Consider the following 45,771-nt stretch of genomic DNA (forward strand, 5'->3'; position numbering starts at 1 on the left):
AAGATTCACTCGAGCACTTCCCAGGTCGCCAGCTCGTCGGACGGCGCTACGATGTCCCCCCGGATTTCGAGCGTCCCGCGCAACGAGCCCAGCCACTCGCGCTGCGGGCGTTCCGGAGACGGAGGGACGATGTCGGCGACGGGCTTCCCGAAGCGCGTGACGCGCAACGGCCGACCCGTGCGCCGCACGCGCTCCAGGGTTGCCAGGCAGGTCGCCTTGAACTTCGAAATCGCCATTTCGTCCATGCGATGGTTCTTGCCATGGTCTCTGCCCATGGTCAATCAGATCGCCGCGGTTTCTTCTTCGATGGTCGCGAGAAAGCGCACCCGGCCGCCGCCAGCAAGCTCACTTTCCAGCGCCCCCGGCACGTCGCGCTCGGTGATTAGGGCGGATGAAAGTCCGCCTGGTCGAAGGCCTCTCGAGGGCGCGTGGCCGCCAGGGCCGCCAGGGCGGCGGCGCTGCTACGCATCCTCGATCCGGCGCTGGCGACCCGCTTTCCGGACTCGCGATTGGAATAGACTATTATCGGCCGCTATAAAGACGGAATGCGAACTCTCACGATCACTGAGGCCAAGAAAAATCTCGGTCGGTGGCTGTCGGCGGCGGCGGCGGGAGAGGATATCGGTATCATCGCCGGCGCCGACATCATCGCTCTGCGTAAGGTCGAGGTTGAGTCGACCGACTACGCGCAACGCGAGTACGGCGCCGGCGCGGCGGAAGTCGAGGCGGTCTCCCGCGAGGTAGACGCGCAGTACAGAAGGCTGCGCCGGAGCGGCAAACTCGTCACCGTGACGGCAACCGAACTGCGGAAGCTCCTTGGCTAAGGCTCTGTCGATCGACCCGGCGGTGCTCGCGCATTTGCGCAAGTTACCGCGCCGCGAGCGTGTTGAGCATCTGCTCGTGCTCTGCGACCTCCTTGAGGCTTTCGGACGCCCGCATGCTCACGGTGGGTTGGGCGTGCGCAAGTTGGGCGCCGGGCTTTTCGAATGCCGGGTGGGTCTGGGCAAACGCTTCGTGTTCCAGGACCGCCGCGAAGAGCTGTTCGTGTTCTTCTGCGGCAGTCACGACGAGGTAGGGGCGTTGCTGCGCCGGCAGCGGTAATGCGGGGGGAGGGCGTGCCTCAGGGTACCTGCTGCGTGTGGATCGTCCCGTCCTGGCCGTCGGCATAGAATCCGTCGCCGCCGAGGGCGCTGACGTTGGCGAGGGGCAGCGTGAACAGGCTGGTGTAACCGATCGCCACGCGACCGCCGCCGCCGCCGACGTTGTTCGCACCGTTCTTGGTGCCGCCATCGGCGCGAATCTGTCCGCTGCCGGTCAACTGCCCGACGCGCAGATTGATCGTACCCCCGCTGCCCATACCGGAACGCGAGTCGGGAGCCTGAGCGCCATTGGCGCGCAGCACGCCGTCGTTGGCGAGCGTGTTGGCCACCAGCAGAACGCGCCCGCCGCCGTCGCCGCCGTCAGAGTGGCCCTCGGCGCCGCCGCCGCTGCCGAGATCGCGCGGGTCGGTCAGACTGCCGTAAGTGGCGCCCGGCAACTCTGAGATCCCCGTATCATGCCCGCCGAGCCCACCGTGACTGCCGCCGTTGCGCCGACCCGATCCGTAAGCGTTCCCCAGCGTCCGGCCCGCCTCGTCGTAGTTCTGCCCGCCAATGTAGCCGCGCCCGGTCACCTCGATCCGGCTGCCGGCATCGATCGTTACCGCGTCCGCCGTCACCGACAGCTCCGCTTCGTACTGCGTATCGGTCTCCGGATGCGTCAGCAGCGCGAACTCTGCCAGCTCCAGCGTGTCGTTGACCACCAGCGCATCGCCCACCACCAGATTGCCGCCACGACGGAAACGCAGGTTGTCGAACTGCCAGTGCCCGGCGTACTCCAACCCCACACCCGCCACCGCCGCGAACGCCACCCCGTGCTCGTTCGGCGTCGCCACCGTGATGTCGGTGGCGGTGTTGCTCAGAATCCGGAACGTCTCGGCCTGCGTGCGGTCCGGGTTCAACCGCAACCCCACCAGCGCATTGGGCAGGAACGGCGCAATCGTCCCGTCCACCGTCAGCGTGTCCGCAGTCACCGCCGCCGCGGTCCCCGGGCCGATCAGGTGCAGTGGCGTCGAGTTGGGCGCGGTCTGGCTCGACTCGTTATCGTCGACGATCAGATCGCCATCGACCTGACCCGCCAGCGCCACGTACACCGTTCCGGCACTGCCCGCCGGCGAATCGTAGAAACCGCGGCCCCGCCATGCGGTCACGTTGCGCAAAGCGTTCAGATCGGACAGCGCGTCGACGAAGTCCGCGTACAGCGCCACCCGACCGCCGCCGCCACCGATGTTGTTAGCACCGTTCTTGTTCCCGCCGTTGGCGCTGATGGTGCCGGCACCGGCCAGCCGCGAGGTGGCGATCCATACCGAACCGCCGGCGCCCATCCCCGCCCGACTGTCCGTGGTTGTTGCCCCGTCGGCGCGAACCGCACCGTCCACCACCACGGCATCGGTGGCGACGATGCGCACATATCCGCCGCCGTCGCCGCCGTCGGTGTGGCCGTCCGCGCCGCCGCCGCCGCCGAGACGGTCGGGCTGGCGTGGATCGCCGTAGACCGCCCCCGGCTGTTCGCCGATCGCGCCGTCGTGCGCACCGAGGCCGCCGTGACTGCCGCCGTTGCGCCGCCCCGAGCCCGCGATGTTGCCCAGGGTCATGCCCGGCTCGTCGTACGCACGGCCGCCGCGATACCCGCGACCGGTCACGTCGATCGCACTGCCGGCCTCCACCTCCACCCGCGCCGCATTGATCTGCAGGCCGGCGACGTCCTCGCTCGGATGCGTGAGGACCGAGTTGCCGCGTAACCGCAAGGTACCGGTCAGATCGATCATACCCAGAGCGACGACCCGGGCGTTGTTCTGCAGCGTGAGCCCGTCGAACGTCTGACCCGGCGGGAGAATCAGGTTGGTAAACGGAGCCCCCGGGGTCGTGCCGTTGATGACCAATTCGCCGTTGGGTTCCGACTCCTGCTTGAGGAAGACCGTGCCGTCGGCGCCGTCGGCATAGAATCCGTCGCCGCCGCGCGCCGTGATCCGAGCGGGATCGTACGTCGCTGCATCAAGGTACCGCACGGCGATACGGCCGCCACCGCCGCCGACGTTATTGGCCCCGTTCTTCGTTCCGCCGTCGGCCTCGATGGTTCCTCTGCCCGAGAGCGTGCGGGTGCGGACATTGATGCCGCCGCCGCTGCCCATACCGGAGCGCGAGTCGGGCGCCGTGCCACCGTCGGCGCGAACCGTGCCGTCGACGACGACGTTGATTACACCGGCGAGTGCCAGTCCGCCGCCGTCGCCGCCGTCGGCGTGGCCTTCCGCGCCGCCGCCGCTGCCGAGATCCAGCGGTTCGGTAAGGTCTCCGTAAACGGGTCCGGGCTGCTCGCTGACCGCCGGGTCGTGGCCGCCCAGCCCACCGTAGCTGCCGCCGTTGCGCCGCCCCGAACCCGGCTGATTCCCGGCCGTGCGGCCCGCCTCGTCGTAGTTCCGTCCGCCAACGTATCCGCGACCGGTGACGTCCACGCGACTGGTGGCATCGACGGTGAGGGTCCATGCCGAGACATCGAGCCGGTATTCGGTCGTCGTGTCGGTAAGCCGGTGCGTGAGCACGGCGCCGTTGAGTAACTCGACGTTGCGGAAGGTGCGCGTTCCATCGACGGTCACGGTCGCGCCGTCGATGCGCAGGTTCTGGTCGTCGAGGCTGGCGTCAAAGATGTCTGTGGCGCTGTTGATCACGGTCACGGGTGCACCGGTGGCAAACGTCGCCGTGGCGCCGGAATCGCCAATGATCTCGTTCGAGCCATCGCGCGGGAACGGCTCGCGGTTTCCGGCCTGATCGACGCCGACCGTAACGAATTCGTACGCGCCGTCGCCGCCCATCCGAGTCGAGTCGAAGGCGATCGTCCCCATGTTGCCGCTTTGCGGGAAGTACTCTCCGTCCGCGGTGCCGGTGGGGCCGGTGTAGCGGTTGAACGTGCCGATGCCGTTGCGCCGGAAGTACAGCTCGACGTGATTCAGGTCGGCGAGACCGTCGGCCACGTCGTAGGTTACGGTAGTCGTCGTGCCGGCGCCCGGTGGCGCGACCGCGGTTACAACCGTCGCAGGCGGCGTGATGTCGGCGTCGCTGATAACGATGCCGACCGGCACCGACACAGCTTCGTTGCCGGCGGCATCGCGAGCATACGCGCGAACGATCAGGTCGGGCGCGGTGAGGCCGTACGGAATATTGATCGCGAAATCGGCCCCGGCCGGCGTGCTCGCCGGCGCGATGGTCTGGCTGCCCGAGGTAGTGAACGACCCCGTGGTTTCGAAACGAATGCGGTCGACAGCGACCGCATCGGTCGCCGATACGCTGAGCGTGACCGTATCGCCGAAATTCACCAGCGTACCGGGGGCCGGCGCCGTTATGGTCACGGCGGGAGCCGTCTGGTCGACGACCGTCAGGGTGCGGGTGGCGTCCACCGAGACGTTGCCGCTGCCGTCGATGGCGCGCACCGTCAGGGTGACGGTACCGCCGACCGGCGCCGCGTTCGACACGCTGAACGAGAAGCTCTGGGTGGTGGCGGCAGTAGCGGCGACCTGGCGGCTGTCGCTGAACGTCGTGGCGCCGGAGACATCCAGCTCGACGCGCACGACGCCGCTGCCGACGTCGTTGGCCTGCACGTTGACGGTAACCAGGTCTCCACGTTCGACCTGCGTGCCAGCGGCTGGGCTGAGGAACTGCACGGTGGGATCCGGGTCGGCGGCAACCACGGTGACGGGCACGACGATCGGCGGCAGTCCGGGCACCGACACGAACAGCGACGTCGCGCCGTTGGCTTTGGCGGTCACGAGACCGGAGGAGTTGACGGTGGCTACCGCTGCATCGGCCATCGCGAACGCTGCACCGGTGTTGCCGACTTGCGTGTTGCCGTCGCTGAAGTGCCGGGTGACTGTAAGGGTCACGGTCTCGTTGAGGAATGTTAGATCGACGGGCGATGGCGACACCGAGATCGAGTCGAGGGTGACCACGGCCACGGTGACCAGTGCCGTCGCTTGCATGCCGAGCGCCGTTGCCGCGATCGTTGCCTGGCCGTTGGCGAGCGCCCGTACCCGCCCCGTCGAGGTTACCGAGGCGACGCCGCCGTTGTTCGAGGAAAACGTCGATTGCCCCGTCACGTTGGCGGTGGTGCCGCCGACGTAGAAGGCGGTGACCGTCAGATCCTGCGTGGCGTTGGGCGTGACGAGTGTAACGGCGTTGGGCGTGACCTCGATACGATCGAGGACCGGCGGGGCCGGCACGACGGCCTGGGTCGGCGGGCTCGGCTGCTGCGAGGTGGCGAAGTCGAAGGCGACGGCGGACAGCACGTCGCCGGCGTCGGCATCGATGTTGGCGGTCCACGCGCCGCCGGCGTTGGCGAATACGGTGACGAGGAATCCGCGCGTCGCATTGGAGAGATCGACACGCGCAAACGGCACGGTTGTCCCGTCGACCCGCACGACATTACCGGCGGGGACCGAGACGTTGGTGACGATCGGTGCCGGCGGCGGTGGGCCGTTGGGGAGATCGACGACCGCGAAGTCGACGTACGAAGCCGGATTGGTCGGATCGTTGGACGTGCCGAGCAGGTTGGTGGCGATCAAGAACAATCGGTGCGTGCCCAGGTTCAGACTGGCCGTGTCGATCGTAGCCGCGCCGAGGGTCCCGGCCAGGGGCGCCCCCTGGGGGTCGTCGACGAAGAACTGTAACGACTGGATGCCGACCGGATCGCTGGCGCTGCCCTGCACGTTGAACCGCGCGCCGGTGATGTACTGAGCGCCGTGGGTGGTGCCGGCGAAGGCGACGGCCGGCTCGTTCGGGTTATCGGCGAGGGTGAACTGCAACGTGTCTTCGCCGGTCTGGCCGAGGCCGTCGGTGGCGACGGCGCGCACGGTGTGGGGACCGAGCGGTAGGCCGAGCGTGCCGAGCGTGGTCTTGTACGGCGCGACGGTCAGGGTCGCGAACGGTTGCGCTGCGGCATCGAGGAAGTAGGCGACGTTGCGCCCGCCCGCCGACAGACTGAGCGGGACCAGCTCGATCGAAATACCGTGGAGAACGTCCTGGGCCGGATCGGCGGGTAGGACGATGGTCGGCGGCGCGGCCGAGGCGGCGACGATGATGGCGATGGTCGCGTCCTGGAGATTGCCGGCGCCGTCGAACGCGGTCGCCTTGTATTGGTAAGTGTGGCCCGGAACGAGATTTCCCGAGTCGATGACGAAGATGGTCGGCCCGGGCGTTGCGCCGAAGATGCTCTTCTGGTCGACGAAGCGGAATGTGGCGTCCTGGACGTTCGTGTCGAGTTCTCGCAGTTCGACGCGGGCGACGCCGGTGCCCTGGTCGGTGGCGTAGGCGTCGATACGCACGAGCTGCCCGGGGATGACGTATGTCGGGTCGACACCCGGTTCGATCGACAGGGTGAGGGTTGGGGGGGTGACGTCGTTGGTCGGACTCGTGGTGGTGAACGTGCTGGTCCACTGATTGAAGAGCGCGTTGCCCTGCAGGTCGCGGATCTCCTGCATGACCACGACGCTGTACTCGGAATTGCCGGCGAGGCGGTTGGTGATGCCATCGGTCACCTGCCAGATGGCGACTGTGGCGTTGTTGACCTCGGCGAGCCGCAGCTGACCGGGAACGACGGCCCCGGAGGGGTCGAATACCTTGAAGGTGCCGTTGGTGCCGATGGTGATCGTGCCGGTATTCATGCGTTCGCTGAAGAACGCCACCACCGGCGAGTCGATGCCGATGCCGTTGGCGTTAGGGAAAGGCAGGACGTGTACGGTCGGGATGCCTTCGGGAGCGGAGCGGTCGGCCGGGTGTTTACCGACCACGCAGCCGATATTGCCGACGAGGACTTCGAGGGTGATGTTCTGGTCGCTGACCCCGACGCAGGAGGAGATGTTCCCGCTCATCAGCGGGTTGATGGTGAAGACCTCGCGGGCGACGTCGCCGGGAAAGAGGTGCTTGAGGTTTCGGGTGAGCGGACCGGGAACGACCGTGCACACGGGATCCTGCTGCGGGTCGGTAGGGGCAACGCAGTCGACGAACTGGGCGTCGCCGCCGACATCGAGGTCGAGGCTGGCGAACAGGGCGGGGGAGTCGCCGATGTTGGCGATCTCGACGGTCAGCTCGTACGGCACATTATCCTGCACACTGTCCGGGTGCAGGAGGCGCACGCGGAAGGCCGGCGGTCCCTTGACGTCGACGGCGGTCTCGGCCGAGCCGTTGAACGGAATCGGGGCGTCGGCCGGAATACCCGGCCCGGTGACGAAGCCGCCGAAGTTGACGCGCACGCGCTTATTCCCGATAGCGTCGCCGCGGAAGATAAACTCGCGCTCCTTCTGTCCGGGAGCCAGCGGATCGCCGGGCAGGATGTCGTCGAAAGCTACGGTACCGTCGAGGGGCAACGTCGGAGACAGCCCGCCGTCGGGGAACTCGATGTTCGCCTTCACGCTGCTCAACGTGAAGATGCCGGAGGTGTTCATCAGCAGCAGGCGCGCGCTGAAGAACTCTTTCAGGCTCTTGACGCTGCCCTGAATGATGATGACGCCGGGGATGCGCGGCGGTGGCAGGTCGGGGGGGCCGGGGAGAACTTCGTCGAACACGACAATCGTGATCTGGCGCGGATTCGGCTTGCCGCCGCCGCTGTCTTGCGGCAGCTTGATGATCTCGTAACCGGTGGGTTCGGCTTTCGGAAAGGCGATGGGCAGCTCGACGGGTACGTCCTCGCCCGCAATGGTGAGCACGATACTGAACGTCGAGACGTTGAAGTTGTCGGGATCGTCGATGTCGATGACGCCGTCGTTGACGAGCTGGATGACGCGTTCCGGCGGCAGCGGCTCGGCGACGATGCGCGACACCACGACCGAGTCGAGCGACAGTTGCGTGATCGAGATGTCGCGGGTGTGTACGTTGCCGGCATCGTCGGTGGCGGCGACCGTGAAGGTGTTGACGCTGTTCTTCTTCAGCGAAACGTTCGGGAAGGCGAAACTGCCGTCGGGTGCGGGCGCGATCGGGCCCCGCCGCTCGGGGCCGGTCAGCGTGATCTGCGGCGCCGCATGGGCGCCAGTTGCAGCTCCGGCGGCGATGACCAAGGCGGCGCACAACGACACCAGAGCCCCCGGGTAGGGGCGGCGTGCCGCACGTATCTGTAAGCCGCGCGGGGTCATGCTGGGCTCAGAAGAACTCCGGCAGGATAGTGGCGCCGAACTGCGCGGTGGAGATTGCCCTGGCCTCCCACGACTCGGCCCCCGTGTTCTGATCGCGCACCTTGAAGCGAATCAGGGCGCGCTTGCCGTACGGGCCTTCCGAGTTGGTCCCGGCCATGAACACGCGCCCCCGGGTCGGCCGCAGCGTCACCGCCACCTCGCGGCCGATGATGTCGACCTTGACGTCCGTGGTGTCCGTCGAGTAGCGCCCGACGATCGGGATATCGAACGGGACGTAGCCATCGGGGGTTGAGACGATGTAGCGCTGCTCCCAGGTGTCGAGCTCGATGTCGCCCGGCTGATTGAGGCCAACCTTGATTAAGAAGGCCCGGTCGTCGAGTTCCTGATTCGAGGCAATCGTCGGCATGTAGTCGCCGGCGAGGGCATCGAGATCGGCCTGCGCGAGCAGGTAAACCTCGCCGCTGGCCCAGTCGGCGAAGAACAGGTTGGCGCTGGAGTCGAGGGCCAGACCCGAGAAGCGCCGGCCGGGCACCTGAACGATCTTGCGGACCTCGCCGATTCCGTCCGCGTCGCTGTCGAAGATCACGTAGATCGACTCCTCGTCGGAGAGGTAGAGCTTGCGCAGGCCGCTGACGAAGAACGTGCGATCGCGGGGGTCGACCTCCATGTCGCTCGGGCCGGTGAACTGGAAGTTGGGATGTTCGGCGTACACCTGCCCGACGATGCGATCGCGGTTCTGCCCGTTCACGAACGACGGGTGCATGTCGGCAAGGTGCGTCGGCACGCGCAGTATGCGGTTAGTGGGGGTGAGGTTCGGATCGAAAAAGTTCGGGTTGTCCAGGTTGGCGACGAAGAGGTCCTCGACGAACCCGTAGGTCGGGTCGGCGTAGTCGCCGATCTCCATGGCGACAGGTTGGCACGAGCGGCCGAACTGGAGTTGGAGGCTGTAGTAGTTGACCGAGCCGAGGTGCTCGCGCTGCACGGGTTCGCCGGCGTAGCGGAACAGGCGGCCGCCGAAGCGGGTGTTGGAGTTGGCGTTGTTCAAATAGACGGCGCCCTTGGCGTCGATGGCGAGCAGTTCCGACGGGAACCCGGCCCACATCGACTCGACATCCGGCAGCGAGAAGGGGTACTCGCGCACCAGCGAGCCCCCTGCCGGATTGTTCGGGTCCGGTTCGGGGCGGAAGAACGCCAGGACGTTGTTGCTGTCGGGGTCGGGCTCGAATTGGGCAGCGAAGAGTCCGCCGCCGGGTGCCTGCACGCGCCGCGTGAGCAGGCCGAGTGGGTCGCGCGATGTCAGCCAGCGTGCGGCGCGCTGCCGCAGACCGCGGGCATCGAAGATCACCTCGCCGCCATCGCTGACGAGCAGCGGATCGCGCAGGCGCCAGAAAGGGCCAAGCGCCAGTTCCGGGAGCGGTTGCATGCTGGTCTCATCCGGCAGCGGCTCGTCCGGGAAGCGAGGGAGTACGGGATGAGCGGCGGCAAACATGGTGGGGCGCTCGGGTGCCGGCAGGAAGGCGATGCCAGGGAGCATGCGAATGTCGATCTGGCCGTTGGTCCTTGTGACCTCGATAAAGGCCGAGAACTCACTGCGCAGAATGTCGATGCCTTCGCGATGGTTCCATACCGCCTCACCGACATCGGGCAGTGCGCCGAGCACCTCGCCGCCCATGCTGACGACGCCGCGCTTGATGGTGCCCTTCCATCCCTGCGCCGACACGACGTTGCGGGTTGCGCCGCTCACCTGCGATTCGAGTTTCGGGATCTTGCTCTCGGCGTTGGCCAGGGCCGCATCCGCCGTTTCCTTCAGCGCACGCTCCTGGTTGAGCCGCGCCACCTGCGCTTCCCGTTTCGCTGCCTCGATCTCGTTGTGCGTCTCTCGGATCCGCTTCTCGGTATCGTGGATGTCCTGCGTGACTTGCTGAATCGCGCCCACATCTATGAACGACTCCTGCATGGCGTGGCGGGCTGCGGCACGGGCGGGCGCGATGACGGATGCCTCCGCGCGCAAGAGCCCGTCGCTGTGCGCCTCCATGGCGGCGGCCGCCTGGTCGAGTTCGTCGATGAAGGGTGTCAGATCATCGAAGGCTCCCACCTGTCCGGGAATACCGATTTCCTGCAGCGGACCCGGCAACGGATCGACGATCCCATTCGCAGAGATTTGCGGAAGGGGCGGTACGTCGATGCGAGTGGTCATATTCGTGCTGATGACGCCTCCCTGCTGTCGGGCGAGTTCTTGCGCGGCGAGCAGGGTGCTCTTAGCTCGCTGAATCTGCTCCAGGGCGGCCGCTCTGAGGGCCTTCGCCTTCTGCAACTGCCGGAAATTCAGTTCTTGCGCAGCCCAGGCGTTGAACTTGGCGCGTGCGATCAAGTGGTCCTGGGCGAACGAGAATGCCTGGTCGATGCGCTGCCCGCGCGGTGTCCCCGGGTCGGTCAATTCCTGTAGCACCTCGGCTGCCGGGCGGTCAGCGTTGTTGGCTTCCTCCAGGAAGGCCGCGGTTTCGGTCACGACGGTCTGCTCGCCGATGAGCGTCGCGGCCCCGTTGGCCAGCCGCTTCCGCTCGGTGCGCATCGCCCGCAGATTGTTCTCCAGGTCGATCCGTTCGCGGGCCAGGCGCATCTCGATCGTCGTACGTTCGATGGGGGTATTCCGCAGCAACTGGACCTGCGTTTCGGCATCGATCTGAGCTACGCGGAGGCGTTCGACCTGATCGAGCAAGGCGGCTTCGGTGCTGGCCTGGTTGCCGGGCGCCTCGAAGAGCAGGTCGAGCCAGGGGGGCACGCTGAACGGAGGTGGCGGAACGTTCAGGTCCGGATAGATCACCCCGATGTTCGCCCTGTCAGGGTCCGCGTGGTTGACGCTGCGATAGAACTGGACGGTGAGGACACGGAAGTAGTTCGGCCCCTCGCCGAGCGACGTGGCGGGAACCTCGAACTGGTATTCCTCGGGCGAGGCGCCGACCGGCAACACGTGGCGCGAGACCAGCGTGCCGCGGTCGAGGTTGGTCACGTCGGGACCGGGGAAGCGCCAGAGGTGGTAGCGGAAGTCGAGCAGTTCCGGCCGCACGCCGTTGCCGTAGCTCATCACGGTGGTGTTCAGGCCGGTGTACGTTTGACCGGCGCGCGCGAGGCGGTCGGCTTCGAGATCGGAGTCGGAGCGCCGGAAGCGAATCAACACCTTTTCGCGGTTGGGTCCGGAGACGGCGCTCTGCATCTGCGCCGCTTGCGGAGTCAGGTTCCGCACCAGGTTGTCGTCGCGGAAGTAGGCCGCGGTCATCTTGATCAGGAACGAGATCAGGAACCCACCGAACAAGACGGCTATGATCAACGGCGCCAGCGCAAAGGTCGCTGCCCCGCCGGTCATCAGCACGGCCAGACCCCCGATGGCGGCGGCCCCGGCCAGGCCAATGAAGGCGTTCTGCGCCGCCTGACCGCCGATTTCCAGACCGCGTTCCGAGAACAGGGCCCGGATGCGCGGTAGGCCGCTCGACGGCAGCGGGGCGTTCTGGGCGTAGGCGGGTGAAACCAGCAGACCGGCCAGCACGCCGCGCGTCGCTCCGAGCACGGCGGCGAGGTGGGTATCGGCAGGCAACTCCACTGCCGCCGTTTGCATGAATGTGTCGGGATCCAACCCGTGGTCGACCAGCACCTGATCGGGGTCCTGGCCGTCGAGAACCAGCAGGCGGTCGATGGCATGGCTGAGCTCGGCCTCGTAGGTTGCGAGGAAGCTCATGACGATGAGGAATGCCTGCAGGTGATTGAGGGGCGTTTCCGGCGTCAGGCGCGGGGGCGCGGACGACAGGTTGACGCCGTCGTTGAACACGACAATGGCGAGTGCGTTGGCCGGGTTGTTGGGGTCCGCCCAGGCCCGGTCGACGACCCGCTGGAGCTGGCGCAACAGGAAGTCCAGAGTCAGGTTAGCGAAGATCCAGCCGAAGCTGCCCTGCAGGATGGTTGCCACTTCGCGCAGCGTGTAGTTGTCGCCGTTGACGAGGCGCCGCGCGAAGCGATCGAGGGCAAGGGGCGTCAGGCTGAACAGGCCCGGCCCGGTCATGTTCGGATTGATCTGATTGCCGCCCTCGTCGATGACGCCCGCATCCGACCCGCCGACGGCGAGGATTGTGTCGCCGATCACGGCCCGCGCCTGTTCGACGCTCAGGCGGCCGTTCTTGTCCGCCGCTCCGCGATCGAGCACGCTGGCCAGGGTCGCGGCGCGCGGCAGGGTCCCGCCGGGATTGAAGGGCCGCGCCAGCGCGTCCATGGCGATCGGCTCCGGGAGGTCGAAATCGCGGTGGATGCCGATGGCGATGTCGAGCGGGGTGACGCGGTAGTTGGGCGCGGTTGCAACCAGCACCTGCGGACCGGGTGGGACGTTGTCGAGCGTGAACTGACCAAGCGGATCGGTGACGGCGGACAGCGGCGTGCCGTTCATGGTGACGCGCGCGCCGACGATCGGCAATTGGGTGAAGCCGTCGACCACCGTGCCGCGCACCCGCGCCGCGCCGGGCTCGACGCGGAACGCAACTACGGACGGCACCGGTCCGTTGGGGTCGCGCAGCAGGACGCTGTGCGCACCGAGCGGCGCGTCGACGGCGGCGAGAACTGTCGCCCGCAGGTGCGTCGGCGACTGCACGTCCACCGACTCGACCGTAATTCCCGCACCGAAGTCGAGCGCGGTCGATCCGGTCTGGAAATCCGTGTTGTAACCGGTGACGTCGACGACCAGACGACGACCCTGACGGATGTTGGTCGGACTCAGACCCACCAGCAACGGCGGGCTCGGGCGGGGCTGCGTCTGTACCTGGCCGGTTACGGATCCGCCGATGGTCTGCGCGCTGCGGAACGTCGGGCTTTCGGGTTCGTCGACGACAAGGTCCACCGCACCCGGCGCGGGCTGGACCTCGTTCACCGTGATCGACACCGTCGTCTGCACGGCTTCGCGCCCGTCGGTAACCTCGATGGTGACGCCGTGTACGCCGGCTTCGCCGGGTCCGGGCCGGAAGACGAACTGACGATTAAGCTCGTCGAAGACGGCGTTCGCGAGCGTCAATCCCGGGGCCGAGAAGCGCAGCTCGTCGCCGTCGGCGTCGGTGGCCGAAACCGGCAAGCGCAGCTCGCCGCCGGTATCGACTTGCTGGGCGGCGATCGGATCGAAGACGGGCGCCGTATTGGCCCGCGTGACGGTGATGCGAATGGGATTGAGATCTCGCATGTCGCCGAACAGGGCCTCGACGCCGACATCGAAGACGCCCTCCTGAGCGATGGTCGGGGTGAAGCGGAAGGTCCCGCCGTCAACGAGGGCGTTTTCGGGCAGCGGGACGATGCGGAACACGGCCTGTGGATGGTTGGCGACGAGCGGGATGTCCAGGGTGTCCCCGACCGCCACGACGAACGACCCGGTCGGCGATACGAGGTCGAGGGGCTGGTCGATGACCTTGAGCATGTAGCTCTGGCTGTCCGCCGCGCCGCCGGCGTCGGTTGCCCGCACCGCAACTTCGAATGCGCCGGAGGTGCCGGGCGGCGGTGTCCAGTTCACTTGTCCCGACTGCGGATCTATCGCCATGCCCGCGGGCGGGGTACCCGCGAGGGCGAAAGATACGGGCTGGCCTTCCGGATCGAAGGCGTCGACATCGTAAACGTAGGCCGCGCCGGCCTGCGCGTGCTGTCCCGGGAAGGAGGTGATTTCCGGTGGGTCGTTGTAGTCGGCGACGGTCACGGTGAAGGACTGCGTGGTCGAGGCGCCGCCGGCATCGGAGGCGCGGATCGCGACCGGATGCGGACCGATCTGGTCGGTAGTCGGTCTCCAGTGCACGAAGCCGCTGTCGGCGCTGACCGACATTCCACGCGGAGCGGTGTCGAGCGCGAAGGCGATGGTTTCGCCCTCGGGGTCGGTGGCGGCGACCTGATAGCCGTAAATATGATCTTCGAGCGCGTCGGTGAGCGGTTCGGAGGTAATCGCCGGCGGCTGACTCGCCGGTGTGGCTGTCGCCGTCTCGGTGGGGGTTGCGGTCGGCGTATCGGTCGGAGTCGGCGTTTCGGTGGGTGTCGCCGTCGCAGTATCGGTGGGTGTGGCGGTCGCGGTGTCGGTGGGGGTCGTCGTGGCCGTGTCGGTCGGCGTTACTGTCGGTGTCAGCGTCGGTGACGCTGTGGCTGTGTCGCTGGGCGTTGCGGTCGGGGTGTCGGTAGCGGTGGCGGTCGGGGTATGCGTGGGTGGTGCGGTGGGGCTGTGCGTCGGCGACAGGGTTGCGGTGCGGGTTGGCGTGAAGGTGGGGGTAGCAGAGCGCCAGTCCTTGCGCGTGTTGGTTGCCCTGGGTGTGGGGGTGGCCGAGCGCCATTCTTTGCGCGTGTTGGTTGCCACGGGCGTGGGTGTAGCCGAGGTGTTGTGGGTGCCGGTCGCTCGGGCGGTTGGGGTGGCGGTTGGCGGTGGGGCTGGACCGATGACCATCACTCTGACGGGGAGAAACACTCGGCGCGTGAGGCCGCGAAGCGATACTGACGCTCGCAGGTCGAGGGCGTTCGGATCGGCGACTTCCGCGGTGAACCGGAGCGAGAACACCCGATCGCCGGCCGCCTGGTCGCCGTGCGAGCCGTCGTCGTACATGCGGCCGAGATTGCGCATCAGGCTGCCGCCTTTTAGCTGCACCAGATAGACGCCGGTGGCGATCACCGGCCCGGCAATGTGGGTCGTCGCCAGCATTTCGGTCGGCACGTCGCCGCCGGCGGCGAGGGCGCGCTGGACGAGGGGGGCGGGCACGGCGAGAAGACCGGCCAGGATCGCCGCCGCGACGCGTGCAGGGAGTCCCCAGCGCCGTTTCATACGCTCACGTCCGCGGTCGGGCTGGCGTGCCGGGGCCCGTATTCACGGCAACCGGACCGTGGGTTCGGTAGAGAAGCGCCCGCTCCTGTCCGCCTGCGGATCGTCCGCCGCGCCTGAAGGGCGAGAGAATTGAGCCTTTGGATCGTCGCTACCCCCTGACCAAGGCCGATGTGTTGATGCTTTCCGTTCGCACGATTGCACCCGGCACAGCATAAGAAAAGTGAATTTTGACTCGACGCCATGGGCGCAGGCGGTTGCGGATCGCCCCCTGCCGGTCCCGCGTCATCGGGATATCCTCCCCCTGCAACGATCTACCGACAGCTGCGGTATACGAAAGATGCGAAGCCGGGGTCAAACAGCGCGGCCACCAACACGGTTTTCGCCACCCCTTGCCCCGGGGCTGCCGAGCATCCGTTAGGGCCGGATTGTGGACTCGCCGCGTGCTCTCGCAAAGCCCGGGAGTCCAGTCCGGCGGGAGTCCCGCGCCTGTTCTGGACTTCGAGAGCTGACGGGCGTAGCGTCGCACCATGAGCGTACAGCCAATCATCGAAACGTTCCGGAGATTGTCCACGGCCGACAAGCTCCGCTTGGTCCAGGAGCTGTGGGATGAGATCGCCGAGGAAGCGGCCCACCTTCCCCTCACGGAATCGCAGCGTCGTGTGCTTGACGAGCGGATCGACGAACACGAGGGAAATCCCCATGACGTCGAGCCATGGGAAGAAGCCCGCGACGACATCCTGCGCAAGCTGTGAAGTACCGGCTGGTCGTTCGACACCCGGCGAAAGCAGACATTCGCGCCGCTGCCCGGCGGTACGAGTGGCAGCAGCCCGGGCTCGGACGAGCCTTTGTCGTCCAGGTGGACACGGCGTTGAGTCGCGTCGCCGAAAATCCCCTCCAGTACCGGGTGCTCTATCGAAAGGCGCGCCGGGCCATTGTCCGCCGGTTTCCATACGGTGTGTTCTATCGGGTCGAGGCAAGCGACATTGTCGTGTTCTGTGTGAGCCACCTGCACCGGAGCGAGGCGTCCTGGAAGTCTCGCGCCGACCGACAATAGGCGCGCCGAGCCGACCGCCCCGCCGGGTTGTCGACGTTGTTCCGGCGTCGCGGTTTGCCCCATGCTCGCGATCTGGTAAGCAACGCGCGCCGAGTCGGGAGGGAATGCTCGGGCATGGACGAACGCCGCACGACGCGTCAGGAGCTGAAGACCGGCGTCGCCGTCTCCGCGGGGAAGGCGCACCGGCTGATGCTGGTGGCCGAAGCGGTCAGGTTGCGTCTGATCGGCATGCACTTCGAGACCAACAAGAACTTCCTCCTGCCGGCGGCGATGCGCGGCATTCGCGCGGTCGTGGACGTATACCGTGAGCACCCCGGTGCCGAGCTGCTCGTCGTCGGGCACACCGACCGCTCCGGCGACCCCGGTATCAACGATCCCCTGTCGATCGAGCGCGGCGAGGCGGTGGCGGCGTTTCTGCGCGACGACGTCGATGCCTGGCTGGCGCGCTACGAGTCGAATGTCTCCGGGGCGAAACGCTGGGGTGCGCGTGAGGATCGGCTCATGCTTCAGTCGCTCCCCGATGCTTCTTCTCGGCCGGCGGGAAGCGACGCCGTGCGGTGGTTTCAGGAGACGCGCGGTCTGGGCGTCGATGGCATCGCCGGAACGCAGACCCGGCGGCGGCTGATCGCCGAGTACATGGCGCACGACGGCACCACGCTGCCGCCGGGAGTCCGGCTCGTTACCCACGGGTGCGGCGAGAATTTTCCTGTCGATGCCGCCGGGAACGTCGAGACCAATGCGCGCGACGGCCGGGCCGATGCCGGAGACCGACGGGTCGAGATCTTCGTGTTCGATCCGCCGGGTATCAGGCCGCGTCCGGCCGGCAGGAACTCCCCGCCGGGCGATCCGACCTACCTGGCGTGGCTCGCGAGCGTGACCCGTACCGAGGATTTCCGGGCCGAACGTGCGCGTCTAGAAAACTCGCAGATCACTTATCTCTTGCGCACCAATTCCGGCAGTCTGCCGATTCGCAACCGCCCTTATCGGCTTGCCATCGCCGGCCGTGTCCTCGATGGCACGACCGACGACCGCGGGCTGGTCGCTCATTACCAGTTGCCGGCCGGCGATTTCGAGCTCGAGATCGACGGTGTGAGAACGACCCTCGGTACCCTGCCGCAGGGCGCCGAGCCCGTGCCGCACGAGGTGCGCGGCTACTACCTGAGCATCGGGAGCTGACGATGTCCGACGGTCTGCATGCGAGCTTGACGCCCAACCACGTCGCGCCCGGCGAAACCATCACGGTGCGGTTCGACTCCCAGGAGGAGGAGTTCGTCAATGCGCAGGACGTGACGATTCGTATCTTCGAGGTAGACGACGCGTCGCCGCTCGAACCTCGCCGGGGACGCAACAGCCTGATCGTCGAGTTCCGCGGTAACCTCGCCGACAACGATTTCCGCGCCACCGGCGCGCCGCGGGTTACCAACGTGCGCGGCACACCGCCGCGCATCCGGATCAGGGTGGAGCCCGATACCGAAGTCGAGGTGCCGCTGCCCGGCGCCGACGTCGAGCAGGGGGTGTTCGAGCTCCGCCTCGAAGTGCGCTCGGGACGTCCGGCAGCGACGTACCGGACGCCGGAAGACGCCACCGTCTTTGTGCGCGCCTACGATCACTTCCGCACCCAGGGGATCGCGCGCCCCGAAATCGCCTTTGTCACCGGCGCGTCGTCGGACACGTTCTTTGCCGCGGCGCAGGGGTTCTGGCGGCGGAACGCGGACGCCGTATTGATTCGCGAGGGCATCAGTATCAAGGAGATCCTGGACGTTCTCGAAACCGAGGGGGCGAAGTACGGCCCCTGGGGCCGCATCGACATCGTCGCCCACGGCGCTCCATACTCGATCAACCTGAAGATCTTTGCCGACTCGCCCGGCACGACGCACGAGGGGATCATCGACCGCGAGCTCGAACGCGCCATGGGCAACCTGGGTCCGCAGTTCCTGCTGGCGACCCCGGACTCCATCGACGGACAAACCGAGGTGGTGTTCCGCGCCTGCAACGCCGGTCAGACGCCGTCGCTGGTGCGCCGGCTCAAGGACGAGTTCTTCCGGGCCGCGAAGTTCGTCAAAGTGCCGAAGTGGATTCAAGGCTACGAATCGTCGCGCGCCCACGCCTCCGAGTTCTTCATGGAGGAATTGGAGTTCGACCGTCAGACCAAAGCGCAACTCGAGCGCGACGAGGCGGCGGAAATTCCGCGCCAGTTCGATGCGGTCAAGACGCGCTCGCCGGGCCTGAACGCGACGGCGGACCCCGCCGTCGAGATCCCTCTGTTTACGGTGCGCAAGTTCTCGGAAGGCCACTTCGAGTTCACCAGAGCGGAGGAGATGGAACGGGACCTCGTCGACGCCAACGGCCGGATGCCCGACGATGCCGCGTTGATCGCCGCTTTCCGCACTGCCTGGAACCAGCCCCCACTCGATTTGCACGAAACGCCGGAAACCGCGCGGACTCGGGATGATCGCTGGCTGATCACGCTCAGCAAGAGCGTCGTCAACCGGGCCGCCGAGGACCGGCGCGGGCTGTGGTTCGAATCCGCCGCCGGCACGCCGCGCTTCATGCAGCTCGGCGGTGGGACGGTGACCGTCGGCAGTCGGAGCGGCGACGCGAACGTGTGGGAAATCCGCGCCGAAGGCGTCGAGGAGATCCACGCCCAGATCTACATCAACCAGCAGACTCCACAGGGAGAGACCGACTTCGACCGGGTGGAGATCGAGCACGACACGGACAACCCGGACGCGACGACGGTGGTCGGGCGGCAGACGCTGACGACCAGAGGCCAACGGGTGATCGTGCGCGTGCCGACGACGATTGCCGTCGGGCAAGCGCGCATCGCTGTGCGTCGCGGGCGGGTTTACACGCTGCGGTTTAACGCCACGCGACATTTCCTGCATCGGCGACGCGACATGCGCCAGTACGATGCCGGGACGGCTTACGCCGACCGCCCACTGGTCGCGGGAGACCTCGCTAACCCCCAGCTCTACGAGACGGCGGAATAGGAAGCGCTGCGTGGCCCGGGGGCCGGAGGGCGGTTGTGCCGGCGGCTGAAAGCGCTTGACATGCGCCGTCGGCGAGGGGCAGGGTGTCCGGTGAATTCTGCGGCATTAAAGGAGGCCTCATGCGGCGCGTCAACCGAACCTTGCTCTACGTTCTGCCGGTACTGGTGTTGGCTTTCGAGGCGCCTTCCGGCGCCGGCGCGGCCACTTATCCGGGGAACAAGTGCGTTGCCGGCAAGCAGCGAGCGGCGGGCACGTACTGCAAGGCGGTGCTGAAGGCCTGGGCCAAGTGGGACAAGACCCAGGACACCGGCAAGCGCACGGAGGCGCTGGCGAAGGCCAGTGGCAAACTGACGGAGGCCTGGGCCAAGGAGCAGAGCAAGGCCGCCAAGCAAGGGGTCGACTGCGCGGACACCACCGTCTCCGCGGCCGCGATGCAGGCGGCGGTCGACGCCGCGACAGGCGGTATCGTGACCGGGATCAACACCGGCCTCGATTTCAACGAACCGGACGACGCCAGGTGCGGTGCGGCTCTGCTCGGCGCCGCGGCGAATACGTGCGCGGCCTATCTGAAGGCCGAGGCGGGCTACGTCGGCAAGCTGGAAGCCGGTACGGTCAAACGCGACGCCGCGCGGAGCAAGGCCCTCGCCAAGCTCGGCGCCGCCGTGACCAAGGCGACCGCGGGGGCGTGCCCCACGGGCGCTACGGCGGGGAGCATCGACAACGGGGTCGACGCGCTGGCGGCGGACGTGGTCGCCGACACGATCGTCTCGCCCAACGTCGCCGACAACCAGTTCGTCACGATCACGCCGAGCGGCCCGATCGAGTACCAGGGTCAGGAACTCTCCCCCGTATGCGCCCTGAACACGCCTTACGCGTTCTTCGCCAAGCGTGGGAGCGTCAACAAGCTGGTGATGTACTACCAGGGCGGCGGGGCGTGCTGGGATCTGGTTTCTTGTTCCATCCCAACCTGCGATGTCGCCGTCGATCCCTTCGGTTCCGACAATCCGAACAACACCGCGGCCGGCTTCGGCGATATGAGCAACCCCGACAACCCTTTCAAGGACTGGCATGTCGTCTTCACGTCGTACTGCAGTTGCGACGTGCACTTCGGGGATTCCCTCAAGGACTACCAGAACGACGGCTCCGTGGTCATTCGCCACCGCGGGTACCAGAACGCCCGCGTGGTCGAGAAATGGGCGCGCGAGCACTTCGTGAATCCCGAGGAGATCGTCGTCACCGGCTCGAGCGCCGGCTCGTACGGCGCGTTCTTCAACGCGCCCTTGCTGCAGCGGGTGTGGCCCGACTCGACCTTCACCGTGCTCGGCGACGGCGGCAACGGCGTGATCACTTCGGACTTCTTGAACACGCCGGGGTACGGCTTCCAGAACTGGGAGTTCGAGAGAAACCTGCCGCCCGACATTCCGGGCGTGCAGGAGGCGATTACCGGCGGCGAGGGCATCAAAGCATACACGGTGGCGGTGGCCGCGCACCTTCCAGATGTCGCATGGGCGCACTACACGACGGCGTACGACGGTGGCACCGGCGGCCAGACCGGCTTTTACAACGTGATGCTGAACCCGAATAACCCGTTCACCTGGCTGAACTGGTGGAACGCCAGCTGCGATTGGAACGCCGAGATGGTGCAGCAAGCGCACGAGGCTTACGCGACGATCTCGGCAACGCCGGCCGACAACTACCGCTATTACATCGGCCGCGGTTCGCGACACACCGGGTGGGGTGCCGATAACGTGGTCTACAGCGCAGACGCAATCGGCGGATCGCCGGCACTGCCGGCGCTCAAGGACTGGGTGAACTCGATGCGCGCCCGCGATGCGGGCTGGGTGAACGTCGAGTGCACCAACTGCGGCCGGTTGCGCTCCGGCGATCCGAAGCCGAGTCCGCTGCAGTCGCCGTTCCAGCAAAACGGCAGCGACGTCGACATCGTCTGCCCGTAGTAGTCCGGTTCATTAATCCGGCAACGTATTCCGTTCGCCCCGAGCAGCCCCGTTTTCTCAGCGCGGGCTACCGCCCGCAACCCAAAGCGAACAACCAGCCCGTTCGCCCCGAGTAGGAGCCCTTCCCCTGGGCTCCGTATCGAGGGGCGCGCTCCTGCCGAGCCTGTCCCTCGATACGCGCCAGAAGAAGGCGCTACTCGGGACGAACGGAAAGGCACTGCCGCTCCATGGCCTGAAGATTTCTTCGCGCCGTGCGGCGAGATCGGGGAAGGGTAAATCAGGTGCGTATCGAGGTGCGCGAGAGGGCGCGAACAACCGCGGCTAGCGGCAGTCGGAACTCACGATCGCCGCGGTTGCGGCAAGTTCTTCGAGCAGCGCCAGCGCGGCCTGGCCGCTCATCGAGAAGGGGTCGAGCACCGTGCGCTCCGAGTAGCGCAGGATCGTGCTGAGATTGACGCGCTTGAGATCGACGCTGCCCATCTTCCAACTCGCGAAGCGTCGCTCCTGAATTTCGGCGTAGGCGAGCAGCGTGACGTCGGTATGACGCGGGTCGCGGACGATGTTTCGATAGAGCTCGTTAACCACGTGACGGGCCCCCTCGATGACCTGCAAGAACACGTCTTCGCCGGGTTGGATGCAGAGCAGTCCCGTAATCCCGTGTTCCGGGTTGCGATCCCTGGAACACTCGAGGATCGATCGCACCATGCGGTCGTCGATCGGTCCTACGGCTCGGCTTGCGTACAGGAGGCGGACCAGCACGGCGATTCCCTCATCCCTTCCGGTTGGCGAGCAGGGAGAGGAACTCGCGGCGCAGATCGGCGTTCCTCAGAAAGGCCCCGCGCATGATGCTGTTGGTCATCTTGGAGTCCATGTCCCTGACGCCGCGCCATTGCATGCAGTAGTGGTCGGCTTCCATGACGATGGCAAGACCGTCGGGTTGCATCTTCTCCTGTAGCACGTCTGCCAGGTAAGCGATCGCCTCTTCCTGGATTTGCGGGCGGGTCATTACCCACTCGACGAGCCGTGCGTATTTCGACAAACCGATCAATGCCGAGTTCTCGTTGGGCATCACGCCCACCCAGATCCGGCCGATGATCGGACAGAAGTGGTGCGAGCAGGCACTGCGAACAGTAATCGGCCCCACGATCATCAGTTCGTTCAAACGGGTAACGTTCGGGAACTCCGTCACTGTCGGCGGCGCCGCGTAACGCCCGGCAAACACCTCGCGCACGTACATCTTGGCGATCCGCCGGGCGGTATCCTGGGTGTTGTGGTCGTTGTCGGTGTCGATCACCAGCGCTCTCAGCAACTCGCAAACCTTACCCTCTACCTCGCGTTGCAGTTCGTCGAGTTCGTCGCCGTCGACGTATTCGTATATGCAGTCGTTCGCCCGGAAGCGTCCTCCAGCCTCCAGGATACGCGCCCGGATGCGGTCGGCGACCGGCGTGGTCTCATCGCCGGTCGGGCGTTCCGCGGATACCCCGGCAGGTCCCGATACGCTCTCGCCCGTCCTTTTCGTTCGTGCTTGTTCCACGGATTTTCCTGTTCCGCTAAGGTTGCGACCGTCGAGTCCGAGGGTGAGGACCGCTCCCGGTACGCGCTTTCCGCTAATTGGTCGTTACAGAGAAGGTCCGGCCCTGTCAATTATGCCTGCGGGTTTACGCGACCGGGTGGAGGGGGGGCCGGAGCGGCCGGGATTCGTCACCCTCTGGTGTTTCGCCTTCGGGTCACGCAAGCTAGTATCAAGGGCGTGATCGGGAAGGCACAGGCGAGGTGATTGCCGTGGACAAGCCATGGATCGTGTTCGTCGCAGGCGTCGTGGGCCTGCTGGTCGTCGGCCTTGCGGTGCAACGCGCGCTGCGGCCGAGCGACGAGACCGATCGGATCGCCCATCAGGTAGTGGATAAGAGTGGCGCGCGCGGCGGCGCGCAATCGGGATGGTCGGCGCGCGCTGGCGGCCCCGACGATAGCCGTCCGGAAGGCGGCAACCGGTCCGGCGCGACCGAGCGGCGGGGCCGCAGCATCGCGGGCGGCGGCTCCCGCGGCGACCACGACTCCGACGACAACAGCGGCGGTGGCGGTGCGACGATCGGCGGTATCGGGAGAGGCGTCGCGCCTGACAGCGCCGGCTTGCGACCCGGCAGCGGCGTCCGCGTACCCGGCGGCGTCGAGCTCGGAACCACGGGGTCCGACCGCGCTGCCTTCAAGGGCGCACGCACGGCGAGTGGCGTTCGCATGGGCGGCGGCGGCACGGAAACCGTTACCGGCACCGGCGGGACCGCAGCCGAGAGTGGCACCGAACAGGAAGATGACCTCGTCGTTTCTCTGCCGCTGAAGGACGGTTCGGTAGAGGCGGAGAAGGGCGACTCGCCGGTGGTTGCCGAGGGCGTTACCTACGACGGCGGCAACTTGAGGTTCAGCACCGACTCGCAGATGATCCTGCCCAATGCCGGCAACATCAGCGGTGAGGCCGGCTCGATCGCCTTCTGGATCCAGCCCGACTGGAACGGATCGGAAGACAGCAGTGCCGCCCTCGTCGACGTGCGCACTCAGCACACGTTCGAAAACCGCATTCAGATCGACAAGAACGGACAGTACCTGCGCTTCATCTTCGCCGACGACACCGGTTCGGAAAGCGGTGCGGGGGCGGAAATCGGCCACTGGCAGGCGGGGGAGTGGCACAACGTGGTCGCCACCTATGGCGAGGGCATGACCAACTTCTACGTCGACGGCAAGCTAGTCGGCTCGAAGCCGTACACGGGTCAGTTCAACGTGCTGCCCGGCACGCAGTTCCGCATCGGCTCGAACTATCCCGGAGACGGCCCCGGTGCCGGCGGCGCCATGAGCGACTTCAAAGTTTACCGGCGTCCGCTCGGCCCCGACGAAGTCGGCCAGATGTCGACCCGAGCGGAGTAGAAGCCTTCCGGTCTTCCAGATCGGTTGCAGCGCCACATCGACGCCCACCAACCGGCACCCACGGCGACCGGCATGACCGATCCCACCGAAGAGTCGCCGCCCGCTAGCGGGCACGTTCCCGTCCAGGTCGATTCGCTGCGCCGCCTGCTCGATCTGTTCCCGGGCGCGCGTTGTATCGACGCGACCATCGACGGCGGCGGCCACACCACCGCGATGCTCGCCTGCAGCGCGCCGCACGGGCAGGTGCTCGGCATCGATCGCGACCCCGATCTGCTCACCGCCGTGCGTACCCGACTTGCCGACGCCGTCGACAGCGGCCGTCTTCAGCTCGCCGGCGGCAACTTCCGCGAGCTCACCCGGATCGCGGCCGCCCGCCACTTCACCGCGGTCGACGCCGTCGTGCTGGACCTCGGCGTCAGCTCGTTTCACTTCGACGTCAGCGGTCGCGGCTTCACCTTCATGCGCGACGAGCCTCTCGATATGCGCTTCGACCCCACCGATGCCGCGACCGAGACGGCCGCGGAACTGCTCGCCTCGCGAGACGCCGCGGCACTGGCCACGATCTTCAAGGTCTATGGCGAGGAGCGTTTCGCCGGCCGCGTCGCCGGGCGTATCGTCGAGCGGCGTGCAACCGCTCCGTTGCGGCGCACCGGCGAGCTGTTCGAGGTCATCAAAGCCGCCCTGCCCGGCAAGGTTCGCTGGCGTGCCGCGCGCTCGGCGGCGCGGGTTTTCCAGGCCTTGCGTATCGCGGTCAACGACGAACTCGACGCGGTTGCCGAGGTCTTACCGCAGGCTCTGTCTCTGCTGGCGCCGGGCGGTAAGCTGGCGGTCTTTTCGTTTCATTCGCTGGAGGACCGGATGGTGAAGCAGTTCTTCGTCGCCGAGCGCCAGGCCGGCAGGGTGCGCATCCTCACCCGCAAACCGGTACGCGCCACGGACGACGAAATCGCCGCCAATCCGCGCGCCGCCAGCTCCAAGCTGCGCGTCGCCGAGCGGTTGCCGCCGTGAAGCGAGTGCGGCCAACCTCCGGAAGGGCGCTATGATCCGGCCCCGTCTTGCGCGCAGAACGATCGCCGTCCCGGCATGACCGCCACGCCGTCCCGGACCGTCGCCCGCGCGGGCGCGCTCATTGTCGCCCTGACCTCGCTCGCCTTCCTCTGGTGGGTTGCCGAAGACCGGGGCGGCAACCTGCGAACCCTCGCCATACTGGTGAGCGTCACATACGCTGCCGGGTGGGTCGTCTACTTCTGTCTAACCGGCGGCGCGCTGCGCACCGCACTTCTCAACTGCTTCATCAGCAGCGGCGCACTGGCCCTTGCGCTCGGACTGCTCGAGCTGCCGGCGTGGCTGGGTCTGATCGACTACCGGCTCGTCCTGCCCCCCTCACGTCACCTCGGATTCACGCGGATCAAGCCCTGGGCCGACCCCCGTAATGTGCCCGACGCGGAATTGATCTATCGGCGCCCACCGGGGGGACGGATCACCGGCGAGACCATCGGTGACCTCGTTTACTGGCTCGGTATCAAGACCGACCGTCGCTACACACTCGATGTTCGCTACGACAGTCGCGGCTTTCGCAACGAACGCGACCTGGATTCGGCGGCGGTGGTTCTGGTCGGCGACTCGTTTCTGGAGACGGGCCTGGTGAGAGACGCGGACAGCCTGTCGGCACAACTCCGGCAGCGGCTCGGGGGCGTCGACGTTGCCAATCTCGGGCTCAGCGGCTACGGCCCGCAGCAAGCCCTCGCCGTCATCCGCCGTTACGCCGTCGCCCTCGGCCCGCGTCTCGTCGTCTGGTTCTTTTTCGAAGGTAACGATCTGCTCGATGTTCCCCGCTACGTCGAGCTCACCCGCGACTGGGATCGGACGTTGAACGTCTATCACGGGTTCGGAGAGCGCGCCTTCACAACCAACGTCCTCCGGCATCTCGCCGATCGGCTCACCGTGGCGCCGGTGCATGACCGTCCGGACGCCCGGACACGGTCGTGCACGTTGGACTCGGGTCGGCACGGTTCGCCGGAAACGATCTATTTCGCCTACCCTGGCGAGCCGCTGACGATCGACGAATTGGGTGCTCTGGGGGTGACGGAGGCGCTGGTCGAGAGCGCTCAGCGACTGACAAGCGCACACGAAATCACGCTGCTGCTCGCGTTCGTGCCGACCAAGTTCAGGGTGTACTACGATTACTGCTCCTTCCCCGCGGGTTCGATGGCCGGCCGGTGGAGGCCCAACGATCTGCCGGCTCGAATGGCAACCTGGAGTGCGGCCGCCGGTGTGCCGTTTCTGGATCTGACCGCGCCTCTACGCCGCGCCGCCGAGCGCGGCGATCTCGTGTATTTCCCGGACGACGGACACTGGAATCCCGCCGGTATTGTCGTCGCCGCGGATGCGCTTTCCGCGTGGATTTGCCGGTCCGGCGTGCTACCGTCCGATCGGTCCCCGTGTCATCCGTAATCGCCACACCACCTGCGTGCCGGGGCGGAAGCCGACTCGCGAAGTGGTTTTCACGGCACATGCCGGTGAAGACTGTACCGGTGATTGCCGCTGCAGGTATCGTGTTGGGTTTCGTCTGGCACTGCTGGCTGACCGACTACGTCGTGGACGACGCGTTTATCACCTTTCGGTACGCCCGGAACCTCGCCCGGGGGCTGGGGTTGGTGTTCAACCCCGGCGATTACGTGGAGGGATACACGAACTTCCTGTGGACTTCGATTCTCGGCGGGGTGGCATGGCTGCTTCCGGGCAGCGATTTGCTGCCGGTTGCGCAGGGCCTCGGAATTCTGTTCGGCGTCGCGACACTCGTTGCGGTCACCCGTTTCTCCTGGTCGATACGGGGTGGCAGGAGCGGCGCGGGTTTGATTGCCCCGACGTTCCTTGCCCTGCAATCGCCTTTCGTGGCGTGGAGCAGCGGCGGACTCGAGACGATGCTGTTCGCGTTCCTGGTGTTCGCCGCCACCGTGGCTTACGTCCGGGCGGTTGCGACGGACAGCGGCTTCGTCCGGCCGTCAGTGCTGTTCGCTCTCGCGGTGCTGACGCGACCGGACGGCTTCGTGTTCTTTGCCGCGGCATCGTTGCATCTCCTGACGGGCGAGTTGCGGGCGAGGCGTATAGGCTGGCAGCGGCTGTTGGCGTGGACGCTTCCGTTTGCTGCGATCTTCCTTCCGTACATGGCGTGGCGTTGGTGGTACTACGGGTACCTCTTGCCGAACACCTTCTATGCCAAGGTGGACGGCGGTCTGGCCCAGCATCTGCGGGGCGCGCGTTACGCGGCGCAATTCCTGATTCACGCCGGCGCACCGATGCTGGCGCTCTCTCTGGGTCTAAGGCTGATGCGGTGCCGCCCGTTATGGGTGCGTGTGTTCGCGCTGCAGATAGCCGCTCAACTGGCCTACGTGTTCTACGTCGGCGGCGATGGCCTCGCCTTCTATCGTTTCTTCGTTCCCGTACTGCCGTTTGCCGCCGTGACGGGGCAAGAGGGCGCTCTGGCGATATGGAGGCGGTTGGATGTGGGGTGGCGCACGTCGCGGGCCCGCCGGGCGACATTCGGCGCGGCCGCAGTGCTTGCCGTGGCGCTGCTTTACGGCGCGCGCGCAAGCATGCCCGTCTATGCGTTTCCGGCGGCTTACCGTTGGTTCGAGCCGCAGTCCGAGCTCAGCTTCCCGCACCCCGGCGCTGCCCGGTACCTCTGGTTCGACAACTATTTCGTCGATCGGTTGGCGACCGCGGCTCGCTGGTTGAACGCGCACGCCGCTCCCGGCTCTCTGGTGGCGGCGACCCCGGCGGGTGCGATCGGGTACTACATGGACTTACCGCTGATCGATATGCTCGGTCTGACCGACGCACGTATCGCGCGGGCGCCATTGCCCACCGCGGGTCAGGGGCGCGCCGGACACGAACGGGCGGACGGCCGCTACGTGCTATCGCGTCGCCCCGACTACATTCTGCTCGGCAACGTTGCCGTCTTGCCGCGCCCGCTGGTCGATGCCGATTTCCCGGCCAAACTGACGCTGGCGGCCGAGCACCAGATCTGGCGCGATCCGACCTTTCACAGGGACTACGTCCGAGAGACCGTAAGGCTGGCCGATCACGGCCTCTTCCAGTACTTCACCTTCTACCGCCGCCGCGACAACCACACATGGTCTGTGCCCTCACCCTCTTCCTAGCCCTGTCTGGCGTCGCCCCGACTGCCTCGGGCAGCCCGCGGCCGGCGGTCAGCCCTCGGTTCATGCCTCCGGAGCAACCGCCATGCGACGCTGGCGACCTCGCCGCCACGCTGTCGCGGCTGACAGAAGCGATCTACGACGATCCGGCGTGCGAGCCGGCGGATACGAACGGCGACAGCGCGATTTCCGTCGCCGACCTGAGTGCCGCCATTGCGGCACCGTCGCCACCGCCTCCGTCACCGACTCCCAGTATGCTCTCGCTTCCAACCGCGACCCCGTCCGCCCTGCCGACGGTGCCGCCAACCATGATCCCGACCGCGTCGCCAACCGTCTCGCCATCGCGATCGCCGACGGCGTCTCCAAGCCAATCGCCGACGGTCCCGCCGACGTGGTCTCTGACCCCCCTGCCAAGTCCGTCGCCGACCGGTTCGCCCACCGGTTCGCCGACGGCACCGCCTACCCGGTCGCCAACGTCGCCCTTGACACCAACCCCAACTGCCTCGCGTTCGGCGACGCCCACCCGTAGCGCGACGGTTGCGTGGACGGCGACGCCATCACTCACGGCCTCGCTCAGCCCCTCGGCCACGCAATCGCCGTCAGGGGCGCATCCATCGACGTATCTCGGCGGGGCCGGGGAGGATCAGGTGCGGGACGTCGCTACCGATGCCGCCGGTAACATCTATGTGACCGGCGGTACGGCCTCGGCGGCGTTTCCGCTGAGCGCCGGCGCCTACGATACGGTTCCCAACGGGTCGATGGATGTATTTGTCGCCAAGCTCGCGCCCGACGGCACGTTGATCTGGTCGTCCCTGCTCGGAGGGCCGAAGTACGACCGGGCGTACGCCATCGAACTCGCCCCGAACGGGGACGTCGTGGTGGCCGGGCGCGCTGGCCCGGGTTTTCCCACCACCGCCGGCGTGGTCCAAGCCACCTTCGGCGGCGACGACAATCCCAACGCGCTGTACGGTCAGCAGGACGGCTTTGTCGCCGCGTTCAGCCCCGACGGTCGCCAGTTGCGTTGGGCAACTTACCTCGGGGGTCCGGACCGCGGCACGATACGTGACCTGGATGTCGATGGCGACGGCGCCGTGGTCGCGGTACTGGGCGACGTATCGCGGCCGAACCCGCACGTCACGGCGGGCGCTTTCCAGACGAGTCTGGTGGGCGGCAGCGGCACTCTGGTCGCGCGGCTGTCGGCAACCGGCACGGCGGTGGAATGGGCGACGTACCTCGACGGATCGGGTGTTGACGGCGGCACTCCGTCGGTGCGGATCGGCCAAGATGGAACCGTCTACGTGCTTGGCTACACCAACTCGGCCGACATGCCGACGACACCGGGTGCGTTCGATCGCACCTACAATGGCGGGGGCGATCTGCACCTTGCCCGCCTGCAAGCCGACGGCCGACAACTCCTGTACGGGACGTTCATCGGCGGCAGCGACGGCGAGTATTCCGAAACGCACGGGCTTGCGGTAAAGCCCGACGGGCGCGCAGTGATCGGTGCGACGACCCTGTCGTCCGACTTCCCTGTCACCGCCGGCGTCTTCCAGACCACGTACGGCGGAACGGGTGGCGCGGGCAAGGGCGCCGGCACCAACTACCTCGGCGACGGCTTCGTGGCGATCGTAAGCGCGGACGGCGCTTCCCTGCTCGCCGCCACGTACGTTGGCAGCACGCACGGCGAAGGGGTTGAGGGCGTTGTGATTCGGCCGGACGACACCATTGCGCTGAGCGGTGCGACCTACTCGCCCGGTTTCCCGATTACGGCCGAGGCCGCGCAAGCGAAGCTGCGCGGACAGGCGGACGTGTTCGTGGTCGTACTGAGTGCGGATCTGCGGCACCTTGTGTACGGCACCTTCGTTGGCGGGAACGACCTCGACTACGGCCGCAGTCTGGCGGGTACCGCCCAGGGCATTCTGGTCGTGGGCGGCCAGACACGTTCGGCGAACTGGCCGGTCGCGGGCGCGCTGCAGGGGCAGCTTGGCGGCGGCTTCGACGGCGCCCTTGCCGCGGTGGCCCGGTGAAGCGTCTCCGCCCAGGCATGCTCAATACCTTCCGCGCGCTCCTCCCGGCGATGGTGCTCGGGATCGGAGCTTGCACGGGCGACTCGGCGACGGTGGAAGAGGCCGCGGGCATCGCCAGTCATCCGCCGACCGTGCCTCAATTCGGCGTCTTCGAGATCGCGATAAACCCGCATCGGCAATTCGCGGATCCTTTCTTCGCGCTATCCATCCGGGCGTTCTTTACGAGTCCCGCTGCCGTCTCTCATTCGGTCGCCGGTTTCTATTACGGTGGTGGGGTTTGGAAAGTCCGCTTCGTACCGGATCGGCTCGGTCAGTGGAGCTTTACGTACGAGGTGACCGGTCCGCACGGTTTTCGGATGGGCGGAGCCGATGGATTCGTCTGCGAACCCTCGGCGTTGCCGCGTCCATTGCGTGTCAATCCCGACAATCCGTTCCGCTGGGTGGTTCCCGGGGCGAGTGCCGCGGAGACGCCGCGACCGTACTTCCCTCTCGGGTTGCAGGATTGCGTTCGGCTGCGTGACGGCAGTCTCGGAACCCTGCCCGTCGACGGCGAGTTCGACCGCGGGAGCAGCCGTTCGGTCTCGACCGATGACTACCTCGCGCTGTTCGGTGCGGCCGGTTTCAACCTTCTGCGCTTCTCGCAGAAGAACTGCTCGTTCGTGCTGTACGACGACCTCGACAACTTCCGCGAGGCCGAGAGCCTCGCCACCGATACGCTGCTCGAGCAAGCCCGGGCGCGCGGCTTCCGGGTCTTCTTCGGCCTGTTTGGATATCACGGCGAGTGGGCTCACGACAGTCATATCCTGCGGGCACTGCGCCGGCGCCTCGACTACTGGATCGGGTTCCGGGAAGAAGCGCTCCTGGATCCCGGCGACGTGAAGACCGTCGAGAAGGAGAAAAGGTTCGCGTCCTATGCGATTGCCCGCTGGGGGGCGTACGTCGATTTCTGGGAATTACTCAACGAACGGACGGCGGCAACGGAGTGGGTCGGCGGGATGGCCAGACACGTCAGGCAGGTGGACTCGTATCGGCATCCCATAGCGACGAGCTGGCAACGGCCCGAGCTGCCGGACATCGATATCAACTCCCCGCACTGGTACGAATCGGAGTCCGAGCACGAGTCCGACCTGCGCGTGGCCGACCAGGCGGCCCGGTGGAAGGCCTTCGGCAAGCCCGTCATCGTCGGCGAGCAGGGCAACCAGGGAATGAACTGGGACCCGCTGTCCGCGAGACGGATGCGTATTCGGGCGTGGACCGCGTTATTCGAGGAAATCGGCCTGATCTTCTGGAACACTTCATGGTCCAAGCGCGGCATGAATAGGGGGGTGGTGCGTCCCGGCAACCCGTCCAACATCTACCTCGGTCCCGAGGAACGTAACTATGTGCGCGTCCTTGCCGAATTCGGCCAGCGTCTCGACGCCGGCGCGCGCCGGACCGCGGTGGCGGTATCGCCGGCCGATGCGGTGCGGGCTTATGGCCTCCGCTCGGAGTCGATCAGCGCCGCCTACATCGTCCACGTCAGGAATCGCGATCGTCCCGTCGATGACCTGGTGCTGGTGATCGATCCGCCACTGGGAGTCGAACCGGGGACTCCGTTGCAGGCTGACTGCATCGATCCCGCCAGCGGTCGGCCGGCGTTGTCGTCCCGGTTGAAGGCGATCGTGCCGATCCGCTTGTCCGTTCCGGCCTTCGCGGTCGACCTTGCCTGCACCGTCAAGCGGCCCCAGCCTCCAGAATGAGCGGCAGGTCGGATGCGCGTCGCCGGGCCGGCAGGGGTGTCGGCTCGCGCCAGGGTTGTGTCTTGTGAAACCGGAGTCGCGTTGGTAGCGTCGTTGATAAACCTCTCTCGGTGGCTCGAATTGTACGCTCTGCGCGGGTTTCATGCCTTCGCCCTGGCGGTGGGCTGGTCGGTATGCTTGGGTGCGCACGCGCTGCCCGCTCAGACCGCGCAGTGGCCCGTCGCCAATCCCGGGTTCACGCTGCAGCCGCCTAACGAATACGCCACTTACGCGATGGTAACCGCGAACGGTTACCACACGGGGATGGACATTTTGGGTGCGACAGCGCCGTGTGACTACGATACGGCGGTCGTTGCCGGAGTGACCGGCACGGTCGTCGACATTCAACCGCTGGAACCGTGCGCGACACCACCGGTCGGCGCATGTCCCGGGGGAGGCTGTCCGGACGAGGGGCTGGGCAACTCGGTAACCGTGCTCGGTGACGACGGCCTCTACTATGTCTACGGCCACCTCGACTCCATCGATTCGGGTCTTTCGCTCGGGCAGGCGGTTACTCCCGCCACGCTGGTAGGAATCATGGGTAACTCCGGTTACGGCGTGCCGCGGCGGGGCTACTGCGCGGGTGAACCAGCCTGCGCGTCGAGTGGTCAGAACTTTACGCCACATCTCCATTTCGAAGCCAAAAACGGTCCGTTCCTCGGCCCCGGTTACAGCCCCAATCTCCCCGATATCGGCGGCTACGCGGACCCGGCGCGCAGCCTTTACGCCGTTACGGCGATCTCGCCGACGTTGGTGAGGGTCGAGAGCAACCCGTCGGTTCTCGCGCGCGGCGTGCCTGGAAATCCACCGTCACAGTCGAGTGCGGTGCTGGCGTTCGGCGAGCGGTTTGTCGCCTACGAGCGGTCCGGAACCTTCTTGCATCTCCACGTACCGGCGGCGAGGCGGCTGCCCACGGAGGTCTGGGTGCCGGAAACGGAGGTGGTTCCCGACGCCGACCTGCCCGCCGGGGCGGTGGTCATTCGCGTCGTCAGTCCGCAGGCGGACGGAGGAGTCACTGCCTACAACCAGGCATCGACGGCGGGAACCCGGACCGCCCGTTTGTGGCAGGGTCAGATGTTGGTGGCGACAGCGAGGCAGGTCGCACAGCCAGGAGACGGGTGTGCCGGGGAGTGGTTCCAACTGCAGACCGCGCGCTCGGCAGGTGGGCTGCAACCCGTTGCGTGGGTGTGCGATCGGACGGCGACGCAGGTCTTGCTGGAAACCATCCAGCCCTGCGATGCCCAGGGTGCATGCGTCGCTCCGGGTCCCTGCGAGGCCGACCCGGGAGTGTGCACGCCGGCCGGTTGCGAGTACGCGGCCGATCCCGGCGCAGCTTGCGATGACGGTAACCCGTGCACTGGCGCCGATGCCTGCACGGTGACAAAGAAGTGCGAAGGCACTCCGGTTTGTACGCCGACGCCGACGCCGACCCCGACTCCGACGCCATCGCCATCGGCGTCGCCTTCCGCAACCCGGACGCGAACGCCGACAAGAACCTCCACGGTCACCCCGACGTCGAGTGCCACGGCTACGCCTACCGCAACATCAACCGATACGACGACACCGACGCCGACCGCCACGGTTACCTCGACGTCGAGCGCGACCGACACACCGACCGACACGCCGACCGACAGCCCGACACCGACCGAGACGCCAACCGACAGTCCCACGCCGGCGCCGACCGAAACCACCGGGCCGTCGGAGACGGCTACATCCACCCCGCCGGCGGCGACTGCCGGTATCAGTGGCCGGGTAACGTATTACTCCGACGGTGGTCCGGTGCCGGACGCCGTGCTGGTCGCCACGGCGGCCAGTGTCGTCACCGCACCGAGCGGCCCGGCCGGCGAATTCTTGCTTACCGGCATCCCTCTCCTCGACACGGTGCTCTCGGCGACCAGAGTCGGCGGTCGGGGTAACGGCGTCGGCGCCCTCGACGCGACGTTCGTTCTGCAAGCCACTGTAGGTTTGCGCGCGCTGAGCGCTCAGCAGATGCTCGCCGGCGATGTTACCGGCAACGGCTCGGTCACGGCACTTGACGCGTCCCGCATCCTCCAGCTCGCGGTGGGGATAATCCCGCAGCTCCCGGTTGCCGATCGTTGCGGGTCGGAATGGTTATTCCAGCCTGCGCCGGCGGCCAGCCCGAATCAGAGCGTCTGGCAGCCGGCGATCACGGCCACGACTTGCCAGAACGGCAGCATCGCCTACGAGCCTCTGATCGGCGACTCCACCGATCAGAACTTCTCGGCTTTGCTATTCGGCGACGTTACCGGGAACTGGCGGGCTCCGAGCGGCGCTTCCGGCGGGGCCGCGGACGCGCCGGATGACGGCGTTGCGGTGCGCACTGGCCCGTTGCGCGTACGGGGCGATCGGGATGCCCTGTTGCCGGTGTATGTCGATGCCGACACTCCCGCGCACGCCTTTTTCGCCGACATCTCGTACGACGCCTCGCGCTGGCGCGTGGCGAGGGTGTACCGCCTCGCCGCCGCCGGGCGCACTCTGCTTGCGGTCAACGAGGTGCGTCCGGGTAGCGTTCGCGTGGCCGGGGCTGCCGCCACCGCTCTTCGTCGCCAGCGGGGTCCCGCACTGGCAATCCGTCTCGTCGCTCGCACTGTGCCCGCGACGGACGGATAGAGCGCCTCATTGCTGTGTGGGTCGCCCGGGCGGCAGGATGTCGCCGAAACGTGCCGTAATCTCCTCGCCAATGAGCGGCACCCGCATGCGCAACACCGCTTCCGGGTCGGCTGCAGTGTGTTCGACGTATTCGTAGACCGCCAGGTTCATGCCCGCCAGGTAAGAGCGGTTGGTCAGCACCGGTATCCGCCGCAGCAAAGTGAAGGGTCCCGTGCGCAACTCGCGGCGCAACATTTCCAACGCGGTCGACTTCTGCTGGACGTCTTCCAGCACCACGTAACGCACGCCGAACTGGCGCAGAGCACGGTAGATGTCGTCCGGGGTTCGGGCGACGTCGGCGATGACGCGCCCGAGGCTCGACGTCGCCAGCACCTTGTCGGCCCTCAGGACAATGAGGCTTTGCCGCTGATCGTGCTTGCGCACGAAGAAGACGAAGTACCCGGCGTCATACGGACCGCAGAAGAGGACACTGTCTGCGCCGCCCCGCTCGACGACTAACCGGGCCGCCTCTTCGTACCCCCCGAAAGTAGGCGGCTCCTGCCGATACGTCGTTACGACCTGGTAGCCGACGACACCCCACAGGGCCGCCGCCGCGAGCGTTCGCTGGCGTGGCGCCCGTACGAGGTCCGCACAGCTCGCCGCAAGCAGGCAGAACGCGGGTACCCAGAAGATGGCGTAACGTCCTTCGTGCACACCCGTGCAAGTGATTTCGACGTAGAAGGCGGCGATCCAGAGGACCGGCAGCAGCGCCCGCCGATCGCGGTTCCAGAGCGCCATCGCCGCCCCGAGCGCGCTCAACACCACCACTGCCGGGGTTACCTGGTACATCCAGATGTGGCGTGCGTAGTAGATCACATTGTCCCAGGCAAGCCGGGTGTGTCCTCCGGCATGGGCCACCCAGGCGACGTTCGCTCGCGAGTAATGCATCACCAGCGGCCAGGCCGGAGCGACGCCCGCCGCGACAATCGACGCAACGAGAAGTACCCGCACCGTCAAGACGCCCCGCAGGCCGAGTCGCGCCGTGAGGTAGAGGGCGAACACGGGCAGCATGAAAACCGCGTGGTAGCGTGCATAGACGCTGAGTATGCACGCCACGGCGAAAAGCAGCGCGTCGGTCCACCGCGGGCGCTCGCAGTAGCGGACAAGGAAGTACGCCGCGACGACTACCAGCATCAGTGCGGGGATTTCCGACATCACCATCTGACCGTAGGCCTCGACGTAGGGCGTGGTGGCGAACAACATCGCCGAGGCCAGGGCCACACGGCGGTCGTACAGTCGTGCCGAGAGGGCGAACCACGTCAGCACGGCGATCAGCAGGCAGGCAATGACGAACAAGCGGCCGGAGAAAACGGAGACGCCGAAAACGGCGAAGAACGGCGCTTCGAGGACCCCGAAGAGAGGTCCATGGTGGCCCAGCGAGAGCGCCGGATATCGCACGTAGTAGCGGTAGGCATAGCCCAGCGGGTCGGCGAGCGGCAGATCGCGGAGGAAGTCGTGCACGAACACGCCGTTCATCAAGTACCTCGACATGTCACCCTGCACGGAAACCGTGGCTTCGCTTTCGATGCCGCGGCCGGCCAGTAGCACCGTTACGACGATCAGCGCCAACGAACTAACGGCGGTATGCAACCCTATGCGCACGCGCGACCGGGCGCGACTCGCGCCGCCGACCAACGGCCGATCGGCTGCACCCAGACGGCCTGCCGAAGCGGATGCCACGGGCAGATCGATGTCTTCTCCCATATCAGTCGTTCGCCGCCCTGCCGACACGCCCCACCGATCAAACTACTCGATGCCGGCCGCCATGGGCAACTACATTCGTCGCGCGCGACTTTGTCGCCGCCATGCGATCTGCGCGAGCTTCCGCCACGGCTCCCGGCATGGACCCTTCAATGGCTGCTTGGTCGCCGCCGCGTGAACGAACGGCTTCGCTGCATCGCCGCTTAGCGATCTCGCTCGCGACGACGATTTGGTGACGGCGTGTCCCGGCGCGCTCGGCGTGTGCGCGGCAGGCGCGGCTAGCGCGAGAACTTGGCGGGTTCCTTGCTCTGTCACGGCGCATGCCCCGCCGCACCACCCGCAACCGCAACGCCTCACAATCGGCTAGCCGAGCGATCGCCATCGGTCTCGCGTGCGTCCTGCTCGCCGCTGTGTCGCCTGCCCGCGCATACGACGTACTCCTGCGCTGGACCGTTCCGCCCGAGCCCGACGTCATCGACTACGCCCTCTACTCCGGAAGCGCCAGCGGTGTGTACGGACCGCGTCTGGCGGTGGGCCCGCTGACCAACTCGACGATCGATGGCATCGTTCATTACCTCCACACCGACGTGCCGGCGGGCAGTGCCGCATACTTCGCGGTCACGGCCTGCAATGCCGCCCTGCTCGAAAGCGGTCTTTCGAACGAAAAGGCCTACGCGCCGATCGATCCCGTACCGCCGCGTGCCGACGCGGGTCCGGACCTGCATGGTCCGCTCGGCTCCGCGTTCACCGTCGGCTCGGCCGCCGCCCCCGGCATCAACTACTTCTGGGAGCAGATCTCGGGTCCGCCGGGCGCCCTGAGCGGCCGCACGAGCAGTTCCGCGCAGTTCAGCCCGAGTGCCACGGGAACGGTGGAACTGGCGTTGATAGTCTACGATAGTGACGGCGTTGCCGCCCGCGATACCGTCGCCATCGAGGTCGAGGCGGTCGTGGCTTCGCCTTCGGCCACGCCGGCACCCCCGACCCCCACGTCGACGTCGACTCGCACCCATACCCCGACCTCAACGGCCAGCGCGACGCTGACCTTCACGCCCACGCGGACGGCGACGTCCACCGCCGCCGTCATCCCGACCGCAACCGCGTCGAGCGGCAGTCAGCTCGGGTTCTCAACTTACTTCGGCGGTACGGGAATGGAGCAGTTCCGGGACGCGGTAACCGACGCGGCCGGCAACATCTACCTCGCCGGCGGTACCGGCTCTTCGGGCGTGCAAACCAGCGGCGCCGTCGTGGACTCGACCTTCAATGGAATGGTCGACGTACTCGTGGTGAAGCTATCCCCTACCGGCCAACTGCTGTGGTCGTCAGTGCTGGGCGGCCCGAACTACGACCGCGCCTACGCGATCGAGCTGGCTCCCGACGGGGACATTGTCCTGGCCGGTCGCGCCGGCGATGGCTTTCCGACTACAGCAGGAGTGGTGCAACCGGCTTTCGCCGGGGACGCCAGTCCAAGCGCGCTGTATGGTCCCCAGGACGGGTTCATTGCGAGGCTCTCTCCCGATGGAACCCGGCTGCGTTGGGCAACCTACTGGGGCACCAACGACTCCGGGGCCATTCGTGACGTGGCCGTCGATGCCCAGGGGAACGTCTATCCCGCTTCCGCGGTGTCGGGAGGATTCACCGTCCCGCACGTCACTGCCGGCGCACTGCAGACGACCCGCTCCAGCGGGATCGACGGTTTCTACGCGAAGATCAGCGGCGACGGCACCCGCGTCGAGTGGTGCACGTACCTCGGCGGCAACGCCGACGACGGGAACACCCCCAGCGTTGCCGTCGACAGTCAGGGCCTCGTTATCCAGATGTTCACGAAGTCCACCGATCTACCGACCACTGCCGGGGCCCACGACCGCACATACAACGGCGGCGGCGACCTTTACGTGGCGCGAATCGCGCCCGACGGCAGCGAACTGCTCTGGGGTACTTACCTCGGCGGGAGCGGGCTGGAGTTCAGCGAGACCCACGGTCTCGCGGTGGACCCCGCGGGCGATGTCTACGTCGCCGCAACGACGATGTCGACCAACCTCCCGGTCACCGCCGGTGCCGCGCAGACCGTTTACGGCGGCAGTGGCACGGGCACCGGCACCGGCTTGAACACCAACTACCCCGGCGACGGTTTCGTCGCCCGGCTCGGGGGCGCCGATGGCCGCCTCGTGGCCAGCACCTATTTGGGCGGCAGGTACGGCGAGGGCGTCGAAGGGGTCGCGGTCGATGCCGCCGGGAGGCTGCTGGTTACCGGCGCCACGTATTCCGCGAACTTCCCGGTGACGACCGACGCGGTACAGCAGGTCAACGCCGGCAAGTCCGACTTCTTCGTGGCGCAGTTGAGCGCCGATCTCTCCTCCATCGTGTACGCCACCTATGTCGGCGGCTCCAACATCGACAACGCGCGCGCCGCGACACTGGATGCCGCCGGCGGCCTTATCGCGCTCGGCGAGACGTCGTCGACCGACTGGCCAACGCTCAATCCAGTACAGGCGGGCAACGGCGGCGGGACTTTCGACGCCGGGGTGGTCAGGCTCCTCGTGAACGCGACGGCGACGCCGACCGGCAGCCCGCAACCCACGTCGACCGCCACTCCGGCGCAAAGCGCAACCGCCACGCTCGTACCGACAGCCACATCCACGGTCCCCGCGGTTCCCGACCCAACCGATACCGCGACCGCCATTCCGTCCTTCACCAGGACCCACACGCCGACGTCGACGCCGTCGTTCACCCGGACTCCGACACTTACGCCGACGCGGACGTTCACCGAGACGGCGACCCTGACCGCGACCGCGACGGTCACGTGGACCGCCACCGCGACCGCGTCGGCGACGGAAACCGCGGAGCCGACATTGACCTTTACCGCGACGTCTACCCCTACCCTCACTGCGTCACGCACCGAGACGCCGACGCTCACTCCGACACGGGTTTCCACCCAGACCCCGACGATGGCGGCCGCCACGGCAAGTCCGTCGTCTACCCCGACGCCAGTATCGCCAAGGCGCCATCGCGTCCGTGGTTTCGTCGGCTACTTCAGCTCGTTGCAGGCCGTTCCGGATGCGCATGTACAGGCCGTCGGCGCCGAGACACTGGCCGCCGACACCGATCCCGCCGGGCAGTTCGAAATCGATAATCTCGAGGAAGCCAACTGGAGCGTGCAGCCTTACAAAGAGGGCGACACTGGCGATGCCGTGAGTGCACTCGATGCCGTTTACGTTCTGCAGGCAACCATCGGGTTGCGGGAGTTTCAGCCTTTCCAACGCACCCTCGGGGACGTCACGGGTAACGGCACGCTCAGTGCCCTCGACGCCGCGACTATCCTGCGCCGTGCCATCGGTATCATCGATTCCTTCCCGGTCGCCGAACGGTGCGGTTCCGACTGGGTCTTCGAGCCCATACCCGACGTCGGCGGACTGCGCCTTGAACCCAGCCTCACCAGCACGCAGTGCCAGTCGGGCGGGATCGCGTTCCGTCCGCTCGACAACGACATGGACAACCAATCCTTCCAGGCTGGCGTCATCGGCGACTGCACCGGCAACTGGCAACCCACGGTGGAAGGTCAGGTGAAGAGCGCCAGCACCGTTGGCGACCCGCTGCACGTGACGGTCCGGCAGGAACGCGGCGACGGTCAGGGCGAACCCCGTCTCTTCATCGACATCGACACGGGGAATCCCGTGTTCGCGGTAACGATCGATGTTGGCTTCGAGTCCGCCGAACTGGCCACGCGTGTCCGCGTTCGTACGGTTCCTGCGGTGCCCCAACTGATCCGCGCGATCGACACCGAACACCCCGGCCGCGTTCGAGTGGCCGTGGCCAGCGCCGCGGCCTTGCGCGCCTCCGGCGGTGCGATGGTGGCGCTTAGCCTTTCGATCCCGGACGGCGCCGACGCACGAGTCGAGCGGGTAAAGGTCAACGAGGACCGGGAGTGGAGGCCGGCCAGCGGCCAGGGAGCGAGTGTATGGTAATCCCCTTTCCGGTTTCGAGTTCGTTTCAAGGCCCGCTTCGGATCCGCCGGCGTGCGCCCCTGCCGGCCAGATTCGTCGCGCGGGATTGCAATCCCGCGGGCGCCGTGGCGTCGGCGGCGCGCGAGTCGGGTGGCACGAACGAAGCGCCTGACTCGATCCCGCCCGGTATCTTGCCCGCCGCGGCGAATCGACGTAAGGAAACGCGCATGCTGGTCGCCAACCGCATGTCAGCCCGCGTGGTTACCATCGAGCCCCAGCAATCGCTCGAACAGGCGCGGACTCTCCTGTTGAAACACAAAGTCCGGCAGCTCCCGGTCTTGAAGCAGAAGAAGCTGGTGGGCATCCTCACCGACCGCGACCTGCGCAGCGCGCCGACCACGGCGAAGCTGGTCGGTGAGGTGATGACGCCGAAGCCGCTGTTCGTCGGGTCGGCGGCATCGGTGGACGAAGCCGCCCGGCTCATCCGGCTGCACCGCATCGGCGCCCTGCCGGTTGTCGACGATGGCCGCCTGGTCGGCATTCTCAGCGCCACCGACGTGCTCGACGCCTTCATCGACCTGTCCGGCGTCGGCGACTACACCTACCGCATTGCCCTCTCCAACGCGAAAGGTCGCCAGGCGCAGCAGAAGGTCAGACAGATCGTCCTCGATCGCGGTCGCGGCGAACTCAAGTGGCTGCACGCCGACACCAAGAACCCCAACAAGCTGCACCTGCGGCTCAAGGCCCGCAGGGTCGATGACGTCGTTACGGCGCTCGAGGCCGCGGGGTTCGACGTGGACGCGGTAGTCGCACCGGCAAAGTCGCGAGCGTGACCGCCGAACTGCCGCCTGCCGTCGCCGCGCTGCTTGCCGCCGACACGTACCCCCAACGTCCGGCCTCCCTGACACTCAAACAGACGCACATCTCGTACGTCGTCCTCGCCGACGGCGATGTCTACAAGATCAAGAAGCCGGTAAAGTTCGCCTTCCTCGACTTCTCCACGCTGCCCCTGCGCCGTCACTTCTGCCACGAAGAGGTGCGCCTCAACCGGCGTCTGGCGCCCGATATGTACCTCGGCGTCGTCGGCCTTGTCCGCCGCGGCGGCCGCTGCGCCATCGGTGCGGCAGACGATCCGGAGGCCTTCGAGTACGCCGTACACATGCGCCGTCTCCCCGAGGAGCGGACCCTGGACCGCCTGCTGGCCGCGGGTTCGGTCTCGACCGCCATGATCGAACGTATCGCGGAACGACTGGCCGCTTTTCACGCCAGTGCGGCCAGTGGCCCGGAGATCGCCTCCTGCGGAGACCCGGAGGCCGTGTGGGCGGTAATGACCGGCAACTACACGGCCACCAACGCTTATCGCAACGTGACCATCGCCGCGTCCGACGATGACGCCGTGCAGACCTTCGCGGCCCGCTTCCTGCACCGCCACGACGCCGTGCTGCGACGCCGTCAGGCCGAGGGAAGAATCCGTGACTGCCACGGCGACCTGCACGTGGAACACGTCTGCTTCGCCGACGCGCTGGTGATCTTCGACTGCATCGAATTCAACCCGCGGCTGCGGTACTGCGACGTTGCTTCCGAGGTGGCTTTTTTGGCCATGGACCTCGATGCCCACGGCGCTCCCGAGCTGGCGCGTCGATTTGTGGCGCACTACGCCACCCTCGCCGGCGACCCGGGCGTTCACGAGCTATTGCCGTTCTACATGTGCCACCGGGCGTATATCCGCGGGCAGGTGGATAGTATGAAGGCGACCCAGAAGGAGGTCGGCGAGGACGAACGCGGCGCCGCCCGGACCAGCGCCGAGCTGCACTTCGCCCTTGCGTACCGGTACACCTGGGCGCCGACCCCTGCCCTGGTGGTGATCGCCGGCCTCAGTGGCACCGGTAAATCGACAATCGCGGCATCTCTGTCGGAACGTACCGGATGGGTGCACCTCAATTCGGACCGTACCCGCAAACAACTCGCCGGTATGGACCCGACTGCACGGCCGGCCCCGGGGGCCGAGACCGCGCATCTCTACAGTCCTGATTTCAGTGCGCGGACGTACCGGGCCCTCTTCGATGCCGCCGCCAGCGCGCTGGCGGCCGGACTGGGGGTCGTGGTCGACGCGACTTTCGTGCGGCGGGTGGATCGCGACAGCGCCCGCGAACTGGCCCGCCGCCATGGTGTGCCGGTCCTCTTCATCGAGTGCCGGTGTACGGACGCCGAAGTACGCCGCCGTATCGCTGCCCGCATCCGCGACGACCGGGACGCCTCGGATGCCACGTGGGCGGTTTACCGCGACCAGCATCGACACGCCGACCCGTTCGCCGACGACGAACGCCAGAGCCTGCTGCCGGTGTCGACCGAAGACCCGGGGGCAGTCGTCGCTCGGAACATCGAGCAGCGGCTACGCCGGGCTTGCGACGGCGGGTAGCCCCAACTCCCGTCGGTCAAGGGCGCCGGTGAGGACGGGCACGGACCCCGCAGACCGCGACACCGTCCGATCGCGCACGGGCGACCACTGCCGCCCGCGCGCGGCGTCCTGGTCTCAGTCCTGCGTCCGCACCTCGATGTTGCGCTTACGCACCGTGATCCATTTGTCCAGGATCTCCTCGAGTTCACCGTCGGCCTTCCACCTGGCGAGGACGCGGTTCAGTCGCTCGCGCAGGGCGGTGTCGTCGCGGCGTACTGCCCAGGCGAGGTACTCCTTGGTGAGCGGCGTGTAGAGGCCTCTGAGATCCTGATTCGACGTCAGCAGCCCGCCCGTGATCTTCCAGACTCCGGGAGCGTCCATCACGAAGTAATCGACGAGATTGCCGCGTAACGCCGTGATGCCGTCGTCGACGCTGTCGAAGCCGACGACCGTGGCGCGCGGCAGACTCTCCCGCGCGAACGACTCGCTGGTCGTGTTCTTCAACACGCCGACGCGAATGCCCGGTTCGTTCATCCGGCCTTCTTCGTAGAGGCGCAGGTAGTCGGCCTTACGAATGACCGCCATCTGTCCCACCTGGAGGTACGGTTCCGCGAAGCTCACTTGCGCCGCCCGCTCCGGCGTGATCGACATGCCCGACATGATCAGGTCGATCCGCCCCGCCTGCAGCGCCGGGATGAGTTCTTCCCATTGCAGCTCGACGAACTCGATGTCGGTATCGAGGTCTTCATCGAGGCCATCAGCGAGATCGACTTCGACGCCGGCGAGTTTACCGTCCTTCACATAGGCGAGCGGCGGGTAGATCGGCGCGATCCCGGCCCGCAGCACGCCGGCCACACGCGTCGATCGCCGTGACCCCGCACAGGCGGGTAGGACGATGCCGGCCGCCAGCGCTACCGCCGCCAGCGCAATGCCGTGATGGAGTTGGCGGCGCGTCCTTGCGGAGTTCCTCATCGTGCTCCTCCTCTTCGGGTGCGGTCCGCCGTGTTCTCGCAAGCGCCCGGGCTCAGGTCAATCGACTTGCCCGCCGGCCCTCGCCGATTCGGGGTTGAGCGCGGTCGCTTTGCGTGTACATCTGGCGCCGTGCAACTTGCCGGGGCAGTCATCCTCGTCGCACTGATGCAGCCTGTGGGGGCGGCGGTCGTGGCGCCGCCGTCAGCGCCGTCGGTAAGCCCCGTGCAGCCGCCGTTGGCGGAGGACGCCCCGTGGCCGGTTGCCCGCGGCGACGCCCGTAACACCGGACGGTTGCGTGACGGCGTGGCGAAGGCCCTGGCCGCACCGGTTTCGCCCTGGCGATTTCCGGTCGACGGGGCGGTTGTTGCCGTCCCGGTCATCGATGGCGCGGAGCGCATCTACGTGGGCACAACCACCGGGACCTTGCACGTCTTCGACCCGTTTGCCGGTCGAGAACCGTGGCGCGTCGCGCTCGGCGAACCGATCTCCGCTGCCGCGGCATTGGGGCCCGACAGGGAGATATATGTTGCCGCCGGAGCACATCTGGCGGCAGTGTCGGTGGATGGTGCGACGCGCTGGGCATTCGATGCTCGCCGCGATCGCGACCGCTGCCGGGTGACGCTCGGCGTAGGGGACAACTGGCAGGGCGGCATTGCGATCTCACCCGACGGCGACGTCTGTGCGGGCAACGACGACTTCTTCGTGTACTGTCTCGATGCGCGCGGGCGCGTCGCCTGGGCGCGGCGTGTCGGGTTGCCGATCTGGGCGCCGGTGGCCTTCGGACACGATGGGACGGCGTACGTCCCGTCGCTCGACATGAACCTCTACGCGCTGGCGGCCGCGACCGGCGCGGTACGCTGGCGGCGGGATCTCGGCGCCCCGCTCGCTACGGCCGCCGCGGTTGGCGACGACGGGACGCTTTACGTTGGTGCGACGGACGGGCAGGTGCACGCCCTGGACGGCGACAGCGGGACGGTGCGCTGGAGCACGCGCGCCGGCGCGCCGGTCCTGGCGCCGCCCGCCGTTGCCACCGACGGCACGGTCTACGTTGCGTCGACTGACGGGCGCTTGGCGGCTCTCGACGCCGCGTCTGGTGCAGCGCGGTGGACATACTGGTTCGCCGACCGGCTGCGCACGGCGCCGGCGATCGGACCCGACCCGGAGGGTCGTGGCAGTCATCTCGTCTACGTGGGTGGAGGCGACGGGGGGTTGTACGCGTTGGCTCCGGACGGTCGGCCGCGCTGGGTGTACGAGCCGGCGGCGCCGGGGAACACGGCCGGGCGGCCGGCGATCGAGAGCGGGCCGGCGCTCGGTCGTTACGGGGCGGCGGTGGGAACGGCGGCAGGTGCAGTGCACTACGTGCCCTACGACTACTACTTGCGCGACGGCGCCAGTAACGTCCGCAGGCCGGCGGTTCCGGCGGTAGCGCCTGCGCCCCAGTGGCGCGTGGTCGAACCGGACGGGTCTCTGCACGAGCGACCTCTCACGACCGTCAAGACCGATGCGAATCCGATCACAGTGGGGCGAACGGAGGTGGTCACGTTGCGGGCTCTGCAGACGGAAAGGCCGGCAACGGGCGCCGGTGAAGTTCCGTCCGCGGATGGATTCGAGGTGCGGACGGCACCCGGAAAATACCGCGTTGTCCCGCTTGGCGATCGGCTGTCGTTGGCCCTCGTCCCGCGGGCGATTCTGCCGGGCGTAGCATCCTTGCCCTTATCCGTCTCCGGTCGGTTTGCGGCTCCGGGCGGTGGGGACGATCTCTTCGAGGGGCACGCCGTACTGCAGACGGAGGCCGAGTCGGTCGAGAATCCGCTCGCGCTCGGGTTGCACCGTGGTTTCCGCCTCACGCGGCTGACGGTGTCGCAGCCGCCGGCGCTGGCTGCTCTCCTGGGGCCGGCGCTGCACTCGATTGCGATTCCGTTCGTTGTCGTCGAGACGTTGCCGGAGTGGCGGACGTTTGCGGCGTGGGCTCTGCAGGTGTCGGAGACGGGGGGGCCGAGGCTACTGTCGGCCTGGCGCGGTCAGTGGAGTGGAGACGCGATGGTCATGGAAGCGACCTCCGTCTTCGTTGCTATTGCCGGGATCGCTGTGCCGATCGACCGGCTCCGCTTCGCCGGGCGTTTTGCGCCGGGTGGGCAGGTGGCGCCGGGGGCGACCCTGTTTGCCGAGGTGCGCCCGCC

Annotated in this window: 26 protein-coding genes; 18 read left to right on the forward strand and 8 right to left on the reverse strand. The window is 67.1% G+C overall.

The window, feature by feature from the left end; all coding sequences use genetic code 11:
- Positions 1 to 5: 5 nt before the first annotated feature.
- On the reverse strand, positions 6 to 275 hold the full coding sequence (locus tag L6Q96_16985; GenBank protein ID MCK6556253.1) for a type II toxin-antitoxin system Phd/YefM family antitoxin: 270 nt from the start codon (positions 273 to 275) through the stop codon (positions 6 to 8).
- A 270-nt stretch (positions 276 to 545) separates the two neighbouring features.
- On the opposite strand from L6Q96_16985, the gene L6Q96_16990 reads away from it, so the two are divergent.
- Together L6Q96_16990 and L6Q96_16995 are read left to right on the forward strand one after the other, a co-directional pair.
- A complete protein-coding gene (locus L6Q96_16990; protein ID MCK6556254.1) occupies positions 546 to 824 on the forward strand; it encodes a hypothetical protein in 279 nt (92 codons plus the stop codon).
- The gene (locus L6Q96_16995) at positions 817 to 1,101 is read left to right on the forward strand and encodes a hypothetical protein (protein MCK6556255.1); all 285 of its coding nucleotides are present in this window, start codon (positions 817 to 819) and stop codon (positions 1,099 to 1,101) included. Before L6Q96_16990 ends, L6Q96_16995 begins: the two co-directional genes overlap by 8 nt.
- 19 nt (positions 1,102 to 1,120) lie before the next feature.
- Here the strand turns inward: L6Q96_16995 and L6Q96_17000 are convergent, their stop codons facing one another.
- The gene (locus L6Q96_17000) at positions 1,121 to 8,212 is read right to left on the reverse strand and encodes an Ig-like domain-containing protein (protein ID MCK6556256.1); all 7,092 of its coding nucleotides are present in this window, start codon (positions 8,210 to 8,212) and stop codon (positions 1,121 to 1,123) included.
- 7 nt (positions 8,213 to 8,219) lie between these two features.
- Positions 8,220 to 15,029, reverse strand: a complete 6,810-nt coding sequence (locus L6Q96_17005) for a putative Ig domain-containing protein (GenBank protein MCK6556257.1) — start codon at positions 15,027 to 15,029, stop codon at positions 8,220 to 8,222.
- A 527-nt stretch (positions 15,030 to 15,556) separates the two neighbouring features.
- Here L6Q96_17005 and L6Q96_17010 point away from each other — a divergent pair.
- From L6Q96_17010 to L6Q96_17030, 5 genes are all read left to right on the forward strand, one after another.
- Positions 15,557 to 15,781 (forward strand): addiction module protein, encoded by a 225-nt coding sequence (locus L6Q96_17010; protein ID MCK6556258.1) that lies wholly within the window; start codon positions 15,557 to 15,559, stop codon positions 15,779 to 15,781.
- A complete protein-coding gene (locus L6Q96_17015) occupies positions 15,778 to 16,083 on the forward strand; it encodes a type II toxin-antitoxin system RelE/ParE family toxin (GenBank protein ID MCK6556259.1) in 306 nt (101 codons plus the stop codon). The genes L6Q96_17010 and L6Q96_17015 overlap by 4 nt, the downstream gene beginning before the upstream one ends.
- Positions 16,084 to 16,197: 114 nt before the next feature.
- On the forward strand, positions 16,198 to 17,259 hold the full coding sequence (locus L6Q96_17020; protein MCK6556260.1) for a peptidoglycan-binding protein: 1,062 nt from the start codon (positions 16,198 to 16,200) through the stop codon (positions 17,257 to 17,259).
- A 2-nt stretch (positions 17,260 to 17,261) separates the two neighbouring features.
- A complete protein-coding gene (locus L6Q96_17025) occupies positions 17,262 to 19,073 on the forward strand; it encodes a hypothetical protein (GenBank protein MCK6556261.1) in 1,812 nt (603 codons plus the stop codon).
- 119 nt (positions 19,074 to 19,192) lie between these two features.
- Complete coding sequence (locus tag L6Q96_17030; protein MCK6556262.1) at positions 19,193 to 21,028, forward strand: pectinacetylesterase family protein; 1,836 nt, start codon at positions 19,193 to 19,195, stop codon at positions 21,026 to 21,028.
- Between the two features lie 321 nt (positions 21,029 to 21,349).
- Here the strand turns inward: L6Q96_17030 and L6Q96_17035 are convergent, their stop codons facing one another.
- The gene (locus L6Q96_17035) at positions 21,350 to 21,787 is read right to left on the reverse strand and encodes a BLUF domain-containing protein (protein ID MCK6556263.1); all 438 of its coding nucleotides are present in this window, start codon (positions 21,785 to 21,787) and stop codon (positions 21,350 to 21,352) included.
- A 10-nt stretch (positions 21,788 to 21,797) separates the two neighbouring features.
- Complete coding sequence (locus L6Q96_17040; protein ID MCK6556264.1) at positions 21,798 to 22,457, reverse strand: GTP cyclohydrolase I; 660 nt, start codon at positions 22,455 to 22,457, stop codon at positions 21,798 to 21,800.
- A 353-nt stretch (positions 22,458 to 22,810) separates the two neighbouring features.
- Between L6Q96_17040 and L6Q96_17045 the strand changes: the two genes are divergently transcribed.
- From L6Q96_17045 to L6Q96_17060, 4 genes are all read left to right on the forward strand, one after another.
- Positions 22,811 to 23,944, forward strand: coding sequence for a LamG domain-containing protein (locus L6Q96_17045; protein MCK6556265.1), 1,134 nt, complete (start codon positions 22,811 to 22,813; stop codon positions 23,942 to 23,944).
- A 72-nt stretch (positions 23,945 to 24,016) separates the two neighbouring features.
- Positions 24,017 to 24,952, forward strand: coding sequence for a 16S rRNA (cytosine(1402)-N(4))-methyltransferase RsmH (gene rsmH, locus L6Q96_17050; GenBank protein ID MCK6556266.1), 936 nt, complete (start codon positions 24,017 to 24,019; stop codon positions 24,950 to 24,952).
- Between the two features lie 75 nt (positions 24,953 to 25,027).
- Positions 25,028 to 26,398 (forward strand): hypothetical protein, encoded by a 1,371-nt coding sequence (locus tag L6Q96_17055; protein MCK6556267.1) that lies wholly within the window; start codon positions 25,028 to 25,030, stop codon positions 26,396 to 26,398.
- Between the two features lie 59 nt (positions 26,399 to 26,457).
- The gene (locus tag L6Q96_17060) at positions 26,458 to 28,107 is read left to right on the forward strand and encodes a hypothetical protein (GenBank protein ID MCK6556268.1); all 1,650 of its coding nucleotides are present in this window, start codon (positions 26,458 to 26,460) and stop codon (positions 28,105 to 28,107) included.
- A 133-nt stretch (positions 28,108 to 28,240) separates the two neighbouring features.
- Here the strand turns inward: L6Q96_17060 and L6Q96_17065 are convergent, their stop codons facing one another.
- Positions 28,241 to 28,693: a hypothetical protein gene (locus tag L6Q96_17065; GenBank protein ID MCK6556269.1), complete on the reverse strand. Its 453-nt coding sequence runs from the start codon at positions 28,691 to 28,693 to the stop codon at positions 28,241 to 28,243.
- A 58-nt stretch (positions 28,694 to 28,751) separates the two neighbouring features.
- Between L6Q96_17065 and L6Q96_17070 the strand changes: the two genes are divergently transcribed.
- The 3 genes from L6Q96_17070 (at position 28,752) to L6Q96_17080 (ending at position 34,540) form a co-directional block, all read left to right on the forward strand.
- A complete protein-coding gene (locus L6Q96_17070) occupies positions 28,752 to 30,131 on the forward strand; it encodes a hypothetical protein (GenBank protein ID MCK6556270.1) in 1,380 nt (459 codons plus the stop codon).
- Positions 30,128 to 31,870: a DUF5060 domain-containing protein gene (locus L6Q96_17075; GenBank protein MCK6556271.1), complete on the forward strand. Its 1,743-nt coding sequence runs from the start codon at positions 30,128 to 30,130 to the stop codon at positions 31,868 to 31,870. The genes L6Q96_17070 and L6Q96_17075 overlap by 4 nt, the downstream gene beginning before the upstream one ends.
- A gap of 81 nt (positions 31,871 to 31,951) precedes the next feature.
- On the forward strand, positions 31,952 to 34,540 hold the full coding sequence (locus L6Q96_17080; protein MCK6556272.1) for a peptidoglycan DD-metalloendopeptidase family protein: 2,589 nt from the start codon (positions 31,952 to 31,954) through the stop codon (positions 34,538 to 34,540).
- Positions 34,541 to 34,546: 6 nt separating this feature from the next.
- Here L6Q96_17080 and L6Q96_17085 read toward each other — a convergent pair whose 3' ends face one another.
- Complete coding sequence (locus L6Q96_17085; protein ID MCK6556273.1) at positions 34,547 to 36,283, reverse strand: glycosyltransferase family 39 protein; 1,737 nt, start codon at positions 36,281 to 36,283, stop codon at positions 34,547 to 34,549.
- A gap of 317 nt (positions 36,284 to 36,600) precedes the next feature.
- Here L6Q96_17085 and L6Q96_17090 point away from each other — a divergent pair, with 317 nt between their 5' ends.
- The 3 genes from L6Q96_17090 to L6Q96_17100 all read left to right on the forward strand — a co-directional run bounded on the left by L6Q96_17090 (position 36,601) and on the right by L6Q96_17100 (position 42,640).
- The gene (locus tag L6Q96_17090; protein MCK6556274.1) at positions 36,601 to 40,242 is read left to right on the forward strand and encodes an SBBP repeat-containing protein; all 3,642 of its coding nucleotides are present in this window, start codon (positions 36,601 to 36,603) and stop codon (positions 40,240 to 40,242) included.
- A gap of 206 nt (positions 40,243 to 40,448) precedes the next feature.
- Positions 40,449 to 41,054 carry a CBS domain-containing protein gene (locus L6Q96_17095; GenBank protein ID MCK6556275.1) on the forward strand — a complete coding sequence of 202 codons (606 nt, stop codon included), beginning with the start codon at positions 40,449 to 40,451 and terminating at the stop codon, positions 41,052 to 41,054.
- On the forward strand, positions 41,051 to 42,640 hold the full coding sequence (locus tag L6Q96_17100; protein ID MCK6556276.1) for an AAA family ATPase: 1,590 nt from the start codon (positions 41,051 to 41,053) through the stop codon (positions 42,638 to 42,640). The genes L6Q96_17095 and L6Q96_17100 overlap by 4 nt, the downstream gene beginning before the upstream one ends.
- 114 nt (positions 42,641 to 42,754) lie before the next feature.
- On the opposite strand, the gene L6Q96_17105 is transcribed toward L6Q96_17100, so the two are convergent.
- Positions 42,755 to 43,591, reverse strand: a complete 837-nt coding sequence (locus L6Q96_17105; GenBank protein MCK6556277.1) for a transporter substrate-binding domain-containing protein — start codon at positions 43,589 to 43,591, stop codon at positions 42,755 to 42,757.
- Positions 43,592 to 43,720: 129 nt separating this feature from the next.
- Here L6Q96_17105 and L6Q96_17110 point away from each other — a divergent pair.
- Positions 43,721 to 45,771, forward strand: a 2,051-nt coding sequence (locus L6Q96_17110; GenBank protein ID MCK6556278.1) for a PQQ-binding-like beta-propeller repeat protein, incomplete at its 3' end; no start/stop codon positions are given.

This window comes from Candidatus Binatia bacterium, from assembly GCA_023150935.1.
Taxonomy (GTDB): Bacteria; Desulfobacterota; Binatia; order HRBIN30; family HRBIN30; genus JAKLJW01.

Excerpts from the sequence above, each read along its gene's own strand:
- L6Q96_17005 (MCK6556257.1), bottom strand. The coding sequence starts at position 15,029 with ATGAAACGGCGCTGGGGACTCCCTGCACGCGTCGCGGCGGCGATCCTG.
- L6Q96_17020 (MCK6556260.1), top strand. The coding sequence starts at position 16,198 with ATGGACGAACGCCGCACGACGCGTCAGGAGCTGAAGACCGGCGTCGCC.
- L6Q96_17055 (MCK6556267.1), top strand. The coding sequence starts at position 25,028 with ATGACCGCCACGCCGTCCCGGACCGTCGCCCGCGCGGGCGCGCTCATT.
- L6Q96_17000 (MCK6556256.1), bottom strand. The coding sequence starts at position 8,212 with ATGACCCCGCGCGGCTTACAGATACGTGCGGCACGCCGCCCCTACCCG.
- L6Q96_16990 (MCK6556254.1), top strand. The coding sequence starts at position 546 with ATGCGAACTCTCACGATCACTGAGGCCAAGAAAAATCTCGGTCGGTGG.
- L6Q96_17090 (MCK6556274.1), top strand. The coding sequence starts at position 36,601 with ATGCCCCGCCGCACCACCCGCAACCGCAACGCCTCACAATCGGCTAGC.
- L6Q96_16985 (MCK6556253.1), bottom strand. The coding sequence starts at position 275 with ATGGGCAGAGACCATGGCAAGAACCATCGCATGGACGAAATGGCGATT.
- rsmH (MCK6556266.1), top strand. The coding sequence starts at position 24,017 with ATGACCGATCCCACCGAAGAGTCGCCGCCCGCTAGCGGGCACGTTCCC.
- L6Q96_17095 (MCK6556275.1), top strand. The coding sequence starts at position 40,449 with ATGCTGGTCGCCAACCGCATGTCAGCCCGCGTGGTTACCATCGAGCCC.
- L6Q96_17085 (MCK6556273.1), bottom strand. The coding sequence starts at position 36,283 with ATGGGAGAAGACATCGATCTGCCCGTGGCATCCGCTTCGGCAGGCCGT.
- L6Q96_17060 (MCK6556268.1), top strand. The coding sequence starts at position 26,458 with ATGCCGGTGAAGACTGTACCGGTGATTGCCGCTGCAGGTATCGTGTTG.
- L6Q96_17030 (MCK6556262.1), top strand. The coding sequence starts at position 19,193 with ATGCGGCGCGTCAACCGAACCTTGCTCTACGTTCTGCCGGTACTGGTG.
- L6Q96_17025 (MCK6556261.1), top strand. The coding sequence starts at position 17,262 with ATGTCCGACGGTCTGCATGCGAGCTTGACGCCCAACCACGTCGCGCCC.
- L6Q96_17010 (MCK6556258.1), top strand. The coding sequence starts at position 15,557 with ATGAGCGTACAGCCAATCATCGAAACGTTCCGGAGATTGTCCACGGCC.
- L6Q96_17105 (MCK6556277.1), bottom strand. The coding sequence starts at position 43,591 with ATGAGGAACTCCGCAAGGACGCGCCGCCAACTCCATCACGGCATTGCG.